This window comes from Bradyrhizobium sp. Arg816 (assembly GCF_029989365.1).
GTDB lineage: Bacteria > Pseudomonadota > Alphaproteobacteria > Rhizobiales > Xanthobacteraceae > Bradyrhizobium.
On the sequence record NZ_JAPRAQ010000003.1, the window covers coordinates 1 to 56,455 of the forward strand.

The following is a 56,455-nucleotide window of genomic DNA, read 5'->3' on the forward strand; positions in this document are numbered from 1 at the left end:
CGATCCCGCTGGTCACCGGCCTGATCGACATGGGCGCGACGGTCAAGGCCTTCGATCCCGTCGGCATGGAGCAGGCCAAGGGCGAGCTGCCGAACATCACCTATTGCGAGGACGCCTATTCCTGCGCACAAGGCGCCGATGCGCTCGTCATCGTCACCGAATGGGTGCAGTTCCGCGCGCTCGATCTCCACCGGCTGAAGGCGGCCATGACCCAGCCCGTCGTCGTCGATCTCCGCAACGTCTACCGGCCCGAAGACATGGAAGCCGCCGGCTTCACCTACGAGAGCATCGGCCGTCCGCCGGTGCAGGGCTGATAGCCACGCATTGTTGTCATACCCCGCGAAGGCGGGGTATCCAGTATGCAGAGATCCTCGGAATGGCCGGGATCTGAGTTGACTGGATCGTCCGCCCTGCGCGGACGATGACGGACCGAGACTTTTGCCCCGCAGCTTCGACACGCCCCTCCCAATCGATGCCGTGCTCGACGATCTCTCGCGCACGCTGGAGGCGCATAACGCCGCCGTGCTGGTGGCGCCGCCCGGCGCCGGCAAGACCACGCGGGTGCCGCTGGCGCTGCTGGATGCGCCCTGGGCCGTGGGCAAGAAGATCATCGTGCTGGAGCCGCGGCGTATCGCTGCCCGGGCCAGTGCCGAGCGTATGGCCAAGTCGCTTCGAGAGCGCGCCGGCGAAACCGTCGGCTACCGCGTCCGCTTCGGCTCGAAGATCTCGCGTACGACGCGCATCGAGGTGGTGACCGAGGGCATCTTCACCCGCCAGATACTCGACGATCCCGAGCTCTCCGGCATCGCGGCGGTCCTGTTCGACGAATTCCACGAGCGCTCGCTCGATGCCGACATGGGCCTCGCGCTGGCGCGTGACGCGCAAACCGGCCTGCGCGAGGATCTGCGCATCCTCGTGATGTCGGCAACGCTCGACGGCGCCCGCGTGGCAAAGCTGCTCGGGGACGCGCCCGTTGTCGAGAGCGAGGGCCGCGCCTTCCCGGTCGAGACGCGCTATCTCGGCCGCAAGGCGGATGCGCCGGTGGAGCGGCAGATGGCGGATGCGATCGCGTCCGCGCTGCGCGCCGACAGCGGTTCGGTGCTGGCGTTCCTGCCGGGCGCGGCCGAAATCCGCCGCACCCAGAATTTCCTCAGCGAGCGCGTTCAGGATGCCAGCATCGAAATCGTACCGCTGTTTGGCGCGCTCGATGCTGCCGTGCAGGACCGCGCGATCGCACCCGCGCCGAAGGGCACGCGCAAGGTGGTGCTGGCGACCTCGATCGCGGAGACCTCGCTCACCATCGAGGGCGTGCGCATCGTGGTCGATTCAGGCCTCGCCCGCGTGCCGCGCTACGAGCCCGACATCGGCCTGACGCGGCTCGAGACCGTGCGCGCTGCGCGTGCGGCGGTGGACCAGCGCCGCGGCCGCGCCGGCCGCATCGAGCCCGGTGTCTGCTACCGGCTCTGGGACGAGCCGCAGACGGCCTCGCTTGCGCCCTACACCCAGCCGGAAATCCTCAGTGCCGACCTCTCCTCGCTGGTGCTCGATCTCGCGCAATGGGGCGTCGCCGATCCTTCGGCGCTGTCATTCCTCGATCCGCCGCCGCAGCCCGCCTGGAAAGAGGCGAAGAGCCTTCTCTCCGAGCTCAACGCGCTCGATGGCGACGGGCGCATCACCGCCGAAGGCAAAAGCCTGCGCGCGCTGGCGCTGCCGCCGCGGCTGGCGCGCATGATCGTGGATTCGCATCGCGTCGGCAGCGGCGAAGCCGCCGCCGAGATCGCGGCCATCATCACCGAGCGCGGGCTCGGCGGCGACAGCGTCGATCTCGAGTACCGGCGCGATCAGTTCCGGCGCGATCGCTCGCCGCGCGCCGCGAGCGCGCGCGATCTCGCGCGGCGCTGGGCTTCGCAGGTGGCGGCGTCGGAGAAGGCCGCAACCGGACAGGATGATCTCTCGACCGGCCTGATGCTCGCCTATGCCTTCCCGGACCGTGTCGCGCGCAATCGCGGCAATGGCACCTTCGTGCTCGCCAATGGTCGCGGCGCCGCGGTGGAGCAGACTTCGTCGCTCGCGCGCGCGCCCTACATCGCAATCGGCGAGATGACGGGCACGGCGGCGAGCGGCCGCGTTCTGCTGGCAGCGCCGATCAGCGAAGACGACATCGAGCGGCATTTCGCCGAGCATATCGAGACCGTCGACGAGATCTCCTTCGATCGTGGCGCGATGGCGCTGCGCGCGCGGCGCAAGCGCGCGCTGCATGCGATCACGCTGTCTGAGGCAACACTCGCGGTGTCGCCTTCGGAGGAGACTGCGCGTATCTTCGCAGATGGGCTGATTGCCGCAGGTCTCGACCGGCTGCCCTGGTCGAAGGCCGCAAAACAGTGGCGCGACCGCGTGATGTTTCTGCGCAAGGCCGAGGGCGACAGCTGGCCCGATTTGTCCGACGACGGACTGATCGCGCGGCGCGACGACTGGCTGGTGCCGGCGCTCTACGACAAGATCGCGCTGAAGGACATCTCGGCCGGCGATCTCTCCGACGCGCTGATGGCGCTGTTGCCCTGGGAGATGCGCGCAAGGCTCGATCGCGAGGCGCCGACGCATTTCGAGGCGCCGACCGGCAGCGTGCTCGCGATCGACTATGAGGCCGAGCAGGGGCCGACCATCGCGGTGCGGCTCCAGGAGTTGTTCGGGCTCAACACCCATCCGTCGATCGCCGCCGGCAAGGTGCCGCTGGTGCTGGAATTGCTGTCGCCGGCGCAACGCCCGGTGCAGGTGACGCGCGACCTCCCCGGTTTCTGGCGCGGCAGTTACGCCGCCGTGCGCTCCGACCTGCGCGGCCGCTACCCGCGCCATCCCTGGCCGGAGGATCCGGCGAGCGCGCTGCCAACCCGGCGGGTCAAGCCGCGCGGGACCTGAGAAGCCACGAAGACGCATTAACCCTCCGCTCATCCTTTTCGTCAAAATAGCGGCGCTCTGACCGCAGCGTCGCTCGCGGCCAGACGTGTCGCGTGGTGAAATCGAGCTTTCCGGCTCGGAAGTGGTGTGATGCGTAACATAATGATCCTCGCGGCCATCATGATCGGCCTCGGCACGTTCATGGCGCAGATGGCGGACAGGATGAGTTCCGCCTCCGCGACGTCAGCGCCGCGCACGACGATTGCGGTTGCTGCGACGGCGCCGGCCGGTGGGCGCAGCCTCGCCATCTCCCGCGATGGCCGTGGCCATTTTCAGGCCGAAGGCCGCATCGACGGCCAACGGATCGGCTTCATGATCGACACCGGCGCCTCCGTGGTCGCGCTGAACGAGAGCTCGGCCGCCCGCTTTGGCCTGCGTCCCTCGCGCGGCGAGTACAACGCCACCGTCTCGACCGCCAACGGCACCATCAAGGCCGCGCGCACGCGCATCGCCATGCTCGAGGTTGGCGGCCTCGTCGTGCGCGACGTCGACGCCATGGTGCTGCCGGACGAGGCACTGTCCGAGAACCTGCTCGGCCTCTCCTTCCTGTCCCGCCTCAAGCGCTTCGAATACGCCAACGGCCAGATGGTGCTGGAGCAGTAAGCGGCTTCAAGGGCTCTCACCGCGCTGACGAACGGTCGTTCGCACCGATTTTTTCAGGACGGCATTGGCGGAAGTCTCGCGCCGGGGCCGCGTTTCCCCGTTACCAAACTGCCGCAATTATAAGCCATAAGCTGCCATTCCCGCCTTCCGCTGCGGCCCGGCATTCGCTAAGGCTGCATCAATTCCCGCCATTTTCACGAGACCGTCTCAATGTTCCCCAAGCCGAAATCCGTCTTGTTGCCCAACACCTATGCCTTCGAATCCGAGCCGATGGTGAAGGCTACGGGTTTTCGCGAATACGACGCGCGCTGGTTGTTCCAGAAGGAAATCAACCTGATGGGGATCCAGGCGCTCGGCATGGGGCTGGGCGCCCTGATTGCGGAGCTCGGTGTCAAGCAGGAGATCGTCACCGGCCATGATTTCCGCGGCTATTCGGCCTCGATCAAATATGCGCTGATTTCCGGCCTGATGGCGGCGGGCTGCAAGGTGCACGACATCGGGCTCGCGGTGACGCCGATGGCCTATTTCGCGCAGTTCGACCTCGACGTGCCCTGCTGCGCCATGGTCACGGCCTCGCACAACGACAATGGCTGGACCGGCGTGAAGATGGGCGCCAACCGCCCGCTGACCTTCGGCCCCGACGAGATGACGCGGCTGAAGGAGATCGTGCTCAACGCCGAATTCAAGAACAAGGCCGGCGGCTCCTACCAGTTCCACGAGAATTATCCGGCGCGCTACATCGCCGATCTCACCGGCCGTCCGAAGCTGACCCGCAAGCTCAAGGTCGTCGCCGCCTGCGGCAATGGCACGGCCGGCGCGTTCGCGCCGCAGGTGCTGGAGGCGATCGGCTGCGAGGTGATCCCGCTCGACACCGAGCTCGACCACACCTTCCCGAAATACAATCCGAACCCGGAAGACATGGAAATGCTGCACGCGATCCGCGACGCGGTGCTGCATCACAAGGCCGATGTCGGTCTCGGCTTCGACGGTGACGGCGATCGCTGCGGCGTCGTCGACAACACCGGCGAGGAAATCTTCGCCGACAAGGTCGGCGTGATGCTCGCCCGCGACATGTCGGCGATCCACAAGGACGCGCAGTTCATCGTCGACGTGAAGTCGACCGGCCTGTTCGTCACCGATCCCGTGCTGCAGAAGCAGGGCGCCAAGGTCGCTTATTGGAAGACCGGCCATTCCTACATGAAGCGCCGCACCCACGAGACGGGTGCGCTCGCGGGCTTCGAGAAGTCCGGCCACTTCTTCTTCAACAAGCCGTATGGACGCGGCTATGACGACGGCCTGGTGTCGGCGCTCGCGATCTGCGACATGCTCGACCGCGCGCCGGGCAAGTCGATGGCCGATTTGAAGAACGCGCTGCCAAAAACCTGGTCGTCGCCGACCATGTCGCCGCATTGCGCCGACGAGACCAAGTATGGCGTCATCGACCAGGTGGTGAAGCATTTCGAAGGCTTGCAGGCCAAGGGTGCCAAGATCGAGGGACAGGCGATCCGCGATCTCGTCACCGTCAACGGCGTACGCGTCACGGTCGAGGACGGCAGCTGGGGCCTGGTACGCGCGTCCTCCAACAAGCCCGAGCTCGTCGTCGTGGTCGAGAGCCCGGTCTCCGAGCAGCGCATGCACGACATGTTCGAGATGGTGAACAGCGTGCTCCGCACGCATCCCGAAGTCGGCGCGTACAATCAGACGATTTGAGCGGCGGCATCAGGGGAGCACAACCCGCGCCGCAAATCTCCGCTGTCATGCCCCGGCTTGCCGCCTTCACTGGAGTACCCTGGTGGCCTCGGCGTAGCGTTGGCGGAGCCGGGACCGGGGCATCCAGTACGCCGCAGCTTCTCCGTATCCAATCGCCGCCTCTGGAATACTGGATCGCCCGGTCAAGGCCGGGCGATGACAGCTTCCTTGTGGTGAGGCCTGCGAACTAAGCCTCTAAGCCGCCACCACCGTCGGGATCGGCAGCGCGGTGACCGACTTGATCTTCTCCATCGCGAAGCGCGAGGTGACGTTCTTCAGCGGCACGGCGCTGATCAGCTTCTTGTAGAACACGTCATAGGCCTGCATGTCGGCGACCACGACGCGCAGCATGTAGTCGACGTCGCCGGCCATGCGGTAGAACTCCATCACCTCGGGCATGGCGCTCACGGCCTCGGCGAACTTCTTCAGCCAGGCGTCCGAATGGTCGGCGCTCTCGACCGACACGAACACGGAGATGCCGAGCCCGATCTTGTTCTGGTCGACCAGGGCGACCCGCTTCAGGATCACGCCGTCGGCCTCGAGCCGCTGGATGCGCTTCCAGCAGGGGGTCGAGGACAGCCCGACGCGGTCGCCGATCTCGGCGACGGAGAGGGAGGCATCCTCCTGGAGCACCATCAGAATCTTGCGGTCGATGGCATCGAGGCGGCGGCTGGTCTCGGGGAGTTGCACGGCGAGGTCAGTCATTTGAAGAACTTTGTTCCATTTAAGGGGCTGATTTCCCTGATATAGAGAAAATCTTTCCACGGCAAGCCTATAATCTCGACGTAACAGTGGAACCGCTCTAGAGCCTGCCTCGCAAAAGCTCTTCAACTTCAACGCGTTGTGGGGCGGCCATGCCGCCGCCATGGCGGGCGCATTTCAGCGCCGCGGCGGCCGCGGCGAATCGCAGCGCCTCCCGCACCTCCTCGCCCTCGGCGAGGCGAAGCGCGAAGGCGCCATGGAAGACGTCGCCGGCCCCGAGCGTATCGACCGCCTGAACCGGGAAGGCCGGTGTCTCCTCCAGCTCGCCCGCCTCGTCCAGCCAGATCGTGCCACGCGGGCCGCGCGTGGCGGCGAGGAAGGCCGGCGTCAGCCTGGCCAGGCGCTTCAACGCGCCACCGTCGTCGGCGACGCCGGCCGTCTCCTGCACCTGGTCGCTGGCGAACAGCAGGTGCGAGGCGGCCGTGAGCAGGCCGTCCTGCAACGACATCGCGCGATCGACGCCGACGATGACGGGAATGCCGCGCCGTCGCGCCTCGGCGCAGAGATCGATAGAAAGGGCGCCGCAGCGGCTCTCGACGAGGACCGCCCGGCAATCGGCGAGCAGCGCGTCACCGTCCGGCAGCTTCACGCTCCACAGGCCGGGATCGCGATAGATCGTCAGCGTCCGCTCGCCCGAGGGCTCGATCAGGATCGCCGAGACCGGCGTGGTCAGGCCGGGCATGCGCACCACGTGCGTCGTGTCGATGCCCTCACGGGCCATCTGTTCGAGAATGAAGCCGCTCGACACTTCCCGTGCATCGCCCATCGGTCCTGCGAAGGAGACCCGGCCACCGAGCCGCGAAATGGCGATCGCAGCATTGAGCGCGTTGCCGCCGCAGATCTCGGCCAGATGCGTGGCGTTGGCCTTGCTGCCGCGCGCGGGCACGGCCTCGACGCGAAAGGTGAGGTCGCGCACGGGAATGCCGATGCAGAGGATGGGCGGCGCGGTTCCTGATGTGGCCACCGGCGGCCCCAGCTTACGCGCCGGTCTTGTCGTGCACCCAGCGGCCGAGCAAATGGTGGGCGATCGCGAACGGATGCGGGCCGGCGAGCCCGTCCGGATGCGTCCGCGTCAGCATCAGCGCGGCCTCCTCGCGGGTGAACCAGCGCGCGTCCTCCAGCTCGGAATGATCGACGACGACGTCCTCGTTCAGCGCCCGGGCGCTGCAGCCGATCATCAGCGACGACGGATAGGGCCAGGGCTGCGTCATGTAATACTGCACGTCGGTGCAGCGGATTCCGGATTCTTCGAGGATTTCCCGGCGTACCGCATCCTCGATGGTCTCGGCGACCTCGACGAAGCCGGCGAGGCAGGAATACATTCCCGGCGGAAACTGCTTCTGGCGGCCGAGCAGGCACTTCTCGCCCGAGGCGACCAGCATGATCACGACGGGATCGGTGCGCGGAAAGTGCTCGGCCTTGCAAGCAGGGCACTCGCGCTTCCAGCCGCCTTCCTTCATCGCGCTCCGCGTGCCGCAATTGGCGCAATAGCCGTGGCGCTGGTGCCAGCTCACCATCGACTTCGCCATCGCGATCGCCGAGAGCTCGTCGGGCGGAATCGCGCCCTGCATCGCCATGCCGCGCAGCTCGGTGACGGTGTAGTCCTCGCGGCCGATCAGCTTCTCCGCCGCCGCCTGCGACATTCCCATGCCGAACACCGCGGCGCCGTCGCGCAACCCTAGGAAGATCGTGCCGGGGTTCGCGCCGCATTTCAGCGCCTCGTCTACTCCCAGCAGCGCGCGCGCCTTGTCGCCCTCGCGCTTCACCAGCAGCGAGTCGCGGTAGACGACATAGGCGCGCGACGATGGCTTCTGCTCCATGGCGAACAGTTTTTCGTCGTCGCGGCGCAGATGCGCGGCGCGATCGAGGACGTGAGTGACGAAGGCCGGCTGTCCCAGCGGAAACGAGTCGAATGCTGACATTTCTTGTTCTCAACCCAACCAGATCTTGCGGCGAAGCGCGCTGATGAAAGTCTGCACCTCGGTGGCGTCATGCGCCAAGGGCTTCATCACGCCCCAGACCGGCCGCGGCCATGCGGCGTCGCTGGTGCGGCGTGCGATGATATGGACGTGAAGCTGCGGCACGAGGTTGCCGAGCGCGGCGACATTGAGCTTGTCGCATTTGGTGATCTCTTTCAGCGCGCGCGAGACGCGGGAGATCTCCGTCATCAGTTGCGCCTGCTCCACCTCGTCGAGATCGATGATCTCGACCGCATCGGGCCGCCGCGGCACCAGCAGCAGCCAGGGATAATGCGCGTCCTTGATAACCAGGACCTTCGACAGCGGCAGGTCGCCGATGTCGATGGTGTCCTCTTTCAGGCGGGAGTGCAGCGACCAGGCGGGATCAGACATGGAGAGTTTCCGGATGGCCCGATGGGGGCGGGCGTGTTTGACCGGACCATACGATAGGGAGTCCCTAAGGGAAAGGTTAGGGGCCGCGGGGGCGGCATGCTCCGCTGTCGTCCCGGGGCGCGCAAAGCGCGAGCCCGGAATGACGGAATTACACCTCCGCAAGCACCCGCGCATTGGCGCGGACGGAGGCCTCGCTGACGCGGATGCCGAGACCCGGGCCGTCGGGCACCACCACATGGCCGGCGCGGTTGGCAACGCGCTCTTCCAGCACGTCCTCGGTCAGCACGTGATGCGGCATGTAGAATTCGCAGCCGAGCGAGATGCCCGGCGTTGCCGCGATCAGCTGCGTCCCGGCGGCAAGCCCGATGCCGCCCTCCCACAGCGTGCCGCCATAACCGGGCAGGCCGGCGACGTCGGCGATTGCCATGATCGCCTGCGCCTCGAACAGGCCGCCGGCCTTCATCAGCTTGATCGAGACCGCATCGGCTGCCTCGCGGCGCACCACCTCCATCATGTCGCGGCGGTCGAAGCAGCTTTCGTCGGCGAGAACGGGTGTTTCAAGCGCCGCGGTGAGCTGCGCCATCACGTCGAGAAATTTGCGCGGCACCGGCTGCTCGATGAAGGTCGGGGCGAACTCTTCGACGTCGCGCAGGATCTTGATGGCGCCGAACGGCGCCAGCGCCTGGTTGTAATCGACGCGCAGATCGACCTTGTCGCCGAATTCCTTGCGGATCGCTTCGAGGTGATCGAGGTCCTCGCGATGCGGTTTTACGCCGGTCTTGACCTTGTAGATGAAATTGCCGTCCGGAACCATTTTTCGCATGCGTTCGAGATCGGCGGCGAAATCGGGATCGGCGATGGAGAAGGAGAGGGGAATCGTGTCCCGCACGCGGCCGCCGAGCAGGTCGGCGACCGACAATCCTGACGACTTGCCGACGATGTCGAGCAGCGCCATCTCGATCGCGACCTTGGCCTCGGCATGACCGACCAGCGCACGGTCGAGTTCGGCCATCAGCGCGCGAATGCGGCGCACGGGTTTGCCGAGCATGATCGGCCGCAGATAGATGTCGAGCGCGGAGAAGGCCGCTTCCGGCGTTCCCGTGAACACTTCCCACGGTGCCGCCTCGCCCCAGCCGATCACGCCGTCGCTCGCGGTGAGCTCGATCAGCACGCGCTTCACCGTGCCCTTGACGTTGCCGACGCCCTGGAGGCGCGCCATCTTGATCGGGCTCTCGATCAGGAACAGCCTGATGCGTTCGACGGTTGCTTCGGTCATGTCAGGCCTCCGTTGACGTGCCAGACCTGGCCGGTGACGTAGGACGCCTTCGGTGATGCCAGGAAGGCGATGATTTCGGCCACTTCCTCCGGCCGCCCGCGGCGGCGCATCGGAATCAGCGCTTCGGTTGCGGCAATCTGCTCGGGCGAGAGCCGGCTCTCGCTCGGCTTGTCCTTGATGATGAGGCCGGGTGACACTGCATTGACGGTGATGCCGTCTTTTGCGAGCTCGATCGCGGTGAGACGCACCAGCGCTTCGAGCGCGGAGCGGCTCGCGGCGGTGGCGGCAAAGGGTGCGAATTCGGGCCGGATCGCATGCGCGACAAAAGAAGACACCGCCACGATCCGCGCATCGCGCCCGGCGCGCAGCAGCGGCAGCGCTGCGTCGACCAGCCGCGTGAACGCCAGCGCCGATTCGTCCATTGCCTGCCGGAACTGATCCGCCGGCGTGCCGATCGCGCTGCCGCGGCGGGCATGACCGCCGATCAGGATCAATCCGTCGAGCCGGCCGAAGGCGCGTTGCGCGGCGGCGACGGCGTCGGTGACGGCTGCTTCCTCGGCGAGATCGCCGAGGCACTTTGCGACGACCGCGCCTTTCGCTTCGGCTTCGGCCGCAGCGGCATCGAGACCTTCCGTGTTCGAGCGGGTGTGGAGCAGAAGCGCGGTGCCGGGGGCCGCGAGCAGTTTTGCGGTGGCGCGGCCGATGCCGCTGGCGGCACCGGTGACGAGATAGGCGCGATCGATATCAGGCATCACGGTGCTGCGTTGGCCGGCGGCAACGCGCCGGTGCGGTGGAAATGGCTGAGGAAGGCGCGCGTCGCGGCTTCCTGCGGATTGTCGATCACCTGTCGCGCCGGGCCTTCCTCGACGACGACACCGTCGCGCATGAAGATGAGGCGGTCGGCGACCTCGCGGGCGAAGGCGATCTCATGGGTGACGATCACCATGGTCATGCCCTCCGAGGCCAGCCGCTGCATGACGGCGAGCACCTCGCCGACGAGTTCGGGATCGAGCGCCGAGGTGGCCTCGTCGAATAGCATCACGTCCGGCTCCATCGCGAGCGCGCGCGCGATCGCGACGCGCTGCTTCTGCCCGCCTGAGAGTGTTGCCGGATATTGGTCGGCCTTTTCCGCAAGGCCCACCTTGGCAAGCTGCGCGCGCGCGAGCTTCTCGGCGTCCGCCTTGGCCATGCGGCGCACCGTGACGGGCCCCTCCATGACGTTCTGAAGCGTCGTCATGTGCGGGAAAAGATTAAAATGCTGGAACACCATGCCGGTGGTGGTGCGGAATTTTGCGAGCGTCTTCACGTCCGGAAGCTTCGCGCCTTCGCCGAATTGGAAGCTTGTGTCGCCGACGCGGACGCTGCCGCCGTCGGGCACGACCAGCAGATTGATGCAGCGGAGCAGCGTCGACTTGCCCGAGCCGGATGGGCCGATCAGCGCCACCACGCCCCCCTTGGCCACGTCGAGGCTGATGTTCTTCAAAACCTCGTTGCTGCCAAAGCTCTTGCGCAGGCTGCGGATCTCGATCTTCGCGGTGTTCTTGGGCGGCTCGCTCATTCGCTGACCGCCAGTCGCTTCTCGCCGCGGCGGACGAGGATGGTCAGGGGGATCAGGATCGCCGCATAGGCGACCGCGACCGCGGTGTAGGTCTCCAGCGGCCGGTAGCTGTCATGGGCGGCGACCTGGCTCTGGTAGACGAGGTCGGGCACGGCGAGCACCGAAACCAGCGAGGTGTTCTTGAACTGGATGATCGACTGGTTCATCAGCGCCGGGATCATGCGCTTGATCGCCTGCGGCAGCACGATGCGCCGCATGCTCTGCCCCGGCGTCATGCCGAGCGCGGCGCCGGCTTCGGACTGGCCCTTGTCGATCGAGATGATGCCGCCGCGGATGATCTCGGAATAGAACGAGCCGCCATAGAGCGAGAGCGCGAGCGCCGAGGCCGTGATCGGCGTCATCTCGACGCCGGCGAGGATCGGTAGCGCGTAGTAGAACCAGATCAGTTGCACCAGGATCGGCGTGCAGCGGAACGCCTCGATGAAGGTGAGGGCGAGCAGGCGTACCGCCTTGAAGCGCGACAGGCTGCCGAACGCGCCGAACAGGCCGAAGACGAGACCGAGCACGACGATGACCACGGTGAAGCCGACGGTGACGCCGAGCCCGTTGAGAAAGAGCCAGCGATAGCTCCAGAGGATGCCGAAGTCCCACTGATACATGCGTATTCTTACTCGTCGTGGGGGTGCCGTCATTCCGGGGGCGCCCGAAGGGCGAGCCCGGAATCTCGAGATTCCGGGTTCGATGCTTCGCATCGCCCCGGAATGACAGTGGAAGCCTACAGCGAAACGCCCGGCGGAATGTCCGCTTCGGTCACGCCGACCAGCTCCATGTTGGTGATGATCGCGTTGCGGATGAAGCCGAGGCCCTTGTTGAAGTCGATCCAGGTGTTGACGTAGTCGCGGAAGGTCTTGTCGTTCTCGCGGCGGAAGCCGGCATTCGACGTGGTGGCGAAGATCGGAGTCGGCAGCACGAACTGGCCGAGCGAGGGATTCTTCTTCAGCACGGTCAGCGACAGCATGGTGATCAGGCACTGCGCGTCGACGCGGCCGGTTTGCAGCGCGGCGGTGGCATCGTCGGCGGTCTTCAGTCGCGAGATCTGCGCCTTCGGCGTCAGGCGGCTGACGACCTGGTCGTGCGACGAGCCCTGGTCGACGGCGATCTTGACGTCGGGCGAGTTCAGCTCGGCCCAGCTCTTCGGCTTGAAGTCCTTCTTGCAGAGGATGCCGAAGGCGTTGTTGAAGACCGGCACCGAGAAGTCGACCACCAGCGCGCGCTTCGGGGTCGGGTTGAGGCCGAAGAAGATGTCGATCTTGTTGGACTGCAGATCGAGCACCGAATTGCCCCAGGTGGTTTCGGTGATCTCGAGCTCGGCCTCCATGTCGTCGGCGAGCGCCTTGGCGATGTCGACGTAGAAGCCCTTCCACTGGCCGCTGGCGAGGTCCTTCATGTAGTAGGGCGCGCCGCCGCCGACCGCGCCGATCCGCATCTTCTTGGTGCGGCGAATGCGGGCAAAGGTCGATTCGTTGGGATCCGCTGCGGTCTGCGCCACGGCCGGTGAGGCCAGCGTGGCCGCAGCCATCGCGCCAAGTCCGACAATCGATGCGACATCACGACGTGTAACCATTTTGAGGAATCGCTTTTCTGGTTGGATGAAGGTGTGTGGTTGATCTCGCGCGAAAAATTCACCCATCAATCGGCATCAGCCGGCTGAAAAATGCTCTGGATCCGATTTTCGCGCGCCCTTTGTTTCGGTTCCGGCAGGATTTCATAGAAAGGCGCTGCCGGGCGGGCCCTGTCAAGACTCGATTGCCTCGGGGATGTGCGGGGCCTCGAAGATGGGCAGGGAGCCTATCGGCCATGACGCTTTCCGAGGCGAACGGCCGCATCTGCACTTCGCGACATGCGTGCCGCGGCGATGCGCGAGGGAAGGCCCGGCGAGCGCGTCGGCTCGAGCTATTTTCGCGAGAAAATTGATAAGCTTCGGCGGTTCGCCTTAAAAATGCGAGCGGCGCCCTGTCGGCGCCGTTCGCTGAGGTCAGTACGGATCGGCCGATCTATTCGGCGGCCTCGGCCCGAACAGTCGCCAGCCGCGTCAGCGCGTCGCGGACGCCCGCGCCATAGGCGGGATCGCCCTTGGTGCAGTTGGCGATGTGCCGTTCCTGGATCGGGATGGCAGCGGCGCCGACAGCGCGCGCCGTGTTGTCGAACAAGGCCTGCCGCTGGGCTGCGTTCATCTTGCGGAAGAGGTCGCCGGGCTGCCGATAGTGATCGTCGTCGATGCGGTGATCCCAATGCGCCGCTGCACCATCGATCTCGAGCGGCGGCTCGTTGAGATCGGGCTGATCCGTCCACTCGCCGCGGCTGTTCGGGAAATAGGTCGGCGTCCTCCCCTGATTGCCGTCGGTCCGCATTGCGCCATCGCGATGGTAGCTGTGATATGGACATTTCGGCGCGTTGACCGGAATTAGATGATGGTTGACGCCGAGGCGATAGCGCGCGGCGTCCCCGTAGGAGAACAGCCTCGCCTGCAGCATCTTGTCGGGCGAGAAGCCGATGCCCGGAACGACATGGGCCGGCGAGAAGGAGGCCTGTTCGACCTCGGCGAAGACGTTTTCCGGATTGCGGTTCAGCTCGAAATAGCCGACCTCGATCAGCGGGAAGTCCGCCTTCGGCCAGACCTTGGTCAGGTCGAACGGGTTGAAGGCGAACGCCTTGGCCTGGTCGTCGGTCATGATCTGCACGAACATCGTCCAGCGCGGGAAATCGCCGCGTTCGATGCTCTCGAACAGGTCGCGCTGGTGCGTCTCGCGGTCCTTGCCGATGAGGGCTTCGGCCTCGGCGTCGGTCAGGTTTTCGATGCCCTGCTGCGTCCGGAAGTGAAACTTCACCCAGGTCCGCTCATTGGCGGAATTGATGAAGCTGTAGGTATGGCTGCCGAAGCCATGCATGTGCCTGAAGCTTCTGGGAAGGCCGCGCTCGCTCATCACGATGGTGATCTGGTGCAGGGCCTCCGGCAGCAGCGTCCAGAAATCCCAATTGTTGTCGGCGCTGCGCATTCCGGTCCGGGGATCGCGCTTGATCGCATGATTGAGGTCGGGAAAGCGCAAGGGATCGCGGAAGAAGAACACGGGCGTGTTGTTGCCCACCATGTCCCAATTGCCTTCCTCGGTGTAGAACTTGAGCGCAAAGCCGCGGATATCACGTTCGGCGTCGGCTGCGCCGCGCTCGCCGGCCACCGTCGAGAAACGCGCGAACATCGGCGTCACCTTGCCGATCTCCGAGAAGATCTTCGCCTTGGTATAGCGGGAAATGTCGTGCGTGACCGTGAAGGTCCCGAAGGCGCCGGATCCCTTGGCGTGCATGCGCCGCTCGGGAATCACCTCGCGATCGAAATGGGCGAGCTTCTCGATCAGCCAGACATCCTGCAGCAACGCGGGGCCGCGGCGGCCGGCGGTCATGATGTTGAGATTGTCGCTGACGGGAGCGCCCGTCGCGTGGGTCAAACGTTTCGACTGGTCGGTCATGGGATATTCCTGAGTCTGGGGTCGTTGTTGGGTGCGGCTGCCCAAGTACGAATTCTCACAATCGCACGTCGCCGCACGTGTCGATTTCCGGATCGCACGGTGCTTGCGCGAATGCCGGTCAGCCGTGCCAATGCGAATTGCGGATGACGCTGCAGAAATTGCCGCGATGGAAATGCGGCTCCTTGTCGGCGATGACGTCGGCCTTGACGTTGCCGAAGGTCGTATCCGACCGATGCTTGATGCCGTCATAGAAGGCCTGGATGATATCTTCCTTGAAATGCGCAGTGCGCGGAAACGCCTTCACCACCGCCTCGCGCTCCGCGTCGGAGTATTCGCTGTAGGTAAGCCCGAGCACGTCCATCTCGACGCCCGCGGTCACCAGCGCGACGACGGAGTGCATATGCTCCGGCACGCCCGGCGTGGTGTGCAGGGCGATCGCGGTCCAGACCGTGTAGGCGTCGGCTTCCGAAATGCCGTGGCTGCGCAGGAAGTCGCGCGCGGCGTGCGCGCCGTCGACCTCGAACCGCTCGTGCTGGCTGCCATGGCCCGGCATCAGGCCGATGTCGTGAAACATGGCGCCGGCGTAAAGCAGCTCGCGGTCGAATGTCAGTCCGCGGCGGACGCCGGCCATCGCTCCGAACTGGTAGACGCGGCTGGAATGGTTGAACAGCAAATCCGTTTCGGTATCGCGGATGTATTCGGTGATGGCACGCGCCAGCTTGCTGTCGGGGATGACGGCGACCTCGGTGATTTCTGACATGAGCAGCTCCTGAAATTTGGGTCGCCCGCACTGTAAATCCGGGCTATTTTGTCTTAAATCGACGTAACACGTCTAAAACGGACAAATCCGGATCGAGGCGGACATGGGCGCAAAGCCGAAACCAAGGACGGTTGTGATCGTGGCGCTGCCAGGCGTGCAGCTGCTCGATGTCGCAGGGCCGCTCGACGTGTTCGCCGAGGCAAACGTCCAGGCCGGCTATCCGGCCTATGCGCTGTTCGTGGCGGGCGCGGAGCCGGGGCCGATCCGCAGTTCCTCAGGTATCCGGCTGATGCCTGATCGAATCGTCGACCGCGACTTCCAGGAGCCCATCGACACCTTGCTGGTGGCGGGATGCCCGAACGCGGCCGAAGTCCCGGCGGACGGGAGCGTGATCGACTGGCTGCGGCGGCGGGCTTCGCGGACCCGCAGATTCGGCTCGGTGTGCAGCGGGGCCTTCTTCCTTGCCGCCGCCGGTCTCCTTGATGGCAGGCGGGTTACGACGCATTGGGCGGTCGCGGACATGCTGGCCGGCAAATTCCCGTCGGTCACCGTGGACAAGGATGCCATCTACGTCACCGACGGCAAGCTCCGCACGGCCGCCGGCGTGACCGCGGGGCTCGACCTCGCGCTGGCACTGGTCGAGGAGGATCTCGGTCGCGACACGGCCATGAAGGTCGCAAGCCAGCTCGTGATGTTCTTCAAGCGCCCGGGTGGACAGATGCAGTTCACCCGCAAGGGCGCGGCTGTTCCTGCCGGCCGCGCCGCGTTGCAGGAGCTGCAGCGCTGGGTCGCCGCCAACCCCTCGCTCGACCACAGCGTTGCCAGCCTGGCGACACGCATGGAGCTCAGCCCGAGGCACTTTGCGCGGCTGTTCCGCGCCGAGGTGGGCGTCACGCCTGCGACCTGGGTCGAGGAAGCCCGCGTCAATGCAGCGAGGCGGCTGCTCGAGTTTGGCAATGAAGCCCCGAAGCAGGTGGCGCTCCATTGTGGCTTCGCCGATGCCGACACGCTGCGTCGCGCGTTCAATCGTCACGTCGGCGTGACGCCCGCCGAGTATCGCAAGCGGTTTGCGCGAATCACGGAGGTTCCAGGTCGGCAACACTGAGCTGGCTTCCGCGTTCAAATGGGCCGGCGGGGGCCGTCCAGCGGGGTGTGCGGGACCCACGGATAGCCGCTTGCTTTCCCGACCTTTTGGCCCCAAATAGGGACCGGGAGATTGGCGGTGGACGAGCCACTCGCCAACCGGGTCAGGTCCGGAAGGAAGCAGCCCTAACGAGGTCCGGATCGGGTCGCTCGTCAGTCTCCTACCTGTTTTTCCGAGCGAATTGCGCCGGCGGGCTTCCCGCCAGCGCGCTCCTTTCCGCAATAGCAGGGCGAAAGACATTCCATTGCGGATCGACCGATGACCGACGCTGGCGCCCCTCCCAACCCCGACAGCGCCGGCCAGGCTAGCACGCCCTACCGGGTGCTGGCGCGCAAATACCGGCCCTCCAGCTTCGACGATCTGATCGGCCAGGAGGCCGTGGTCCGCACCGTCTCGAACGCGTTCGAGACCGGGCGCATTCCGCAGGCCTGGATCCTCACCGGCGTCCGCGGCGTCGGCAAGACCACCACCGCGCGTATTCTGGCCCGTGCGCTCAACTACGAGATGCCTGACGGATCGGTGAAGGGCCCGACCATCCACATGCCGACCCTGGGCGTGCACTGCCAGGCGATCATGGAAAGCCGGCACATGGACGTGCTGGAGATGGACGCCGCCTCGCACACCGGCGTCGACGACGTCCGCCAGATCAATGACAGCGTGCGCTACGCGCCGGCCAGCGCGCGCTACAAGGTCTACATCATCGACGAAGTCCACATGCTGTCGACGGCGGCGTTCAACGCCTTCCTGAAGACGCTGGAGGAACCGCCGGAGCACGCCAAATTCGTGTTCGCGACCACCGAGATCCGCAAGGTTCCGGTGACTGTGCTGTCGCGCTGCCAGCGTTTTGACCTGCGCCGGGTCGAGGCCGACGTGCTGATGAAGCACCTCGCCAATATCGCGGCGAAGGAGAGCGTCGAGATCGAGCCCGAGGCGCTCGGCATCATCGCGCGCGCCGCGGAAGGCTCGGTGCGCGACTCTCTGTCGCTGCTCGACCAGGCGATCGCACACGCGGCAGGCACCGTGAAGGCGGATGCGGTCAGGCAGATGCTTGGGCTCGCCGACCGCACCCGCGTCATCGACCTGTTCGATTCGCTGGCGCGCGGCGACATCGCGAGCGCCTTCAGGGAGTTCCGCGACCAGTACGACGTCGGCGCCGATCCGATCGTCGTGCTGTCGGACCTCGCCGAGTTCGTCAATTTCGTCACCCGCGTGAAGATCGTGCCGGCGACCGCCGACAACGTCGCCTATGGCGAGACCGAGCGCGTGCGCGCGCGGGATTTCGCCTCGAAGATCTCGATGCGCGTGCTGTCGCGGATGTGGCAGATGCTGCTCAAGGGCATCACCGAGGTGCAGGCCGCGACGCGCCCCGCAGCGGCCGCCGAAATGGTGCTGGTGCGCATCGCCTATGTCGCCGACCTGCCGACGCCCGACGAAGCGATCAAGATGCTGGAGCAGAACGGCGGCGGCTCGCCGGTCGTGGGGGGCGGAAGTGCCGCACGCAGCGGCGCGCCGGGTGCACCGGTGGCCTCCGCGGCGCCGGTTGCCTCGGCTGCACCCATGCGCGCACCGACCTCGTCACCGGCCGGGTTCGGCGGCGGCGCTGCCCGGCCGCAGATGGCCGCGCCCGCGCCGGATCCGCAAGCGGCCGCACCCCAACTGCGCATCACGAGCTTCACCCAGCTCGTCGCGGTCGCCGGGCAGAAGCGCGATCTCATGACCAAGGGCGCGCTCGAAGGCGACATGCGCCTCGTTCGTTTCGAGGAGGGCCGGCTGGAAGTCGCGCTCGAGCCCAACGCCTCCAAGACCATGATTTCGGAGCTCGCGCGAAAATTCGAGCTCTGGACCGGCCGGCGCTGGACCGTGATCGTCTCCAACGAGCAGGGCCAGCCGACGCTGCGTTCGGTGAGCCAGGCGGCGAAGCAGGAACATGCGCGCTCCGCCGAAGCCGATCCGCGCGTGCAGGAGGTGCTGTCGCGTTTTCCCGGTGCGAAGGTCGTCGAGGTCCGCAGGCTTGCCCCCGAGGCGCCGGAAACCAATATGAATGCGGACTATGGCAGTGACGATCCGCCCGATGGTTCCGACGGCGACGATCTCTGATTCGGTTATCGAGGACAGCACCGATGGTCGATATTTTCGGCATGATGAAGCAGGCGCAGCAGCTGCAATCCAAGATGCAGGAGATGCAGGATCAGCTCTCCAACGTCGAGGTCGAAGGCATCTCCGGCGGCGGGCTCGTCGCCGTGCGCATGACCGCGAAGATGGACGTGAAGGGCATCAAGATCGATCCCTCGCTGATGAAGCCGGAGGAGCGCGAGGTGCTCGAGGACCTGCTCGTCACCGCCCTCGGCGATGCCCGCCGCAAGGCCGAGACGGCCGTGCAGGAGAAGATGCAGGCGCTTACGGGCGGGCTCAGCCTGCCGCCGGGTATGTTCGGCCAATAAGATGGGTTCGGTTGCAGGTCCCGAAATCGAGCGGCTGGTCCAGCTCCTCGCACGGCTGCCGGGCTTGGGCCCGCGCTCCGCGCGGCGTGCGGCGCTGCATCTGATCAAGAAGCGCGAAGCGCTGATGATGCCGCTGTCCTCGGCCCTGCAGGTCGCGCTCGACAAGGTCCAGGTCTGCAAGACCTGCGGCAACATCGACACGCAAAATCCCTGCACGGTCTGCACCGATCCGAAGCGCGATCCCACCATCATCGTCGTCGTCGCCGATGTCGCCGACCTCTGGGCGCTGGAACGGGCCAATGCGACCCAGGGGCGCTATCACGTGCTGGGCGCGACCTTGTCGCCGCTCGACGGCGTCGGCCCGCAGGATCTCACCATCGACGCGCTGGTCGCGCGCGCGCATGCTGCCGAGGTGCACGAAATCATCCTGGCGCTGAACGCGACGGTCGACGGCCAGACCACGGCGCACTACATCACCGACCTGCTTCAGGACGCCAACGTAAAAGTAACCCGGCTGGCCCATGGTGTGCCGGTCGGTGGCGAGCTTGATTTTCTCGACGAAGGTACGCTATCGGCCGCCATGCGGCAGCGGACCCTGTTCTAGCCATCCAGACTTACGGAACGGACGACATGACGAAACTTTTCGCCACACGATCGGCTTTGGTCGCGACGATGATGCTGCTGGCGACCCCGGCCATCTCCGCGCAGCAGGACGACGGGGCGCCGCCACCGCCGAAGCCCGGCAAGCCGATCAGTGCCGGCGAGGTGCTCTCGGGCGAATTGAACGCAATGAAGGTGCGCGACGTCAAGAACGTCGGCAAGCGGATTGCGATGTACCAGATCACCTCGGAGCCGCGTCGACTGCCGGCGCCGAACGGGCTGTGCAATCTCGAGACCGGCCCCGAGACGTTCCAGCTCGTCACCTCGAGCGACGCGCAGGCCACGCAGCTGAAATCGTTTGTCGGCAAGGAGATCTCGGTCAAGGTCGACGAAGTCGCCTGCGCCAGCGATCCCGGCCAGATGAGCGAAGCCGTGATCACGAAGTGGAGCCTGATCAGGAAGCAGTAGGGGGGCGAAAATATCGACGTCGTCTCCACGATTCCGGTGTCGTCGCCCGGCTTGACCGGGCGACCCAGTACGCCGCGGCAGCTGTGATGAACCTCGATGTCTCTGGAATACTGGATCGCCCGCTTTCGCGGGCGATGACCAAGACCGGGACTACACCCTCACCGGCCCCAGCGCCTCGAAATGCCCGCGCTTCTGCAGCCAGGCCAGCAGAACCAGGCTCGGGATCGCCACCAGCACGCAAATCGCGAAGAACAGCGGCCAGCCGGTCGTCTCCGCGACATAGCCCGCACTCGCTGACAGATACGTGCGCCCGACTGCCGCAAGCGCGGTGAGCAGCGCGTATTGCGTCGCCGTGTGCAGCGGATTCTGGCACAGCGCGGAGAGATAGGCGACGAAGATCACGGTGCCGATGGCGCTGGTGAAGTTCTCGCAGGTGATGGCAAAGGCCAGCGCCCATTGGCTGGTGCCGACGAAGGCCAGCCAGGAGAAGGAGAGATTGGCGAGCGCCTGCACCACGCCGCCGATCCACAGGCTGGTCGCAAGCGAATAGCGCCGCGCGAGGAAGCCGCCGGCAAAGCCGCCGATCAGCGTTGCCGCGAGGCCGACGCCCTTCACGATCGCCGCATAATCGTTGCGGGAAAAGCCGAGGTCGATCACGAACGGCGCGGTCATCGTGCCAGAGAAGGCATCGGTGAACTTGAACAGCACGACGAAGGCGAGCGCGGCGAGCGCGTCCTTGCGCGACAGGAATTCCGAGAAAGCCCCGATCGCCGCGTGCAGCACGCGCGCGAACGCCGTCTCGGTTTGTGTCGCGGCTTCCGCCCGCACCGATTGCTCGGGCTCGGTCGCGGCCAGCGCGGTAATCGTGCCGATCAGCACCATCGCCGCCATCACCACGTAGCCCCACATCCAGGCCGACGCGCGCGGAATGCCGGTGCCCTCGAAGCCGGACACGATGAACAGCGCGCCCGCGGTCGAGACCAGCATGCCGATGCGATAGGCCGCGACATAGGACGCCATTCCGGCGGCCTGCTCGCTCTCCGGCAGGCTCTCGACGCGGAAGGCGTCGACCACGATGTCCTGCGTCGAGGAGGTGGTCGCGACCAGCAGCGCGCCGAGCGCGACGTAGAACGGCGAGCGCGCGGGATCGGTCAGCGCCAGCAGCAGGATCGCGATGATCAGCAATAGCTGCGAGAACAGCAGCCAGCCGCGCCGCCGTCCGAACGCGCGGGTGAATAGGGGCACATGCAGCGCATCCACCAGCGGCGCCCACAGGAATTTCAGCGTGTAGGGCGTGCCGACCAGCGCAAACAGCCCGATGGTCTTGAGATCGACCCCGGCCTCGCGCATCCACACCAGCAGCGTCGAGCCCGACAGCGCCAGCGGCAGCCCCGAGGAGAAACCGAGGAACAGCACGATCAGCACCCGCGGTTGCAGGTAAACGGCCAGGCCGTCGCGCCAGGAGGTGGGGGCCGTGTCGGCGCCGGCAGGGGAGGTCGCGTCGGGTGCGGTCATGGGGAGGTGTTAGCAGATTCTGGGGGCCACAAGTGAGGTGTCGTCGCCCGGCTTGACCGGGCGACCCCAGTATCCCAGAGGCCGGAGTTATGGAGGACCCGCGATCCCCGAATAGAGATCGTTCCAATCCGGATTGTCTTTCTCGATCAGCGCGATCTTCCAGTCGCGCTTCCACTTCTTCAGTCGTTTCTCCGTTTGATCGCATTCTCGGGATCATCGAACTGCTCGAAATAAACTAGCTTCACGACGCCGTAATCCTTCGTGAAGCTCTCGACCAACTGCAATTTGTGTTCGGCTACGCGACGGATGAGGTCATTTGTCACGCCAATGTAGAGCGTGCCACCAATCTTGCTGGCTAGGATGTACACGTAGTAGCAGCGTGCGCCCATCTGCCGTCTCTGGGATACTGGGTCGCCCGGTCAAGCCGGGCGACGACAGTGTGCCTCAAAACTCACTCCCCCGCCTGGAGCTTCCGCGGGAACAGCTCCGCGGCACCTGCCGCCACCAGATGCGATCCCTCCGGCGCATCGGTCTTGCTGAAATCGAGCTCCTCGATTCTCCCGGCGCGCTTCTCGATCTTGTCGGCGGAGATCAGCACCTGCCGGACGTCCTCGTTCGCGTCGGCAAAATGCTTCTGCAATTTCAGCACGCGGTCGCGCAGGCGTCCCAAATCGTCGCCGAGCTTGATCACCTCGGTGCGGATCTGATCGGCGGCGTCGCGCATGCGCGCGTCCTTCATGATCTGCTGCATCACCTGGATCGCGAGCATCAGTAGCGAAGGCGACACCAGCACGACACGGGCGCGATAGGCCTTCTGGATCACATCGTCGAAACCGTCATGGATCTCGGCGTAGACCGATTCCGACGGCACGAACATCAGCGCCATCTCCTGGGTCTCGCCGGTGACGAGATATTTGTCGGCGATGTCGCTGACATGCTTCATCACGTCGCCGCGCAGCCGCTGCGTGGCGATGCGCCGCTCCTCGTCGGTGCGGGCGTCGTGCAGCGCGGTCATCGCCTCCAGCGGAAATTTGGCGTCGATGCAGAGCGGACGCTGGTCGGGCAGGAACACCACGCAGTCCGGCCGCTTGCCGGTCGAGAGCGTGAACTGGAATTCGTAAGAACCCTTTGGAAGCCCGTCCTGGACGATCGCCTCCATCCGCGCCTGGCCGAAGGCGCCGCGCGACTGCTTGTTGGCGAGCACGTCGCGGAGCGTCGTCACCTGCGTGGTGAGGTCGGTGAGGTTCTTGTGCGCGTTGTCGATGATGCCGAGCCGCTCGTGCAGCGCGCGCAGGCTCTCCATGGTGTTGCGGGTCGAGTGTTCCATGGACTGGCCGACCCGATGGGTCACCGAATCCAGCCGCTCGTTGACCGCGCGCGCCATGTCGGCCTGGCGGCCGGCCAGCGCCTGGGTCATGGCGTCGGCGCGGCCGGCAGCTTCGCTCTGGGCGTGCAGCACCTGGCTGAGGCGCTCCTCGAGCTCGTCCGCGCGGATGGCATTGGCCATGGCGAGTTCCGCACCGCGCCGTCCCGAGCGGGCGATCACCACCGCAATCACCACCAGCAGGATGAGGACGAGGGCGCCGAAGCCGATCAGCGCATCAATGGTGCGGACCGGCCAGTCGCCAGCCAGGAAAATGATCTCGTTCATGGCGGCCCTTGTAGCCGATTCGACACCCTCCGCGAACGAATAGCGAACGCTTATGGTTAACAGCCCCTTAATTTTTATGGTTAACGAAACCTGAAGTTTTATGGTTAGCGGAGGGTTAACGGAGTTCCTCGCCGCATTGACCGCATCCGGCATGCGGCTTAAATCGCGGCCATGGCCCTCAGAGAAATCATCATCCTGCCCGACAAGCAGCTGCGTCTGGTCTCCAAGCCGATCGAGAAGGTCACGACGGAGATCCGCAAGCTTGCCGACGACATGTTCGAGACCATGTACGACGCGCCCGGTATCGGCCTCGCGGCGATCCAGATCGCGCAGCCTCTGCGGCTGATCACCATGGACCTCGCCAAGCCCGACCCGGACGGCGAGACCAAGCCGGAGCCGCGCGTCTTCATCAACCCCGAGATCATCGCGTCTTCCGAGGATCTGTCGATCTACGAGGAAGGCTGCCTGTCGATCCCCGAATATTACGAGGAGGTCGAGCGGCCTGCGAAGGTGCGCGTGCGCTTCACCGACCTCGACGGCAAGGTGCACGAGGAGGACGCCGAAGGCCTCTACGCCACCTGCATCCAGCACGAGATCGACCATCTCAACGGTGTGCTATTCGTCGACTATCTGTCAAAACTCAAGCGCGACCGCGTCATCAAGAAGTTCGAGAAAGCCGCCAAGCGCGCGGAGTAAGTCATTTGTAAGCACCGGTGCTGCCGCGAACTCCCATGCGCTCCCTCCCCCCTTGCGGGGAAGGGCGGGGGAGAGGGGTAGCCCAGGCGGAAGTCTAACCGGGGCGAAGAACTGGTCCGCGCTCATACCGAGAGAGCGCGTCGTGTGGCACCCCTCTCCCTAGCCCTCCCCCGCAAGGGGGGAGGGAACATACCGAGTCCTTGTCATGCCCCTCCGCCTCATCTTCATGGGCACGCCCGATTTCTCCGTGCCGACGCTGCTCGAGCTGGTCTCGCACGGCCACGAGATCGCGGCGGTCTATACGCGCGCGCCCAAGCCCGGCGGACGGCGCGGCCTGCAATTGCAGCCGACCCCGGTCGAGGAAGCCGCGCGAAAGCTTGGCGTGCCCGTGCTGACGCCGAAGTCGCTGAAGACGCCCGAAGCGCTCGACGAGTTTCGCGCCTTCGACGCCGATGCCGCCGTCGTCGTCGCCTATGGCATGATCCTGCCGCAGGCGATCCTCGATGCGCCGAAGCTCGGCTGTTACAATCTGCACGCCTCGCTGCTGCCGCGCTGGCGCGGCGCTGCGCCGATCAACCGCGCCGTCATGGAAGGCGATGCCGAGAGCGGCGTCATGGTGATGAAGATGGATGTCGGCCTCGACACCGGCGACGTCGCCATGGCCGAGCGCATCGCGATCCCCGACAACATGACCGCAATCGATCTGCATGACCGTCTCTCCCGGCTCGGTGCCGATCTGATGGTGCGCGCGATGGCCGCACTCGCCCGCGGCGGGCTCCAGCTCAAGAAGCAGAGCGAGGATGGCGTCACCTACGCCGCCAAGATCGACAAGGCCGAAGCCCGGATCGACTGGACCAGGCCCGCGCGCGCCGTGCTGCGCCACATCCACGGATTGTCGCCGTTTCCCGGCGCCTGGGCCGAGCTTGAGAACGCACGCGTGAAAATCCTGCGCTGCGAGCTGGCAAAGGGCTCCGGCGCACCCGGCGCGGTGCTCGACGACCAGCTCACGATTGCCTGCGGCGAGGGCGCGGTCCGCATCCTCGAGCTGCAACGCGAAGGCAAGGCGCGGATGCAGGCCACGGACTTTCTGCGCGGCGTGCCGGTGAAGCCGCCGATGCGGCTGGCCTGATGCCCCGCTACAAGCTCACCATCGAATATGACGGCGCGCCGTTCTTCGGCTGGCAGGTGCAGGACACGCTGCCTTCCGTGCAGGGCGCGTTAGAGGCGGCGGTGAAGGCGATGACCGGCGCGGATTTGCGCGTGCACGGTGCGGGCCGCACCGACGCCGGCGTGCATGCGCGCGGCCAGGTCGCGCATGTCGACATCGACAAGCAGTTTCCGCCGGGCCGTTTTCGCGACGGATTGAATGCGCATCTGCGCCCGCATCCAATCGCGGTGCTGGAGGCAGAGGTCGTCCCTGACACCTTCGAGGCACGCTTCTCGGCCGTGAAGCGGCACTACCGCTACCGCGTCGTCAACACCCGCGCCAATCTCGCGCTCGATGTCGGTCACGCCTGGCGCGTGCCGCGCCGGCTCGATGCCGATGCGATGCATGCGGCGGGACAACGCCTGCTCGGCAAGCACGATTTCACGACGTTTCGCGACACCGAGTGCCAGGCCAAATCGCCGGAGAAGACGCTCGACCAGCTCGACGTGCTGCGCGACGGCCGCGAGATCACGATTCTCACCTCGGCGCGCTCCTTCCTGCACAGCCAGGTGCGCTCGATGGTGGGATCCCTGGTGTGGGTCGGCGAGGGCCGCTGGACCGCGGACGATCTCTCCGCGGCGCTCGAAGCCCGCAACCGCGCGGCGTGCGGTATCGTCGCGCCGCCTGACGGGCTGTATCTGATGAAGGTGGATTATTAGACGAGAGCCAGACGCCCTTGCCTCATCATCAGTGTCATGCCCCGGCTTGACCGGGGCATCCAGTACGCCGCGGCCTCTCGATGCTATCGCTGCTGTCTCGGAGTACTGGATCGCCCGGTCAAGCCGGGCGATGACAGTGGAGTGATGGGCGAGAGTTGAGTCTCACCCAAAATACCGCGCCAAAATCCCCCGATACACCTGCGTCAGCTTCTCCAAATCCACCACCGGCACGCGCTCGTCGACCTGGTGCATGGTCTGGCCGACCAGGCCGAACTCGATCACCGGACAGTAGCTCGAGATGAAGCGCGCATCCGAGGTGCCGCCTGAGGTCGACAGCTCCGGCTTGCGCCCGGTCACCTCCTCGATCGCGGAGACCGCGAGGTCGGTGAACGGGCCGGGCTTGGTCACGAACACATTCGAGTTCGAGGGCTCCCAGACGATGCGGGCGCGGATGCGGTTGCCGCAGGCTTTCGTCAGACGTGTCTCGACCAGCTCGCGCAGGCTCGCCTGGGTGTGGTTGTCATTGTAGCGGATGTTGAACTTTGCGCGGGCCTCGCCGGGGATGACGTTGTTGGCCTTGTTGCCGACGTCCACCGAGGTGAATTCGAGATTGGAGGCCTGGAACTGCGCGCTGCCATGGTCGAGCGGCTCGTCACTGATCGCCACGATCAGCCGCGAGATATCAGGCACCGGATTGGAGGCACGGTGCGGATAGGCGACATGGCCCTGCACGCCGTCGACATAGAGCGTGCCGGACTGCGAGCCGCGGCGGCCGACCTTGATGGTGTCGCCGAGCGTCTCGACGTTGGAGGGCTCGCCGAGCACGCAATGGTCGAACTTTTCGCCGCGCTCCGCGGCCCATTTCAGCAGCTTGATGGTGCCGTTGATGGAGACGTCTTCCTCGTCGCCCGTGATCAGGAACGAGATCGAGCCCTTTCCATCGGCGCGCGGCGTGCCGCCATTCGCGGCGAGATGCTCGAGCACGGCTGCCACCGAGCAGGCGATGCCACCCTTCATGTCGACCGCGCCGCGGCCGTGCAGAAAGCCGCCCCGGACCTCGCCCGAGAACGCGCCGACGCTCCAGGCGCTCTCGTCGCCGGGCGGCACCACGTCGGTGTGGCCGGCGAAGGTGATGTGCGGGCCTTCAGTGCCGATCCGCGCATAGAGATTGTCGACGTCGGCTGTGCCTGCTTCGCTGAAGGTCACGCGGTGGCAAGTGAAGCCGGCAGCGTTGAGGGCTTTCTCAAGCACCCCCAGCGCACCGGCATCGGCCGGAGTTACCGAGGGGCAGCGGATGAGATCGCGGGCAATCGAGAGAGCATCGGTCATGCGCTCCGCTTAACATGCATGCCGCCGGGTGGGCTAGCGCTGGGCGGCACCAATTCGAGCTCGCTTTGCTGGTCCCAGCTTTTTGCAGGGGACGAGCCGTCCTCGGTCTCGGCCAATGGATCAGGACCGAACCGATTGTCGCCGGTACTGCCGGGGACGCAGAACATCTCGACGAAGCCCCACAGCCACAGACTGGAAGCGCCGAGGCTGAATGGAAGCGTCCAGTTGGAGTCGGGCAGCAGATCCGAGAACTGGCTGAACAGGCCGGGCACGACGAAGAAGGCAATGATCCACCGGCCACTCCTGTCGCGATCATGCAGCCGCTTGATCGCAGTCGCGAGATAGATCCAGAGGAACAGCGACAAGCCGAACGCCTTCAGGATCAGGTTGGTGCGATCAACGGGCGCCAGCGAGCGATAGGCCCGGGGATCGACCAGCTTGAAGAGGTCGTCGAGGCCGAAGTCGAAATCGAGTTTCAGGGATAGCTTCAACGCCCCCTCGGCCTCGATGAGGTGGATCACCTGACCGATCACGCCGAGCAGCGCCGCCAGCAGCGCGACGATGAGCAGCGCCTGCCACAGCAAAGCGCGGTTGATGCGGCCGTCGAAGCGAAAGAGGTACCAGGTCCAGTCCATGGCGAAGGTTCCGGGCAGCGGAGGCCGTCCGGTGATTGGTCGCGATGGAGGGATAGAGGGTTCGATTGGCGCCGCAAGGGGCTCTTTCACCTCGCCCCGCTTGCGGGAGAGGTGAAAGAGAGAATCTTATCAATCCCGCAGCAGCTCGTTGATGCTGGTCTTCGAGCGCGTGCGCTCGTCGACGCGCTTGACGATCACGGCGCAGGCCGTGCTCGGGCCGATGTGGCCGTTCTTCATCGGCTTGCCGGGCAGCGCGCCGGGCACGACGACCGAATATTCCGGCACCTCGCCCACGAAGACCTCGCCGGTCTCGCGATCGACGATCTTGGTGGAGGCGCCCAGGAACACGCCCATCGCCAGCACCGCGCCCTTGCGCACGATCACGCCTTCGGCGACCTCGGAGCGCGCGCCGATGAAGCAGTCGTCCTCGATGATCACGGGCTCGGCCTGGAGCGGCTCGAGCACGCCGCCGATGCCGGCGCCGCCGGAGATGTGCACGCGCTTGCCGATCTGCGCGCAGGAGCCGACGGTGGCCCAGGTGTCGACCATGGTGCTCTCATCGACATAGGCGCCGAGATTGACGAAGGACGGCATCAGCACGACGTTCTTGGCGATGAAGGCCGAGCGGCGCACCACCGAACCCGGCACCGCGCGAAAACCGGCATCGCGAAAACGGTTCTCGCCCCAGCCCTCGAACTTCGAGGGCACCTTGTCCCACCAGGTCGCCTTGCCGGAGCCGCCGGGAATGACACCCATGTCGTTGAGGCGGAAGGACAGCAGCACGGCCTTCTTCAGCCATTGATTGACCTTCCACTTGCCGTCGGCCCCGCGCTCCGCGACGCGGGCCTCGCCCTTGTCCAGGATCTCCAGCGCCTGGTCCACGGCCTCGCGCACCTCGCCCTTGGTCGAGGTCGAGATGCCGTCACGCGCGTCGAAGGCGCTGTTGATGGTGGATTCGAGGGCGGACAGGGACATCGGGATTTCCTCTAGGGAACGGAATTTTGGTGGATTGGGAGGCTTTTTCCGGATTTGGCGGGGAGGAGTCAAGCTTGGTTCGCTGTCATCACCCGCGAAAGCGGGTGATCCAGTACGCCGCGGCGGTTGTGATGAATCGAGATGGCAGTGATTACTGGATACCCCGCTTTCGCGGGGTATGACGACCTAGTTGGGACGCAACAGTCCCGCCAAAAACCCCGCCAGATCATCCGTGACGTGGTCGACATGGGGCGCGTCCCGGCCCTCCAGTTCCCAGTCCTCCCGCACCACTTCCTTGGTGCCGTCAGGCACCACCAGCACAGTGGTCATGCCGAGCGCGTGCGGGACGGTGAGGTTGCGAGCGAGGTCCTCGAACATCGCAGACCGGGTCGGATCGACCGCATGGTCTTCGAGGAATTTTTGATAGGTCAGCGGCGACGGCTTCGGCTCGAACCCGGCGGCGATGATGTCGAACACGCCGTCGAAATGCGTGGCGAGGCCGAGCCGCGCCAGCACGGCATCGACATGGTCGACCGAGCCGTTGGTCAGGATCAGCTTGCGGCCCGACAGTCTTGCGATGGCTTCGCCGAGGGCCGGGTTCGGCTCCAGCGGCGAGTGGTCGATCTTGTGGACATAGGCGAGGTAGTCGTCGGCGCGCACGCCATGCAGGGTCATCATGCCGCGCATGGTGGTGCCGAAGCGCTGATAATAATCCTTCTGGATCTTGCGCGCTTCCTCCGGACCGATGTTCAGCCAGTTGCAGACGAACTCCCCGATCCGCGCATCGACCTGCTGCCACAGATTGACGTGGTGCGGGTAGAGCGTGTTGTCGAGGTCGAACACCCAGGTGTCGACGTGGGCAAAGGTGCGGCGTGGATTCATCACTGGTCTCTCAATCACGGCATCGCAAAGCGCAGCGTCTTGCCGCCGCTCGACATGTCCACCACGCCGAAACCCGTCGCCGCGAATCCGCGCGCGCCGCAATCGGCATGCTCGTTGGTCTCGAACTTGGTCTCGCGCGTGCAGAGCTGCTTGTCGCCGCCCCAGTTCAGCGGCTTGTCCTTCAGCTTGATGACGCGGTTGTCGGCGTCGATGGCTTCAGCGAAGCTGAAGATCTGCTTCGGCTGCCCGGTCACATCGGGGTGCAGGCACGTCCTGGGATCGATGCGATACCAGCCGCGGCTCGTCACGGACTTGCCGTCGTCGGTGGCGACCGCCGCCATCACCTTGTGCGGCGTGTCGTTGCACCAGGTCAGGCCGGTTGCAGAAGGCGTCTGCACCGCATCGACCATGGTCTTGAAGAAGTTCGGCGACGACATGATGTCCGCCGCCAGTCCGCGGCTCTTCAGGAAGGCGGCAAGTGCTGCTTGCGTCTTCGGCCCGTCGACGCCGTCGATCGGCGCGGCGTCGTAGCCCGCGATCACCAGCAGTCGCTGGATGCCGGCGAGGCGGGCCTGCTCGTCGTCATATTCGGAATCCTCGGCGAGATAGGCCGTGAAATTGCCGTCCGCGGCTTGCGTCGGCGTGATCTGGGTGAAAGGGACTTGCGTCTGGCCGCTGCGGCATTGCCGCGCGGCCGCGATGACGAAATTGTCCTGCGCCACGCACAGCGTGTCGCTGCCGTTCTGCGGGATCGGCGAGGCGCCGTAGACGCCGAGCGCGCGGGCATTGAGCAGGATGCGGTCGGCGGTCAGCGTGCCCTGCACCACGACGCGGCAGGTGGCGGGATCGATCCTGAACCAGCCGCGCGTCGCGGTCGCCGCCTTGTCGTCGATGCCGATCGCGGCCTCGACGACATAGGACATGCGGTTGCAGATTTTCAGGTCGGCCAGGGCGGGCGCGGAGGAGAAGAAGAACGAGATGGCCGCGGCGGGCAGCGTCATCAGGAAACGCGTCAGGGTCGAGCGGCGGGGGCGCTGAACTCTCGGCTCGTCATGCCCGGCCTTGTGCCGGGCATCCACGTTCTTGGCGCGAGACGAAAGGTCGTGGATGGCCGGGACAAGCCCGGCCATGACGGCTTGCTTTGGCCCGCTCATCATCACTTATGGATCAGCGTTCCCGTGCCCGTGTTGGTGAAGAGCTCGAGCAGCACCGCGTGCTGCGTCTTGCCGTCGATGATGACGACGCCCTCCACGCCCTGTTCGAGCGCGTAGATGCAGGTCTCGACCTTCGGAATCATGCCGCCGGAAATGGTGCCGTCGGCGATCAGCTTTCGCGCGTCCTTCACCGAAAGCTGCGGGATCAGCTTCTTCGACTTGTCGAGCACGCCAGGTACGTCGGTGAGCAGCAGCAGGCGCTTTGCCTTCAGTGCGCCGGCGACCGCACCGGCAAAGGTGTCGGCGTTGACGTTGAGCGTCTGGCCTTCCTTGGAGGTCGCGAGCGGCGCCAGCACCGGGATCAGCTCGTAGCCGATCAGCTGGTTGAGCAGCGTGAGGTCGACCTTCTCGGGGTCGCCGACGAAGCCGAGATCGATCGCCTTCTCGATGTTCGAACCCGGATCGACGATGGTGCGCGTCGTCTTCGACGCCTTCACCATGTTGGCGTCCTTGCCCGACAGCCCCACGGCCTTGCCGCCGGCTTCGTTGATGTAGCCGACGATCTGCTTGTTGACGGAGCCGGCCAGCACCATCTCGACGATCTCGATGGTCGCGGCATCGGTGATGCGCAGGCCTGCTGCGAACTCCGACTGGATGCCGAGGCGCTTGAGCATGGTCGCGATCTGCGGCCCGCCGCCATGCACCACCACCGGGTTGATCGCGGTCTGCTCGAGCAGCACGATGTCGCGGGCAAAGTTCTTCGCGGTCTCCTCGTCGCCCATGGCATGGCCGCCATATTTGATGACGATGGTTTCCTCGTCATACTGCTGCATGTGCGGCAGCGCTTCGGACAGGATGCGGGCCTGGTCGAGCGGGGAGATGTCGGTCATGAGGCGGATCTCGCTGGCGGGACTGTCGGTGCGCGTTCTATCCGATTGGCGGGCGCGGCGCAAAGTGGTCTTCATGCCCCGGACGCAGGCGCGTAGCCCGGATGGAGCGAAGCGTAATCCGGGAATCTAGCCGCGAATTCGGCCCCGGATTGCGCTTCGCTCCATCCGGGCTACGGGCGCTACGGGCTGCGCTTGGCCACCACCGCCGCGAGCGTCACCGCCAGCCAGCTCAAGATCATCACCGTCCCACCCGTCGGCGCGGCATACGGAAACAGCGCGTGCCCCGCATATTGCCGCAAGGTGAGATCGCCCGCGAACAGCGCGGCGCCGATCACGAAGCCGAACGCCGCGATGAGGCCAATTCCGCCGTGCAGAAGGCCGCGCGCGAGCAGGGCGACGCCTGCGAGTATGGCAGTTGCGTGAAACAGCAGCATGGCGCTGGCGGAGGCGAGCCGGCTGGCGTCGGCGTCGTGAGCGGAGGCGGCGGCCAGCGCGACGCCGGCGGCGCCCATCAAACCGGCAAGCCCAATCAGCAGGCGGAATGCAGGCGTCACGAGGTTCGCTCTTCCAGCAGCTTCGCCATCGCGGCACGCAGCTCGGCCATGCCGGTCGAGCTCCGCGACGAGGTCGCGAGCACGTTCGGAAACGCCGCCGGATGTTTTGCCAGCGCGGCCTCGGTCTCGGCGATGCGGGACTGAAGCTCGGACGCCTTCACCTGGTCGGCCTTGGTCAGCACGATCTGGTAGCTCACCGCGGAACGGTCGAGCGTCCCCAGGATTTCGAGATCGACGTCCTTGAGGCCATGGCGCGCGTCGATCAGCACGTAGACGCGTGCGAGCGAGGCGCGCCCCAGCAGGAATTTGTGGATCAGCTCGGTCCAGGACGCGACTTGCGTCTTCGGCGCCTTGGCGTAGCCATAGCCGGGCATGTCGACGAGGCGCAGGTCCTTCTTGCCGGGGACCTCGAAGAAGATCAGTTCCTGGGTGCGGCCCGGCGTATGCGAGGTACGCGCAAGCGCGTTGCGGCCGGTCAGCGCGTTGATCAGGCTGGACTTGCCGACATTGGAGCGGCCGGCAAAGGCGATCTCCAGCCCGTCCATCGGCGGCAGCGTCGCAATCGAGGGCGAGGCCCAGATGAACTGCCAGTCGCGGGTGAACAGCTTTCGCCCGGTCTCGATCAGCTTCGCATCTTTGTCGTCGGTCATGCGAAGGCCTTCAGTTGTTTACCTTCGTCATTGCGAGCGAAGCGAAGCAATCCAGAAATGCATCCGCGGAGGGACTCTGGATTGCTTCGTCGCTTCGCTCCTCGCAATGACGGAGAGCTACGTCGCCTTCTTCGCGAACGTCGCCTTGAGATTGTCGAACAGCTCCACCTTCACGCCATTGCGGCGCATGATGAAGCTCTGCTGGAGGACCGAGAGCGTGTTGTTCCAGGCCCAGTAGATCACGAGACCCGCCGGGAAGCCCGCCAGCATGAAGGTGAAGATCAGCGGCATCCAGTTGAAGATCAGCTGCTGGGTCGGATCCGGCGGCGTCGGGTTCAGCTTCATCTGGAACCACATCGTGATGCCCATGATGATCGGCCAGATGCCGAGCGCGAGGTAGTGGCCGAACAGCGGAAGGGTAGTCGGATCGAACGGGATCAGCCCGAACAGGGTGAAGAGGTTGGTCGGATCGGGCGCAGAGAGATCCTTGATCCAGCCGAAGAACGGCGCATGCCGCATCTCGATGGTGACGAACAGCACCTTGTAGAGCGAGAAGAACACGGGGATCTGGATCACCACGGGAAGACAGCCGGCGACCGGATTGATCTTCTCCTTGCGGTAGATCTCCATCATCTCCTGCTGCTGCTTCACCTTGTCGTCGGGAAAGCGCTCCTTCAGCGCCTGAAGCTGCGGCTGCACCGACTTCATCTTCGCCATCGAGGCGTAGGACTTGTTGGCCAGCGGGAAGAACAGCAGCTTGACGATCACGGTGACGAGCAGGATCGAGATGCCGAAATTGCCGAAGAAGCGGTAGAAGAAGTCGAGGCCGAGGAACATCGGCTTGGTGATGAAGTAGAACCAGCCCCAGTCGATCAACAGATCGAAATGGTTGAGGCCGAGCTCCTTGTTGTAGCCGCCGAGACCGGCGAACGGGAACACGCCGACGACGCCGGCTTCCTTGGCGCCGGCGAACAGCCGCGCGTTCGCGGTCGCAGTGCCGCCGATCGCGACGGTGACGGGGTCGAGCAGATAATCGGTCTGGTAGGTGTGGACGTTGCCGACCGGGTTCGACGAGAAACGCGCCTGGAGCTGTGCACTGGTGTCCGGCAGCAGCGCCGAAGCCCAGTACTTGTCGGTGATGCCGAGCCAGCCATTGGTGGCCTTGAAGTTCACCGCCTTGGCTTCGTCGATCTTCTTGTAGGCGTATTCCTGCAGGCCATCGAGATAGCCGATCAGGCCTTCATGCAGGATGTAGTAGCCGGAGACCTGCGGCGTGCCGTGGCGCGAGATCAGCGCGAACGGGTAGAGCGTGACAGGCGCGTTGCCGACATTGCTCACCTCGTCCTTGAGCGTGAAGAGATAATGGTCGTCGACCGCGATGGTGCGGCGGAAGGTGAGGCCCTCGCCATTGTCCCACTTCAGCACCACCGGCGTTGTCGGCGTCAGGCTGCCGCTGCCGTCCTGCTGCCAGAGGGTCTGGGCGTCCGGCAGCTTGGCGGTCACGCCCGTTGCCGGCACCCAGCCGAACTCGGCGTAATAGGGTTCTGCGGTGCCCGAGGGCGAATAGAGCACGATCGGCGGCGACTTCGGGTCGACCGTCTCGCGGTATTGCACCAGCGCGATGTCGTCGATGCGGCCGCCCTTCAGCGAGATGCTGCCGGCAATCCGCGGCGTGTCGATCTTCACGCGCGGGCTGGCGGCAATCGCGGTCTCGCGGGCAACGACCGGCTGGGCCTGGTTCGCGGCCGGTGTTGACGGCTGGGCCGCGCTGCCGGGCTGCGGCGCGGCGCCCGGCGTTGCGGAGGCAGTCGGCTGCGGCGTGTTCTTCTGGAGCTCGGCCTGCGCCTGCTGCTGGGCGCGCTGCTTCTCCATCGCCGGCACGTTGTAGAAATACTGCCAGGCGATCAGCACCAGGCCGGAGAGAATGACGGCGAGGATGGTATTGCGATTGTCGGTCATCACTATTGTCTCGTCATCAATCCGGTTTGCGGCTGGTCGCAGGAGCGGGGCCGGGCCTTGAGCCGTCAGTTCTTGGGCCGCGTCCCTTGTGCGTATGCCGCGCAGGCTTCGTGAACGCTATGCGCAGATCGTCGAGCATGGTGGCGAAGTCGCGCGAGAGCGCGTCCCTTCGGCCGACCAGTACATAATCATGATGGGGCTGCATCGACACCGGATCGAGCCGCTTCACCAATTCGCGAAGCCGGCGCCGGATGCGATTGCGCTCGGGGGCGTTGCCGTTCTTTTTGGTAACGGTGAAGCCGATCCGGATCGGGCCGCTGTCGTCGCGGCGGCGGCTTTGCAGGACGAACGCGGGATTATTCGCCCGCGCGCCATTGGCAACGGCGAGGAAATCCGCCCGCTGCCTCAGCCGATCCATGATGAAATCCCAAAAATGGGGGTCCGGCTCAGGCGCTCAGACGCTTGCGGCCGCGGGCGCGGCGGGCGGCGAGAACCTTGCGGCCGCCGGCAGTGGCGAGACGGGCACGGAAGCCGTGACGGCGCTTGCGCACCAGTTTGCTGGGTTGATAAGTCCGCTTCACGGGTTTTTCTCCGCTGACCGGGCAATTTGCCTGTAGAATTGATGATAAAGTCCGGAAGATGCGGCCCAAAACGGGCCCTTTTCGGCCCCAAGAGAGCCGCTCCCGGCGTGCGCACCGGGTCATCGCGGACAATTTGCGCGGCTTATAAGCGAGCGTCTTCTTTTCGTCAACGTCGCAAGAGCGCGCTGTTCCGGTGAATATCACTGTTTGCGCGGGGTTTTTAACCCTTGAGGTGGCGACTCGCGATATCAGACCTTACATCCCACCTTGAGAGATTAGCGATCCGTAATTTGACCGGCCCCCGGCCGGGTCGCATCCTTCATCAGCCAGGCTCTATTACAAAGCCAACAGGGGCGAACTTCGTGGCAGCGACAGACCTCCAGCCGGTCCATGATGCGGATCAGCCGGGCCAGCCGGCGATGCGGCCGCGTGGGCCCAGCGGGCTCGGGCTATCCGGCAAGCTGTTGCTGCTCACCGTCCCCCTGGTGATGATCGCCGCCGTCCTGCTCTACGTGCCCGCCATCGCCAACTTCTGGGTCAACCGGCTCAATGACCGCGTCGCGGCGGCCAACACCGCCGCGCTGGTGCTCGACGCCGCCCCGCTCGGCATGGTGCCCGAGTCGCTGTCGCGCGAGATCCTGAAAAGCATCAATGCGCGTGCCGTCGCCATCAAGATGGGGCAGCAGCGGCGGCTGCTCGCCAGCGACAACCTTCCCACCGCTATCGAGCATGACATCGACCTGCGCGACATGACGGTGTGGGAGGCGATCACCGGCTCGTTCCGGATGATGCTCGAGACCGGCAACCAGGCCATCCGCATCGTCGGACCCGGCGTCGGCAACGCCCAGTTCATCGAGATCGTGACCGATGAGCTGCCGCTGCGGCAGCAGATGTATCGCTTCTCCCGCAACGTCGTGGTGGTCGCGCTGATCATCGCGGTGCTGACCGCGGGCCTGGTCTATCTCGCGCTGCATTATCTCTTCGTGCGCCCGATGCGGCGGCTGACCGCGAGCCTGGTCGGTTTCCACGAAAACCCCGAAAGCTCGGCGCGGATCATCGTGCCGAGCCAGCGCAGCGATGAAATAGGCGTCGCCGAGCGCGAATTGTCGGACATGCAGCGCGACCTGATGTCGATGCTGCATCAGAAGAGCCGGCTCGCCGCCCTCGGCCTCGCGGTCTCCAAGATCAACCACGATCTGCGCAATCTGCTCGCGTCGGCCCAGCTTCTGTCCGACCAGCTCGCCAGCGTGCCGGATCCGCGGGTGCAGCGTTTTGCACCGAAGCTGGTGCGCTCGCTCGAGCGCGCCATCGCCTTCTGCCAGTCGACGCTGTCCTACGGCCGCGCCCAGGAAGCGGCGCCCGACCGCCGCATGCTCCTGATCGAGCCTGTCGTGCTGGAGGTGCGCGAAACCGCGGGCCTCGCCAGCGACGCTTCGATCGCCTGGGTCGCCGCGATCGAGCGCGGGCTTGCGGTCGATGCCGATCCCGACCAGCTCTTCCGCGTGCTGCTCAACCTCGTCCGCAACGCCGCCCAGGCGCTGGAAAGCCATTCGTCGGGCGACGGCGGGGCGCAGCAGATCCGGATCACCGGAAAGCGCGAAGGTGCCGTTGCCATCCTGGAGGTCTCCGACACCGGCCCCGGTGTCCCCCAGAAGACCCGGGACCATCTGTTCGAGGCGTTCCAGACCTCCGGCCGCCCCGGCGGCAGCGGGCTTGGTTTGGCGATCGCCGCCGAGCTGGTCCGCGCCCATGGCGGCGAGATCCATCTGGTCGAGGGCACCATCGGCGCCACCTTCCGGATCGTCATCCCCGACCGCCCCGTGGAACTCCTCTCCATCCGCAACGAGCGGCAGAGGGCGTAGGTCGGCCAGAGGCCGACCCGGGAAATCGTCACCTCCCTGTAAAATCTCCCCACCCCGGACCTTGCCAATCGAGGCAAGAGCGGTTAGTCAGAGCGCTCTTTCGCACCCCTCCGGCGCTGTCCGGAGGCTGCCTGCGGGCCCAGCCCGCACTGTTCGCGAAAAACGCGCCCGTAGCTCAGCTGGATAGAGCATCAGACTACGAATCTGAGGGTCGGACGTTCGAATCGTTCCGGGCGCGCCATTCCGCTACAAAACTGGGCACTCCAAAACCTGCCGATTTTGCGCGGGGCGCGGCGACGAGAGTGCGCAAGAGCACGCTTTTCGATCCCATGATGCGAACTTCTTTCGCGTCCACCTCAATGCGCCGAGTACGCGCAACAAGACGCTACTCTGCGAACGATGGCGCTCGGAACGCTGATTTTGAATGCTTTGTCGGTTCGAGCGGCACCAGGCCGCTTCATACGGTGCCGCAGCAGTGCCATCCAAATCAACGTGCAGACAAACACTTACGACCCCCGATGGCCCGGAGCGACACCGTCGCTTCTATCTAGCCGTCCTAATCGGTCGGATCTTTCGCACTGCTTCACGTATTGTCGATGATCTCCTTCACTGCGACAAAGTCCTCTGATGCACGCGCGGCCACGCCACTCTACGACACAGCCGAAGTCATGGTGCGCTGTGCAGCCTTCCTCGGTCATTCGTGTGGTCGGGCCTGGAGGTTGTCTCGAAAAAAATCGGCCACCTCGGTTTCGATCCGGCGATGGATCGCGACGCGATCGACGTCTGCGGCGTCCCTGCAAGCGGCGGGATCTTCCTTCTCCAACGCGGGCGGGCAGGGATCGATAAAAACAAGATGGCCGCCCGGCACGCTCTCCTGCTTGGGCGAGCGCGGCAATGCCGCGGCAAGCGCAAGGATATTGCCCTCCGGGCGGAGATCACTGTGCTCGGCCCGATAGAGCAGCACCGGCATCGTCAATGCGGTCAGCGCTTCCCGGTCGAACGGGGCGCCGAACGGCTCCATCAGCACGAGCGCCTTCAGCGGGAGCACGTCGGCGGCTTGTCCGAAGATTACGTGCGAAGTGTCATTTGTGTCGATCCCGTCACAGGCGCGCGGATCGTCGGTGCGCTCGCGGCAGTATGAAACGAGGTGGGCCCAGTCCGGTGTTGCGCCGGCGGCGATCAGCGCCACCGCGCCGCCAAACGAGTAGCCGACAATACCCAGCCGCGAGCGATCCACTTGCGCGGCGAAGCGTTGGTCAGCGAGAACCTGATCGAGAGCTTCGTGCAGTTGTCGCGGCCGATCGCGCAGAGGCTTAGTCCCGGCGTGGAACGGCGCGATGACGATAAAGCCTTGTCGTGCCAGCGCGGTGATCAGATCGCGGTGATTGAGGGGGCTTCCGCCACGACCGTTGCCGTGTGAGAACAGTAGAACCGGAAACGCCTTCGCCAAGGCGATCGGCGCGTCACGGCGGGCTCGGATGGTGAAGGGCCCGGACTCGAACGCGGCTTCGGCCGCGTCGGTCGGGTAGGCCACGAGGACAACAAGCGGGACCGCGTCCGGTACGGTGATGCGTGCGACGCCGGCCTGGTACCGACCATCGGCGCGCGCAGGCGACGGGCCGGCGGCGAGGGACACAAGCAGCGAAAGCACGATGGCCGCTGCGAGAATGCGTAGTCCGGCCGAGCCGGCGGGCAGTTTGCACATGGCAGTCGTTCCTCCCTTGATGCGTGCCATCAGACGGAATGCTCTTCCGGCTTGAGCAGCCGGTAGTGCAGCCGTGCATAGCCTCCGAGCTTCCTCACTATGCCATTCAACGCGAGCAGCAGAATTCCGCCGATGCCCGCGCTGGCGGCGATCAGCGCGATGCCGGCGAGAGCGCGCAGGACGATCGTGGTGAGCGAGGCGAAGTGCACGACCTTGAAGAGGCTCAGCAGCAGGCCGATCCCGATAACGCCGAGAATGAACATCACAAGGCCGGAGACCAAGAGCACAAGCCCGACGGCGAACATCAGCGGCAGCAGCAACAGAATGTCCACTGCGGCAAGCCCGCCAAGCGCCAGCAACGCCGTCGTGGAATTGCGCACGGAACGATGGTTTTCCCAGCGCCGTAGTCCCGTCTCGACGCGCAATTCGCGCGCCAGTCGCCGCGGATCACCAAGTGCTGTGGCGACGTCCTCCTCGCTGCGGCCGGCGCCATGGGCCTCGTCAAAATAGGCACTGTAGTCGGCAAGGATGTCGTTAATGTTGTCCGCCGGGAGGCCCGTCAGTCCGTCGCGGAGCGTCCGCAGGAAAGCAATACGGTTCATCTAATGTCTCCGAGCAGCTGGTTGACGGCCTCGGTGAATGACCGCCACTCGCGTTTCTGCGCGGCATAGGCGGTACGGCCTGCCGGTGTGAGTCGGTAATATTTTCGCGGCGGGCCGCTGTTCGATTCGACGAGGCGGGTGTCGACGAGCCCGTCATCCTGCATCCGCCGCATCAACGGGTAGATCGTGCCTTCGCCCATGCCGACGGCTGTCGCTAGCGTGCTCGCGATCTCATAGGCGTAGCTCTCGCGGCACGCCAGCAGCGCCAGGACGCACAATTCGAGCGCGCCTTTCTTGAGTTGAATCTGGATTGTTGACTCGGTCATCGAGTTGCTGCGGTTTGTGCTTACAGAGCAACATATAGCAAGGTAGTGACTAATACAAGGTACCTATCAAAACATGATTCATACAACCAGATGATCAATGGCGGCGTCCGCCCGATGGGATGATTGAATCGGGCGTCTTATGAACAGGGCCGCTTGAGTGCACCGCGTCGAAGGCGGTCGAAGATTTATCTATCGCAGCGCATTGCTGGCTGAGGTCTCATGGTCGAATAGCCAAGCAATAGTGCCCATCTTCATCTGCCGCGGCGCGTCACTTAGACTAAGGGCTCGCCAGAGACGCCTGGACATGTCGGTGAATATGGAGATGACCCATGAAGCTCGCGCATGACGGAATCCAGCTGTCCTTCGACATTGCCGGCGCGGGACCGCTTCAATTCCTGTTCGTCCATGGCCTGGGCGGAGATCGCACGCATTTTGCGCCGCAGATGGAGTATTTCGCCCGTCAAGGCCGGGCATTGAATGCCGAGCTGCGGGGGCATGGTGAGAGCGACAAGCCGCAACAGGCGTATTCGATCGAAAGCTTCGCCGATGATCTCGTCTTTCTGTGCAACCGACAGCAGATCACCAAGCCTGTTATCGTGGGTCAAAGCATGGGTGGCAACATGGCGCTCGAAATCGCCGCCCGCTATCCGGACTTTCCTGCAGGCCTGGTGCTGCTCGACTCAGGGGTGCTCTTCCCTGCCTCGGCAGGGACGGTGTTCGCCGGGTATCTGGAGGGCTTAAGGGGCGCGAATTTTGCGGACGAGGTCCGGAAAATCGTGGCGGACTCCTGTCTGCCGACCGACAGATGCCGCGCCCATGTTGAACAGACCTTTCTGGCGACGCCACAGCACGTGCTGGTGTCCACGTTTACAAGTCTGTTTCCCTGGGATGTGCATCGGGCGCGTGAATGCGCGAAGGCGTGCCGGGTCCCGGTGCTCTACATCGAAGCGGCTCATCGGCTCGCGGATCTGGATCGTTTTGCGGAGCTGTGCCCGCAGCTGGTCACGGCCAAGGCCGTCGGCTCCGGACATTTCCTGTCGCTGGAGGTGCCGGAGCAGATCAACCCGATGATCGACCGGTTTGTCTCGCTCTACGTGCGAAGACCCGGGTAAGCTTCGTCATCGGCCGTGGCGCGCCATTTCCAGACTTTTGGCGCCGACCTACAATCGGGCAAGGACGAAACCCTTTGCAGGCCGGGTGAAGCCGGCCGGAAACAAACCAAGCCTAACCTTCCCCGAGCTTTCCCGTCCAACCCGATTCAAGGGAGGATTTTATGAAAGCAGCGCTCTTGGTTCTGTCGCTTCTTGGCCAGCCCGCGATTCCGATTTCAGACCGCGTGCCCATCTTCAATGTGGAAGCCCTTTGCCGGGACGTTTCCGCCGACGACAAGGCCTCAGGGCTTGCCCTGGCGCAGGACGCCGGCGAGTGCATGCGTGACGAGACAATTGCGCAGCAACAGCTGAGCTCGGCCTGGCTGACTGTTCCGGGTCCCGCGCGTGAAAGTTGCGAAGGCGAGGCTGCGGCAGATGGAATCCAAAGCTATGTCGATCTGCTCACCTGCCTGCAGATGACAGGCTGGGCGAATCCGGCTCCCCCGCCGACGCCCCCGCTCCGGGGAGCGAGCAAGATGCGGAACGCCAGGAATGAGCTGAAGAACGAATTGAAGAATTAGCTGCGCGGGCGAGCCCGCTTACGCGCTCAGCGGGGTCCTGCGAGCGATGCGACGAAGTTCCGGGCGCCGGGTGGCGGTCGCCATCAATGATGGGCCGACACGCCCTTGACGCATTGGGTCAACAGATCAACGCTGGCGAATTGGCTGACATCGCCCAGGCTGATCATGCCGACCATCCGCTTGCTCTTGTTGATCACGAGCAGCCTGCGGATTTTCAGCGTCTCCATGTGATGCACGGCTTTCGCCAGATCGTCGTCGTCCCGGCAGCAATGGATGCCTTCGGTCATCACGTCCCGCGCCGTCATGCGCGCGGCGTTGAAGTTCTTGCTCGCGAGGCCTTTGCAGACGATGTCGCGATCGGTCACCATCCCGATCAGATGGTCGTCATCGCCGATCGGAATGCAGCCGATGTCGTGCCCTTGCATCAACTTCGCGATCTCGGTGATCGGGGTGTCCGGGCTGACCCAATCGACACCCTTGTGCATCACGTCCTTGACCTTCATGGAGGACCTCCGTTGCGAACGCAGCCCCCGTGACGCGATTATACTACGAACTGGGCGCGACCGCACGCGCGCCGCGATGAAGGCGCAGGAAAAATCATCCCGCCGCCATGCCGCGTCAACCGTGCGTGCTGAAGCGTCCATGCGGCGCATTGGACGTCAGCCGTTCGAACTGTGCATGCGTCAGGTGAAGCAGCGTCTCATGGTCGCCGGCTTCGATATAGATCTCGGGCTGCGCCCGGATGCTGTCATCGACGATGAGATCGAGCCCGTAGCATCGGCCTACCGCCGGAACGGCTCCATGCGCGCAGTCCGCGAACAGCCTGTGGATCTCGGTTTCGTTCGCCATCACGAGATCCGCGCCGAGCTTCTCCTTCAAGTCCGGCAAGTTGAGACGGTGCGATGCCGGAACGATCGCGAGCATATAGCCGCCGTCATGGCGCAGCACGACGGCCTTGGCGAAACGATCGCCCGAGACGTGGCAGGCCTGCGCCGTGCGCGCGGATGGGGGGCAATGGTCATGGCGTAGCCTTTCGGATGGATATGCGAGCCATCCACCGTGATGCTGCCCCGCCGCACGATGGGCGGCCGCGTGATTGCCGGATGCCAGCATAGGCCTCGCGCTCGCACGCCGCAATCGGGTCGGGGGTTCGGATCGTTCCGGGCGCGCCTTTCCGCTGCGTTTGCGGCCGATCGATCGTGGCCTTTGCTGCGCTTCCCGTGGCTTACGGAATCCTTGTCACAACGTTGGGCCGGTTCTTCCTGAGCCAGGCGACTGCCTCGGGGCCATCGACGACGCACGCGAAGGTTTCCCAGGTCGGGTCCTCCAGGGACTCCGATTGCAGTCGCTTCGCCGCATACTCAACGAGATCGTGCAAGCCCTCGTATCCTCGTCGGTGCTCGAGGGACTCTGCAATCGCCGTGCTGGTCCAGCCTCGTCGGGCCAGATCGACAATGCTCGGAGCGTCAGCCTCGCTGAACCAAGGTGTGGCATCGAACTCGATGCAGCGGACATTATCGGCGGTGTGGCAAGTGGCGTGGATCATGGGTTCCTCCGTTCGCCGGCTCAGTTTCACATCGCTGCCTCGCACGCGCTCAGACTTTGACCAGATCCCCCAGCAGGTTCGCCGCCACCGTCAGCTTGGCAAGCGTCAGGCCGCTGGCGGCAATCTCCTCGACCGAGCGGCGGATACGCGCCGCTTCGGGGTGAGCCGCAAGCCAGGTCTCGACAGCCTGCTGGCCGGACTGGCCGGTTGCCAGCATATCCGCGGCCAGTCTTCTCTCGGCGCCGGCGATCTGTTCAACGGCGCGATCGACCGCCATGCGTTCGAAATAATCATTTGCCGGCACGCTGCGCGCGGCCGCGATGATGCGGTCGAGACGGAAATTGGCTTCCGCGGCGAAGAAGGTTGCGGCAGCATCGCCGATGGCGCGGGAGGTGCGCTCGGCGACCGTCACGATATCGGGTGCCGCAATCAGAGGGTCGAGATCGGCGAGCTCGCCGGCGAGGCCGGCCGGGACGCCGGCATCGGTGAGTTCCTGGCGCCGCTTGCCGCGCGCGGCCTGCAGGTCCGGCGGCAGGGTGGTGTCGAGGGAGGCCGCGATCTCGCGGATACCCGGGCCGAAACGTCCGATCACCGCCTCGAGGCCGTCCTTGAAATCGACATTGCGCACGTACCAGACCATGCGGGAAATCAGGAGGTCCTGGATCGCCGCGTAGAGGCCGAGCTGCACCTGCCCGTCAATCCGGGTGTCGAGCGCGTCGATCGCGTCATTGAGCCGCCTGAGCTCGTAGATCGCGTCCACCGCCACCTGCGCCATGACGATGGTGGAGATATCGGCGTCGGTCTCGTCGGTCAGGCGCACGATACACGCCGGGCCGCCGCGGTTGATCACGGCATTGACGAGACTGGTCGCGATGATCTCGCGTCGCAGGCGATGGAGCTCGACCGCGGTTGGGAATTTATCGGGGACCTCGCGCGCAAAATACAGCGACAGTCTGCGGGCGAGATAAGGATCATCAGGCACGCTGGTGACGAGCAGGTCCTCGTAGAGCGTCAGCTTGGCGTAGGCGAGCAGCACGGCAAGCTCGGGCCGTGTCAGGGCCTGGCCGCGCCGTGTCCGCTCGGTGAGCGCGGCGTCGTCGGGCAGGAACTCCACGGCGCGGCTGAGCAGGCCGCGCTGCTCGAGCGACTGCATCAGGCGGGTGAGGAAGCCGGTCTCGGCCACGCCCTTGCGCTCGGCGAGCGAGAGCGCCAGCGTCTGCAGATAGTTGTTGCGCAGCACCAGCGTGCCGACCTCGTCGGTCATCGCGGCAAGCAGGCTGTTGCGGTCGGCTAAGCTGAGGCGTCCCTCGCGTTCGGGGCGCGCCAGCGCGACCTTGATATTGACCTCGACGTCGGAGGTGTTGACGCCGGCCGAATTGTCGATGGCGTCGGTGTTGAGCTTGACGCCCTTCTGCGCCGCTTCGATGCGGCCGCGCTGGGTGGCGCCGAGATTGGCGCCTTCGCCGATCACCCGGGCGCGAACGTCAGTGCCTGCGATGCGGATCGGATCGTTGGCGCGGTCGCCGGCCTGATCGTCGCTCTCCGCCGACGCGCGGATATAGGTGCCGATGCCGCCAAACCACAACAGGTCCGTGCGCGCTTTCAGAATCGCCGTCATCACCTCGAACGGCGTGGCCTGCTCCTTGTCGAGATCGAGCAGGCTGCGGACTTCCGGTGCGAGCGGGATCGCCTTCAGCGTGCGCGAGAACACGCCGCCGCCCTGCGAGATCAGCGCCTTGTTGTAGTCCTGCCAGCTCGATCGCGGCAGGTCGAACAGGCGCTTGCGCTCGGCGAAGCTGGTCGAAAGGTCGGGGGAGGGATCGATGAAGATGTCGCGGTGATCGAACGCCGCCACGAGCCTTGTCGCCGGCGACAGCAGCATGCCGTTGCCGAAGACGTCGCCGGACATGTCGCCGACGCCGGCAGCGGTGAACGGCATGGTCTGAATGTCGGTGCCGAGCTCGCGGAAGTGGCGCTTGACCGCCTCCCAGGCGCCGCGCGCCGTGATCCCCATCTTCTTGTGGTCGTAGCCCTGGCTGCCGCCGGAGGCGAAGGCGTCGCCGAGCCAATGGTTCTTCTCGGCCGAGATCGCGTTGGCGACATCGGAGAAGGTGGCGGTGCCCTTGTCGGCGGCGACCACGAGGTAGGGGTCGTCGCCGTCGTGGCGCATCGTGGAATCGGGCGGCACGACGACGTCGCCGTCGAGATTGTCGGTGAGCTCGAGCAGCGAGCGCACGAAGATGCGATAGGCCTCGGTGCCTTCCGCGAGCCAGGCGTCGCGATTCGACGGCGGCGGCAGGCGCTTGGGCACGAACCCGCCCTTGGCGCCGACCGGCACGATCACGGCGTTCTTGACCTGCTGCGCCTTCACGAGACCCAGGATCTCGGTGCGGAAATCCTGCGGCCGGTCGGACCAGCGCAGGCCGCCGCGCGCGACCTTGCCGAAGCGCAGGTGAATGCCTTCGACCCGCGGCGAATAGACGAAGATCTCGTAGAGAGGCCGCGGTGCCGGCAAGTCGTCGATCCGCCGCGCGTCGAACTTGAAGGAGATCACCGGACGCGGTTGTCCATCCTCGCCGATCTGCCACAGATTGGTGCGGATGGTCGACTGCACCAGATTGGTGAAACGGCGCAGGATGCGGTCTTCATCGAGCGAGGCGACGGATTGGAGCTGCTCCTCGATCTCGGCAAGCAGCGCCGTCTCGCGTGCCGAACGCTCGCGATCGGTCAGCACGAGGCGCGGATCGAGACGGGTCTGGAACAGTGCGACGAGGGTGGCAGTGATCGCGGCGTTCTTGCGCAAGGTCTCCCACATGTAATCCTGGGTGAACGGAGCGCGGATCTGATGCAGATAGCGCGACAGCGCCCGGATGGTCGAGACCTCGCGCCAGCCCAGCGCGGTGCGCAGGATCAGGGCGTTGTATCCATCGGATTCGGCGCGATCCGTGACCACGGCCATGATCGAGGCTTCCAGGCGATGGCTGAATTCCGGGTTGATCTCGATCGGCTGGCCGTCGCTGGTCTCGATCGTCATCTCGTGCAGCCAGACCGGCTCCGGCCTGTTGCCGGGCACGATCTGATAGGTGCGTTCGTCGACCACGCGCAGGCCGTGATTTTCGATCACCGGCACGCGATAGGACAGCGAGAGCGGTGCGGCGTCGGAGAACACCTTCAGGCCGAAGCGCCTGGGATCGTCCTCGCCCTTGTCGCGGTGCACCGAAATCGTCACCGGGCGGGCCGGCGTCAGCCTTTCGATGGTGGCGATGTCGGCGATGGCCTGCTCCGCCGTGAAAACCTCGGTATAGCCGCCGCTAAAGGCCTGGGCATAACGGTTGGCGATCATGCGCGCCCGCATGCCGTCGGTCGACGCGGTGAGCGCGGCCTTCAGCTTGTCGATCCAGGTCGCGGCAATGGCGCTGATGCCGGCTTCGAGCGCGGCGCGCTCGACGACGGGCGTTTTGCCTTCATAGCGCCCGATGATGAAGTGGACGCGCGCAAGCGCGCCTTCAGGGAACGAGACGTAGGACGCCGACAGGGTCCCCTTGTAGACCTGCGCCAGGAAGGCTCCGACGCGCGTGCGGACGTCGGTGTCGTATTTGTCGCGCGGAATGAAGGTGAGAATGGAGACGAAGCGATCGAACTTGTCGACCCGCGCCAGCGCCCGGACGCGCGGGCGCTCGTAGAGGATCAGGACCTCGATGACGAAATTGTAGAGCGTGTCGACGTCGATCTGGAACAGCTCGTCACGCGGATAATCCTCGAGGATATGCATGAGCGCCTTGCCCGAATGGCCGTTCGGGTCGAAGCCGGCGCGCTGCAGCACCCGCGAAACCTTGTGGCGCACATAAGGGATCTGCCGCACCGAGCGGGTATAGGCGCCGGAGGTAAACAGGCCGACGACGCGCAATTCGCCCTCGAGCCGGCCGTCGGGTGCATAGAGCTTGATACCCACATAATCCATCCGGATCCGCCGATGGACGAGGCTTGAGACATTGGCCTTGATGACGATCAGCAGGGTCGGCTCGTGCATGAACTCGCGAATTTCCGAGGTCATCACCACCATTTCGTTGCCGCGGCGCAGGACCTTCACGTCGGGATCGCGCAGGATGCCGAGGCCTTCGCCGGTCATGATGTCGTCGGACGCATCGCTGTCGGGCGAGAAGCGATATTCGCGCACGCCGAGGAAGGTGAAATTGTCCGCGCAGAGCCATTGCAGGAACTGATTGGCTTCGGCGACCTCGTCGATCGGCAGCGGCGGCGGATTGGAGGAGAACGTCTTGATTGCCTCCTCGACGCGGTCACGCATGGCGCGCCAGTCGGTGACGCAGGCGCGGACGTTGTTCAGCGCCCTGGTGAGTCCGTCGATCAGCTTCTGGCGATCGGCGTCGGCATCCAGGCGGGTGATGTGGAGGTGAATCAGGCTTTCGCGCGCGCCCTTGGCTCCTTCCGGCAGTGCTTCGCCGTAGAACCGCAGCAGCTTGCCCTCGGCATCGCGCTCCACGGCGATGATCGGGTGGGCGACGAGGCTGACTTCGATGCCCTGCTCGGCGAGCTCCGCCATCGTGGAGTCGTACAGGAAAGGCATGTTGTCGTTGAGAATCTCGAGCACGGAAATCTCGCGCCCGTTCGGCAATGTCGGATTGACCACGCGGATATCGGCGCTGCCCGACGTGCGCCGCTGCACATGCTCCCAGGCGTGCTCCGCCAGGAGGGCGAGAGAGGCGGCATCGTAATTGTCGAGATCCTCGATATTGCTGTAGCCGAACAAGGGCTCGGCAAAGGCCCGCGGGCTCTTGCCCGGCGGCACGCTGCCTGCTGCGTCGCGGATCAGGGTTGCCCGGGCCTTGTCGTCACGCCACGCCATCATGTCCTCCATTTGCCGCGCCGTCCGACCGCAGTCGCGATCATCAGCCTAATTCTGGAGTTCATCTCGTCGAGCGCCGCGATCGCGTGGATACGCAAAATCCCCGGTCTCGTGCGTCGGCGGTTTCCGATGACAATACTACGATCCCGGAGCGAAAGGCGCACGCTGTTGTGAGGCGTGCTGAAATTCCCGACGGCAGCGGCGAGGCCGAGGTCGGTGGCCACCGAATCATTGAGGTGAGAAAAATCGCGAGCAATTTCAAATGTGTATGAGTTCGTGATTCTATTCTGAATGGCGCGCCAGATAAGCCTTCACCTTGCCGGCGAGATCGACAAGCGCGTGGTCTCTACGCAGCTCACCGCGGCGGATCCGGCTGGGAGACACGTCCGATACCGGACGAGGGAACAAGGAGGAGAACCTCCCCTGCGCCCAGACCGCTTAGCACCTCGACGCCGGTTTCCGTGGTTGTTCCCAAGACGACACGCCGGTCGAACTCTCGGCCCGATTCTGGCTCCCGGATTCTGACTCTGGGCTCCTCACGGGTGCCGCCCACGGCTTCGATGGGAACGACCAGCGCCTTTGCGTTCGCGCTCAGCTCGATTGTCATCCGCGCCGACATGCCGAGGCGTACCAACTCGCGCCGCGCCGCTTCCACCGACATGGCCGCGCGGATCTCGAATGACGGAGCGGGATTGCCGCCCTGGTCGGTATTTGCTTCGGCGCTCACCCCCACGATGCGTCCCGCGATCTCACTGGCGAAGGCGTCGCTGGTGATCGTCGCGGTCTGGCCGACATGCACGCGATTGACATCGACCTCGTCGATCCTGCCGACCACGAGCAGCGTCGAAAGATCGGCGACGGAAAACAGCGCCTGCCCGCGACTGACCCGGCTTCCGGGCTCGGTCGAGAGCGAGCCTTGAGCGCTCGGTGTCGTGGCGGGCGGGCGGACCAGGATACCCGACGAAGGTGCGAGCACGGTGCTGCCGTCGACCTGCTGCTTCAGGTCCGCCAATCTGGCCTGCGCGTTCTTCATTTCCAGATCCGCAAGTTGGCGATTTTCGGCGTTGCCGCGCGCGAGCGTCGTTTGCAGGTCGAGGCGGCTGCCGACCGCAGCGACCCGTTGTGCATCCCGCTGCTGCACCAGCCCGTCGAATTCGTTGCGCGAGACGATCCCACGGTCGAACAGGGCCTTGGTCTCGGTCACCTGACGTTCGAGGACGGCAAGTGCTGCGTCTGCGGCCTCGAGCGCGCGCTTGGCGCGCGTGACATCCGGACTGGTGTCCCAATGGAGCAGAACGTCGAGCGCCATGCTGGCCTTGAGCAGGGATCCCTGCGCGTCGCGAAAACGGCTTTGCACTTCCCCGGGGTCCATGACCAGAACTGTGTCGCCGGCAACCACGCGATCGCCCAGCTGCACCCTGCGCTCGCGTATGGGGCCGTCGAACGGCGCCGCAATCGGGACCACCTTTCCGGCTCGCAAAGTGCCAGTCAGCGTCAGGCGCGAAACGACCGCGCTTGGCGCGACCGTGAAGGTGCGGACCGGCGTCGACTCGGACGCGCTCCGCGGCGGCGAGGCGCTGTTCTGCCAGAACCAGGCGGTCAGGCTCAATGCGACAATGGCAAGCAGGGCGGCCGCGATCGTCATGCGTTTGATTCGTCGTGGGACAGGTCCGGCCACGCGCGCGCGCTCCGGGCGCTTCGTCTCCTCGGCGTCGCGGGTCCCGGCGTTCACGGTCAGTCTTTCAACGCGATGTGCCATGTCTCCAGTGTCGTCCCTAATTGGATATCCAGAAGCGTGAGCGCGTTGAGGTAGCCGATCATGGCGCCGAGCTGCTGGCTTTCGGCCGATCGCAAATCGTTTTCCAGTCCTCGCACCTGGAAATTGGCCGAGCGGCCGGCCTTCAATTTCTCCTTCTCGATGTCCACGGCCCGGGATGCCAGTTGGCGGGCCCGGCGCGCCACTTCGAGCTGCCGCCAGCGGATGTCCACGTCCGTCACCGAACCGCGGACCTGGAGCTCCGCGCCCTGGCGGATGCTCGCGAGCTGCAACTCCGACGTCTGTAATGTGGAGGTCGCCTGCACGAAAGGTTGCTCGCGGCGCAGATCGTTGAGCGGAACGCTGAATGCCGCGCCGACCGTCACGTCGGAGATCCGCTCGGCGGCGAAAGTGCCGCCCCCTGTCGTCGTCTCGCGCCCGAACCGCCCGCTTGCGAATACCGACAGGTCCCACAGCCGTTCATTCTGGGCGACGACGATGCCCAGTTTGTTTTGCTCGACGACGAGAACCTGCCCGAGATAGTCCGGGCGCTGGGCCAGTGCGATCTGCATCAGCCGCGACAGACTGGTCGCGATCCTCGCCGGATCGGTGCTCTCCCTGGCCACGATCGCGGCTCCAAGATCGATGGACAGAAGGTTCAGCAATTGCAGCCGCGCCGAATCCAGCGTCTTCGTCGCCTCGAGCACGCGGATGCGCTGGTTCTCGAGGTCGGCCTCGGTCTGCACGATATCGACTTCGGCCATTCGCCCCGCTGTGATGAGCGTGCGGTTGATGTCGACGAGCTCTTGCGCGCGGCCCACGGATGTCTGCGCCAGCTTCAGCTCTTCCTGGGCCTGAAGAAGAGCGCGATAGGCGAAGATGACCTGGCCGATGGTCTCCGAGATCGTCGCCTTCAGCCGCAGCCGGTTGATCTTCTCCGTCAGGCGGGCGGCTCGCACCGGCGCCATGTTGACATCGATGCCGCCTCCGCGCAGCAGAGGTTGCGACAATGTCAGCTCCGCGATGGAGCTGCGCGTGACAATGCCGGCCGTATCGCTCATCTGGTTCGCCCAGGCCAGGCCGAACGTCGCCCCCGTCGGCAGCAGGGCCGTGGCGGTCGGCGTGATCTCGGCACTCGTCGTGTTGATGCCGGCAATCTGCTGACGGGTCGCGCCCCCGTTGATCGAGACGTGCGGCGTGAACCGATCCTCGGCCACCCTCAGATCGAACTTCTGCGCGATCCTGTCGATATAGGCGCTGCGGATCGTCCTGTTGTCGCGCATCGCAATGGCGATCGCATCTGCAACGGTGAGGGAAGTACCTGCCGCCCTTGGGTCTGTCTCGACGGCCGGCGTCAGGGCAGCTGACGGAGGACTGGCGCGCCGGGCCTTGACGGTGGATTTTGATCGGGCCTCCTGCGCGGCCGCGCTGAGATGCGGAAAGGCGGTCGCCAGCATCATCGCGAGCGCAAGTCCGAGCCAACGCTTCCGCTGCGCGCCCATTTAGTCGGTCCTCAAGGCGGCAATCGGATCGAGCCGGGCGGCGCGTGCTGCGGGATAGCTTCCGAAGAACAGGCCGACGACGAGCGCCATGCCGGCTCCAAGCGGCAATGCGACCGGCGCGACAGCGAAGGACCAGCCGGATGATCTGGCGAAGAGCCAGCCGGTCAGCGTCCCCAGCACTGTGCCGATCGCCGAGCCGGCCGCCGACAGCAGCAAGGCCTCGACCAGGAACATCACGCGGATATCGTGGCGCCGGGCTCCGATCGCCAGCCTGATGCCGATCTCCCGCCGCCGCTCCATCACGCTCATCAGCATCACGTTCATCACGCCGACGCCACCCACCACCAGCGAGACCGTTCCGATCGCCAGCAGCAGAAGCCCGTAGATGCGCATCTGCTGGTCGAGGGTTGCGATCAGTTGCCTCGCGGTCTGCACGCTCACGCCGCTGCCTCGCATGCGCGAGCCGAAATATTCGGAGATCTTCTCCGATACGATCGCATCGTCACGCGCGATGTCGATCCGTGCCGCGACATTGGTGATTTGAGGAGACGGGATCAGGCGGCGTGCGGCCGCATAGGGAATGATGACGGATCGATTGAGATCGAGGTTGAGGACCATATTGGAGTAGACGCTGGCGAGGATGCCGATGACGGTCATGACCTGGCCGTCGAGTGAAATCTGGTCGCCGATCCTGACCGGCCTGCCGGTGCTCGCCGCGATGTCTTTGGTGAGATCGGCCCCGAGCACTGCGAACGGCGCGAAGCCGTCGAGATCGGACGTCCTTCGTCCCGTCGCGATCTCGGCCTTGGCGAGCGAATAGATCCCGTCCGTCGCGGCGACGAGGTTGGCCTGAAGCGAGGAACGGCCGATCCTGACGGACGTGCCCGTGAGGATGAGGGGAGCCGCGGCGATTACGCCGATGCCGGCGCCGCTGACGTCACGAGCCGCGTCGAACGGGATCACGGCATTTTTCGTTCCGTCCGATCCCGGGGTGACGTTCACGAGGTCGATGCCGAGCACGTCGAATTGCTGCATCGTCTCCTTGCGGGCATTGTAGCCGATGTGAAGCATCGCGATCACGGCGGCTGTCCCGATCGCGATGCCGACCAGCGCAAGGACGGTGCGGCCCTTGAGTGCCTGCAAGTTCGAGGCGGCGTCGAAAGCGAGCTCGCGCAGAATCATGCGATCACCGCTCATGCCGTCGCCCCGACGCAGCGGAGTTCACCCCTGTTGTCGTCGACGACGCCGCCGTCGCGCATGACGATGCGCCGGGGACAGCGCGCCGCGAGCGTGGGATCGTGGGTCACGATCACCATTGTGACCCCGGATTCTCGGTTCAGCGACAGGAATAGGCCCAGGATGTCGTCGGCGGATTGGCTGTCAAGGTTGCCGGTCGGCTCGTCCGCAAGCAGTAATGCAGGCTCGCCCACCAGGGCGCGGGCGATGGCCACCCGCTGGCGCTGCCCTCCGGAGAGTTCATCGGGGCGGTGCGTCAGACGATCCGTAAGGCCGACACGATCGAGAGCGACGGCGGCAGCCTGCCGGCGCCGCGCGCCCGCGACACCGCGATACAGCAGCGGCAACGCCACATTGTCGAGTGCGGACAGGCGCGGCAGCAGATGGAACGACTGGAAGACAAAGCCGATGTGCCGGTTGCGCAGCCGGGCCGCGTCGTCCTCGCGCAGGCTTGCAACGGATATTCCGTTCAGATGAATCTCGCCGCTGTCGGGCCGGTCGAGCAGCCCCATCAGGTTCATCAACGTCGTTTTGCCCGAGCCCGACGCGCCTGTCAGCGCGCACATGTCTCCGGCGTTGATCAATAGCGTGACGTTCCTCAGCACGGGCGCGCCGCCCGCAACTCCGGCGTAGCTCTTGCTGGCGCGGGCAATGCTCAGCATTCCGCGTGACCTCGGTGACGATAGGGCTGCGAACCGCGGTGAAGGCCTTGGACCAATGAACGCTTTCGATCGTACGAACGATTGAGCAGGCCGGCCAGATGATCGCGATGCTGCAGCACCACGGGTGAACCGCGCTGCTGCAACATTGCTAGCTTATTCGGATTGTCCGGCGCGAGCGTCTCGTGCCTACGAGACACCCACAGCGGCACCATCTCTAGTTCGTAGTGGTGACGTTATAGACGAACGTACAGGTCTTGAGGTCTTGACTGACAAGCGCATATTGGCAGCTTGGACTATTGCCAGTACCATTGCCCTTAGAAAAGGTGATGCTCTTGTCCTCACATCCTGGCCCCGGAAATGTGCTGTTCGGTCCGTAGGCGCTAACCACGAGCTGACACGACTTCCTCGTGAGACCGTCCATATAGTAGAACCGCGTGCTCATGGTGCGAATGTACTGGGTGCTCGCGGCCGTGTGCGTGAGCACTCCGGTCGTGCCGTTGTTGATGTCATGCGGGATAGTGCAAGTGCCGCCGTTGCAGGCGTTGTATGCCGGTGTAAAGTCACGCCCCATGCCGAACCCGGTGTTGTTCTTCCAGTTGATGGTGATGGTGTCGTTGGCGTGGGCCGTTGTCGCGAAGGCCGCGACGGCGACAAGGGCGGGCAGGATGGAGCGCAGGATATTTTTCACAATGTCTTCTCCGCTGACAAAACTGGAAAGCCGCGAGCCGCAGCATCCGGCGGAGAGCTAAAAGATCATGCCCGTGCTTCACAATCTGAGATAATAAAACTTGACATGCTCGCCTTGGTTCGATGTCGTGCGCAAGTATACGCGTCTCGAAGACAGATCGAGCGTGCGTCCCGCGTCAGGCTTGAATGATCTCGAGGCTGACGGCCCTGGCGATCAACTGCGTGAGCGTCGCACATTCGAGCTTTGAGCGCGCGCCCTGCAGATAGAGGCGGACGGCGGTCGGTGACAGATGCAGGTCGGCGGCGATCTGCTTTGGGCTGAAGCCGCGCGCGGCGAGCTGAAGAGTCTCCCGCTCACGCGCGGAGAGCAATCGTTCGAGCCCTTGTGGTCGCAAGCCTGCGAGCCGCACTGCCTGATCGTGAATGAAATGGGCGATGATCAGAAAATCCCGCATATAGGTCATCCGCCGGCTGGCCCATGTGTCGGTGGTGACGTTCGAGGCGATCGACAGGCGTGCATGCTCGCCGCCGGGTCCTCGGATCGGGATCGTCATGCCGCGAGAGCCGGCCATGCGAAAGGACGCTCGTGCATCCTGCATCTCCGGGGCGGCATCGTCCCAGTCGAGCGGCAAGAAATCGCTCCGGCCGTTTTGAAAGAGGGGGGCTGCCTGAAGGCCATCGTGTTTGAGGTATTGTTCTGCCAGGTCATCCTCGGATGAGTACAACAGGATCGGGTTGCGCGCATCCGTCGTCTCGGGTCGGCGTGCGGCGTTGTACGCGACGAGCGTGAGGCCATAATCTCTCGAAATTCGAGCCAGCACGGTTTTCAGTTCATCGAGAGTCGTCGAGCCTGCAATGTTTGCGAGGGTTTCTTCGATCGGCGGAAACATTTGCGTTGCCCCCAGTCTTATCCAGTCATCAGTTCTCCGGGCTTCCCGGTTAGGTTGTGGTAGTGACGGGAGCTGGTGCGGAGCCGTTGATTCAATCCACTCCGCCAAACGGTTCGCAGCTTTGTGCGGGATCTTCGCGGCGCGTCATTTGGACGCGCCCTGGTCCGGAAGCATCGATCGATCTGAGCGTGGGCAAGCTACACGCACGCAGCAAAGTGCTGCCTTCGGCGCGATCCGGGCCATCGTTCAGGTCTCGGCGGCACGTCAGGCGGGGGGCGGAGCACCGCCCCGCCATTTAACGGTCGATTCACTATCGGGGGCTGACTTGCAATTTCGCAGATTGTGCGGCCTTGACCGGAACCGTTAGCCTGCGGGCACTGATTCGGCTTCGCGCCCTGAGGTTGATCAGCCGTGAGTGCGATGAGTGCGACCGGGAGTCCTGTCTACCGCGACATGGTTCCTTATCGATGCGTCCGCTTCGGTCGGTCGAAACTGACTAAGGTGCGGCTGCTATCGTGACGACTGGCATGAGGCCAGCCCCCTGCTTGTGACCCGGCAATGATTGGCGGGCGTCCAGGTAACACAGACCAGGAGGCCACATGGTTGCCATCAATTCCGTCGGCGCGACAGCGCTCACCATCCTGAAAGCCGCCAACGTTCAGACGGCTGCCGAGCCCGAATCAAGTCCCGCCAGCGTCATCCCTCATGTCAACGCTGTGTCGTCTCGCCTGGCGCCGGGCGTGTCTGACGCGCTGCTGAAGATCGCCGCACTCGTCAACGGAAAGGCTGCCGCGGCGAAGGGAGGGAGCTCTGCTGGCGGGGCTGTCACTCTCTCTCGTGCGCGCGAAGGCCTTGTCGAATCGCCCATGATGAAGCTCTCCGAGCTTCCGAAGGATCAGGCCGAATATCTGAAGAGGTTCGGCGCGGATGCAGCGGTGCGCATTGAGGGCGTCGAATTGAGCGATGCAGATTTTGAGCGAACGGTCCTCCAGTTCGGCATGGAGAGCTGGAAGGATCTGCCTGGCTTCAACGACGCGCTTGCCAACGGAACGTTGAAGATCCAGCGGGCAAGCGACGTGCCCGAAATCGGCTACGAATCGTTTGACTACGATATCTACAGCGGCGGAAACCTCCTCGGCGGCGTAGGCTGGAGCGGCATCAACAACAAGAAGCTCTACTTTGAGATCCAGGCGAAAGGCATCAGTCAGGCCTTTGGGTCGATCCATGGTCAGGAGTTTTATGTGACCTGGCCGGACGCGAGCCTGGCGAAACCTTCGTAAGGGCCCCGGACCAACGTCATCGCGCCCTGTCGGTTCATCCGTTCCGACCTCGTCGGAACTGATGAACGTGCGGCTGCAATCGTGACGACTGGCATGAGGCGCGCGCGTTAACAGATTGTTCACCAGCCACGGCGCGCCCGGCGTAACCACCGGTTAACCATGGATATTTACGGTGTGGCAAGCCTCTGAACGGGGCTGTCAGTTGATTTCGAGTCCAACCTTATGGCGTTCGGTAGAGGCGCATCTCCGCGAAGCATCGCCCCGACGGAGTCTGCGGCTTCGTGGGAAGCGCCGCGGGCTGCGACGGCGAGGCCTGACGGCGCTGCTCCGGCGCAGA

Annotated in this window: 54 protein-coding genes, 1 tRNA gene, 1 other RNA gene and 1 pseudogene (1 of these 57 cut by a window edge); 19 read left to right on the forward strand and 38 right to left on the reverse strand. The window is 65.0% G+C overall.

Annotated elements, in window-relative coordinates; translation table 11 throughout:
- The 4 genes from OWC48_RS08625 to OWC48_RS08640 form a co-directional block, all read left to right on the forward strand.
- The coding region (locus tag OWC48_RS08625; RefSeq protein ID WP_282519604.1) for a UDP binding domain-containing protein at nt 1-314 on the forward strand (314 nt) is incomplete at its 5' end.
- Between the two features lie 124 nt (nt 315-438).
- Entirely contained in the window at nt 439-2,916 is a 2,478-nt protein-coding gene (hrpB, locus tag OWC48_RS08630) for an ATP-dependent helicase HrpB (protein WP_282519605.1), read from the forward strand.
- 129 nt (nt 2,917-3,045) lie between these two features.
- Entirely contained in the window at nt 3,046-3,558 is a 513-nt protein-coding gene (locus tag OWC48_RS08635; protein WP_071909170.1) for a TIGR02281 family clan AA aspartic protease, read from the forward strand.
- Nucleotides 3,559-3,768: 210 nt separating this feature from the next.
- Nucleotides 3,769-5,268, forward strand: a complete 1,500-nt coding sequence (locus tag OWC48_RS08640; protein ID WP_282519606.1) for a phosphomannomutase/phosphoglucomutase — start codon at nt 3,769-3,771, stop codon at nt 5,266-5,268.
- Between the two features lie 234 nt (nt 5,269-5,502).
- Here OWC48_RS08640 and OWC48_RS08645 read toward each other — a convergent pair whose 3' ends face one another.
- The 11 genes from OWC48_RS08645 to OWC48_RS08695 form a co-directional block, all read right to left on the reverse strand.
- Nucleotides 5,503-6,012, reverse strand: coding sequence for an Lrp/AsnC family transcriptional regulator (locus tag OWC48_RS08645; protein ID WP_282519607.1), 510 nt, complete (start codon nt 6,010-6,012; stop codon nt 5,503-5,505).
- Between the two features lie 97 nt (nt 6,013-6,109).
- Nucleotides 6,110-7,033 (reverse strand): sugar kinase, encoded by a 924-nt coding sequence (locus tag OWC48_RS08650; RefSeq protein WP_282519608.1) that lies wholly within the window; start codon nt 7,031-7,033, stop codon nt 6,110-6,112.
- Between the two features lie 13 nt (nt 7,034-7,046).
- Nucleotides 7,047-7,991 (reverse strand): NAD(+) diphosphatase, encoded by a 945-nt coding sequence (nudC, locus tag OWC48_RS08655; RefSeq protein ID WP_208084085.1) that lies wholly within the window; start codon nt 7,989-7,991, stop codon nt 7,047-7,049.
- 9 nt (nt 7,992-8,000) lie between these two features.
- Entirely contained in the window at nt 8,001-8,420 is a 420-nt protein-coding gene (locus tag OWC48_RS08660; RefSeq protein WP_063979832.1) for an HIT domain-containing protein, read from the reverse strand.
- A 148-nt stretch (nt 8,421-8,568) separates the two neighbouring features.
- Nucleotides 8,569-9,696 carry a muconate cycloisomerase family protein gene (locus OWC48_RS08665; protein WP_282519609.1) on the reverse strand — a complete coding sequence of 376 codons (1,128 nt, stop codon included), beginning with the start codon at nt 9,694-9,696 and terminating at the stop codon, nt 8,569-8,571.
- A complete protein-coding gene (locus tag OWC48_RS08670) occupies nt 9,693-10,448 on the reverse strand; it encodes an SDR family NAD(P)-dependent oxidoreductase (protein WP_282519610.1) in 756 nt (251 codons plus the stop codon). The genes OWC48_RS08665 and OWC48_RS08670 overlap by 4 nt, the downstream gene beginning before the upstream one ends.
- Nucleotides 10,448-11,254 (reverse strand): amino acid ABC transporter ATP-binding protein, encoded by an 807-nt coding sequence (locus tag OWC48_RS08675; protein ID WP_282519611.1) that lies wholly within the window; start codon nt 11,252-11,254, stop codon nt 10,448-10,450. Before OWC48_RS08675 ends, OWC48_RS08670 begins: the two co-directional genes overlap by 1 nt.
- A complete protein-coding gene (locus tag OWC48_RS08680) occupies nt 11,251-11,913 on the reverse strand; it encodes an amino acid ABC transporter permease (protein ID WP_143846141.1) in 663 nt (220 codons plus the stop codon). Before OWC48_RS08680 ends, OWC48_RS08675 begins: the two co-directional genes overlap by 4 nt.
- Nucleotides 11,914-12,029: 116 nt before the next feature.
- Nucleotides 12,030-12,878, reverse strand: coding sequence for a transporter substrate-binding domain-containing protein (locus OWC48_RS08685; protein ID WP_212489396.1), 849 nt, complete (start codon nt 12,876-12,878; stop codon nt 12,030-12,032).
- Between the two features lie 430 nt (nt 12,879-13,308).
- Complete coding sequence (locus OWC48_RS08690; protein WP_282519612.1) at nt 13,309-14,778, reverse strand: catalase; 1,470 nt, start codon at nt 14,776-14,778, stop codon at nt 13,309-13,311.
- A 118-nt stretch (nt 14,779-14,896) separates the two neighbouring features.
- On the reverse strand, nt 14,897-15,538 hold the full coding sequence (locus OWC48_RS08695; protein ID WP_282519613.1) for an HD domain-containing protein: 642 nt from the start codon (nt 15,536-15,538) through the stop codon (nt 14,897-14,899).
- Nucleotides 15,539-15,641: 103 nt separating this feature from the next.
- Here OWC48_RS08695 and OWC48_RS08700 point away from each other — a divergent pair, with 103 nt between their 5' ends.
- The 6 genes from OWC48_RS08700 (at nt 15,642) to OWC48_RS08725 (ending at nt 20,191) form a co-directional block, all read left to right on the forward strand.
- Entirely contained in the window at nt 15,642-16,643 is a 1,002-nt protein-coding gene (locus OWC48_RS08700; RefSeq protein ID WP_282519614.1) for a GlxA family transcriptional regulator, read from the forward strand.
- 106 nt (nt 16,644-16,749) lie between these two features.
- An RNA gene (gene ffs, locus OWC48_RS08705) (signal recognition particle sRNA small type) lies at nt 16,750-16,846 on the forward strand.
- 94 nt (nt 16,847-16,940) lie between these two features.
- Complete coding sequence (locus OWC48_RS08710; protein WP_282519615.1) at nt 16,941-18,779, forward strand: DNA polymerase III subunit gamma/tau; 1,839 nt, start codon at nt 16,941-16,943, stop codon at nt 18,777-18,779.
- Nucleotides 18,780-18,802: 23 nt separating this feature from the next.
- Entirely contained in the window at nt 18,803-19,123 is a 321-nt protein-coding gene (locus tag OWC48_RS08715; RefSeq protein ID WP_028148995.1) for a YbaB/EbfC family nucleoid-associated protein, read from the forward strand.
- A 1-nt stretch (nt 19,124) separates the two neighbouring features.
- Nucleotides 19,125-19,727: a recombination mediator RecR gene (recR, locus tag OWC48_RS08720; protein ID WP_282519616.1), complete on the forward strand. Its 603-nt coding sequence runs from the start codon at nt 19,125-19,127 to the stop codon at nt 19,725-19,727.
- A gap of 26 nt (nt 19,728-19,753) precedes the next feature.
- The gene (locus OWC48_RS08725) at nt 19,754-20,191 is read left to right on the forward strand and encodes a hypothetical protein (RefSeq protein ID WP_282519617.1); all 438 of its coding nucleotides are present in this window, start codon (nt 19,754-19,756) and stop codon (nt 20,189-20,191) included.
- Nucleotides 20,192-20,341: 150 nt separating this feature from the next.
- Here the strand turns inward: OWC48_RS08725 and OWC48_RS08730 are convergent, their stop codons facing one another.
- From OWC48_RS08730 to OWC48_RS08740, 3 genes and pseudogenes are all read right to left on the reverse strand, one after another.
- Nucleotides 20,342-21,706 (reverse strand): AmpG family muropeptide MFS transporter, encoded by a 1,365-nt coding sequence (locus OWC48_RS08730; protein ID WP_282519618.1) that lies wholly within the window; start codon nt 21,704-21,706, stop codon nt 20,342-20,344.
- Between the two features lie 87 nt (nt 21,707-21,793).
- Nucleotides 21,794-22,095 (reverse strand): annotated as a pseudogene (locus OWC48_RS08735) (GIY-YIG nuclease family protein).
- A 62-nt stretch (nt 22,096-22,157) separates the two neighbouring features.
- On the reverse strand, nt 22,158-23,357 hold the full coding sequence (locus OWC48_RS08740) for a DNA recombination protein RmuC (protein ID WP_282519619.1): 1,200 nt from the start codon (nt 23,355-23,357) through the stop codon (nt 22,158-22,160).
- A 171-nt stretch (nt 23,358-23,528) separates the two neighbouring features.
- On the opposite strand from OWC48_RS08740, the gene def reads away from it, so the two are divergent.
- The 3 genes from def to truA all read left to right on the forward strand — a co-directional run bounded on the left by def (nt 23,529) and on the right by truA (nt 25,919).
- Nucleotides 23,529-24,053, forward strand: coding sequence for a peptide deformylase (def, locus tag OWC48_RS08745; RefSeq protein ID WP_282519620.1), 525 nt, complete (start codon nt 23,529-23,531; stop codon nt 24,051-24,053).
- Nucleotides 24,054-24,258: 205 nt separating this feature from the next.
- Entirely contained in the window at nt 24,259-25,182 is a 924-nt protein-coding gene (fmt, locus tag OWC48_RS08750; RefSeq protein WP_282519621.1) for a methionyl-tRNA formyltransferase, read from the forward strand.
- Nucleotides 25,182-25,919, forward strand: coding sequence for a tRNA pseudouridine(38-40) synthase TruA (gene truA / locus OWC48_RS08755; RefSeq protein ID WP_282519622.1), 738 nt, complete (start codon nt 25,182-25,184; stop codon nt 25,917-25,919). Before fmt ends, truA begins: the two co-directional genes overlap by 1 nt.
- 162 nt (nt 25,920-26,081) lie before the next feature.
- On the opposite strand, the gene dapE is transcribed toward truA, so the two are convergent.
- The 11 genes from dapE to rpmH form a co-directional block, all read right to left on the reverse strand.
- The gene (gene dapE, locus OWC48_RS08760) at nt 26,082-27,248 is read right to left on the reverse strand and encodes a succinyl-diaminopimelate desuccinylase (protein WP_282519623.1); all 1,167 of its coding nucleotides are present in this window, start codon (nt 27,246-27,248) and stop codon (nt 26,082-26,084) included.
- On the reverse strand, nt 27,245-27,883 hold the full coding sequence (locus tag OWC48_RS08765; RefSeq protein ID WP_282519624.1) for a DUF805 domain-containing protein: 639 nt from the start codon (nt 27,881-27,883) through the stop codon (nt 27,245-27,247). Before OWC48_RS08765 ends, dapE begins: the two co-directional genes overlap by 4 nt.
- 129 nt (nt 27,884-28,012) lie before the next feature.
- The gene (gene dapD / locus OWC48_RS08770) at nt 28,013-28,858 is read right to left on the reverse strand and encodes a 2,3,4,5-tetrahydropyridine-2,6-dicarboxylate N-succinyltransferase (protein WP_282519625.1); all 846 of its coding nucleotides are present in this window, start codon (nt 28,856-28,858) and stop codon (nt 28,013-28,015) included.
- A 186-nt stretch (nt 28,859-29,044) separates the two neighbouring features.
- A complete protein-coding gene (locus OWC48_RS08775) occupies nt 29,045-29,740 on the reverse strand; it encodes a pyrimidine 5'-nucleotidase (protein ID WP_282519626.1) in 696 nt (231 codons plus the stop codon).
- Nucleotides 29,741-29,754: 14 nt separating this feature from the next.
- Entirely contained in the window at nt 29,755-30,741 is a 987-nt protein-coding gene (locus OWC48_RS08780) for a DUF1036 domain-containing protein (RefSeq protein WP_282520071.1), read from the reverse strand.
- A gap of 155 nt (nt 30,742-30,896) precedes the next feature.
- Entirely contained in the window at nt 30,897-31,784 is an 888-nt protein-coding gene (gene argB / locus OWC48_RS08785) for an acetylglutamate kinase (RefSeq protein WP_282519627.1), read from the reverse strand.
- Nucleotides 31,785-31,963: 179 nt separating this feature from the next.
- The gene (locus OWC48_RS08790; RefSeq protein WP_282520072.1) at nt 31,964-32,296 is read right to left on the reverse strand and encodes a DUF423 domain-containing protein; all 333 of its coding nucleotides are present in this window, start codon (nt 32,294-32,296) and stop codon (nt 31,964-31,966) included.
- Between the two features lie 38 nt (nt 32,297-32,334).
- Nucleotides 32,335-32,988 (reverse strand): ribosome biogenesis GTP-binding protein YihA/YsxC, encoded by a 654-nt coding sequence (gene yihA, locus OWC48_RS08795; RefSeq protein ID WP_282519628.1) that lies wholly within the window; start codon nt 32,986-32,988, stop codon nt 32,335-32,337.
- A gap of 117 nt (nt 32,989-33,105) precedes the next feature.
- Nucleotides 33,106-34,947, reverse strand: a complete 1,842-nt coding sequence (gene yidC, locus OWC48_RS08800; RefSeq protein WP_282519629.1) for a membrane protein insertase YidC — start codon at nt 34,945-34,947, stop codon at nt 33,106-33,108.
- A 16-nt stretch (nt 34,948-34,963) separates the two neighbouring features.
- Nucleotides 34,964-35,365, reverse strand: a complete 402-nt coding sequence (rnpA, locus tag OWC48_RS08805; RefSeq protein ID WP_282519630.1) for a ribonuclease P protein component — start codon at nt 35,363-35,365, stop codon at nt 34,964-34,966.
- A 28-nt stretch (nt 35,366-35,393) separates the two neighbouring features.
- The gene (gene rpmH, locus OWC48_RS08810; RefSeq protein WP_008542748.1) at nt 35,394-35,528 is read right to left on the reverse strand and encodes a 50S ribosomal protein L34; all 135 of its coding nucleotides are present in this window, start codon (nt 35,526-35,528) and stop codon (nt 35,394-35,396) included.
- Nucleotides 35,529-35,890: 362 nt separating this feature from the next.
- Between rpmH and OWC48_RS08815 the strand changes: the two genes are divergently transcribed.
- Nucleotides 35,891-37,390 carry a HAMP domain-containing sensor histidine kinase gene (locus OWC48_RS08815; RefSeq protein ID WP_282519631.1) on the forward strand — a complete coding sequence of 500 codons (1,500 nt, stop codon included), beginning with the start codon at nt 35,891-35,893 and terminating at the stop codon, nt 37,388-37,390.
- Nucleotides 37,391-37,554: 164 nt separating this feature from the next.
- Nucleotides 37,555-37,631, forward strand: a tRNA-Arg gene (locus tag OWC48_RS08820).
- Nucleotides 37,632-38,084: 453 nt separating this feature from the next.
- Here the strand turns inward: OWC48_RS08820 and OWC48_RS08825 are convergent.
- From OWC48_RS08825 to OWC48_RS08835, 3 genes are read right to left on the reverse strand one after another with little or no spacing between them, the layout of a single operon-like run.
- Nucleotides 38,085-39,125, reverse strand: a complete 1,041-nt coding sequence (locus tag OWC48_RS08825; RefSeq protein WP_282519632.1) for a dienelactone hydrolase — start codon at nt 39,123-39,125, stop codon at nt 38,085-38,087.
- A complete protein-coding gene (locus OWC48_RS08830; RefSeq protein WP_282519633.1) occupies nt 39,125-39,697 on the reverse strand; it encodes a DUF1700 domain-containing protein in 573 nt (190 codons plus the stop codon). Before OWC48_RS08830 ends, OWC48_RS08825 begins: the two co-directional genes overlap by 1 nt.
- Nucleotides 39,694-40,023 (reverse strand): PadR family transcriptional regulator, encoded by a 330-nt coding sequence (locus tag OWC48_RS08835; RefSeq protein ID WP_282519634.1) that lies wholly within the window; start codon nt 40,021-40,023, stop codon nt 39,694-39,696. Before OWC48_RS08835 ends, OWC48_RS08830 begins: the two co-directional genes overlap by 4 nt.
- A 329-nt stretch (nt 40,024-40,352) precedes the next feature.
- Between OWC48_RS08835 and OWC48_RS08840 the strand changes: the two genes are divergently transcribed.
- Entirely contained in the window at nt 40,353-41,135 is a 783-nt protein-coding gene (locus OWC48_RS08840; RefSeq protein ID WP_282519635.1) for an alpha/beta fold hydrolase, read from the forward strand.
- Between the two features lie 161 nt (nt 41,136-41,296).
- Nucleotides 41,297-41,695 (forward strand): hypothetical protein, encoded by a 399-nt coding sequence (locus tag OWC48_RS08845; protein WP_282519636.1) that lies wholly within the window; start codon nt 41,297-41,299, stop codon nt 41,693-41,695.
- Nucleotides 41,696-41,778: 83 nt separating this feature from the next.
- Here OWC48_RS08845 and OWC48_RS08850 read toward each other — a convergent pair whose 3' ends face one another.
- The 10 genes from OWC48_RS08850 to OWC48_RS08895 all read right to left on the reverse strand — a co-directional run bounded on the left by OWC48_RS08850 (nt 41,779) and on the right by OWC48_RS08895 (nt 54,838).
- Nucleotides 41,779-42,198 carry a CBS domain-containing protein gene (locus OWC48_RS08850; RefSeq protein WP_282519637.1) on the reverse strand — a complete coding sequence of 140 codons (420 nt, stop codon included), beginning with the start codon at nt 42,196-42,198 and terminating at the stop codon, nt 41,779-41,781.
- 115 nt (nt 42,199-42,313) lie between these two features.
- Nucleotides 42,314-42,808: an aminoacyl-tRNA deacylase gene (locus tag OWC48_RS08855; protein ID WP_282519638.1), complete on the reverse strand. Its 495-nt coding sequence runs from the start codon at nt 42,806-42,808 to the stop codon at nt 42,314-42,316.
- 112 nt (nt 42,809-42,920) lie between these two features.
- Nucleotides 42,921-43,241, reverse strand: a complete 321-nt coding sequence (locus tag OWC48_RS08860; protein WP_282519639.1) for a hypothetical protein — start codon at nt 43,239-43,241, stop codon at nt 42,921-42,923.
- Nucleotides 43,242-43,290: 49 nt separating this feature from the next.
- On the reverse strand, nt 43,291-48,117 hold the full coding sequence (locus OWC48_RS08865) for an NAD-glutamate dehydrogenase (protein WP_282519640.1): 4,827 nt from the start codon (nt 48,115-48,117) through the stop codon (nt 43,291-43,293).
- 343 nt (nt 48,118-48,460) lie between these two features.
- Complete coding sequence (locus tag OWC48_RS08870) at nt 48,461-49,750, reverse strand: efflux RND transporter periplasmic adaptor subunit (RefSeq protein WP_282519641.1); 1,290 nt, start codon at nt 49,748-49,750, stop codon at nt 48,461-48,463.
- Nucleotides 49,751-49,839: 89 nt separating this feature from the next.
- Nucleotides 49,840-51,363: a TolC family protein gene (locus OWC48_RS08875; RefSeq protein ID WP_282519642.1), complete on the reverse strand. Its 1,524-nt coding sequence runs from the start codon at nt 51,361-51,363 to the stop codon at nt 49,840-49,842.
- On the reverse strand, nt 51,364-52,560 hold the full coding sequence (locus OWC48_RS08880; RefSeq protein ID WP_282519643.1) for an ABC transporter permease: 1,197 nt from the start codon (nt 52,558-52,560) through the stop codon (nt 51,364-51,366).
- Nucleotides 52,557-53,261 carry an ABC transporter ATP-binding protein gene (locus tag OWC48_RS08885; protein WP_282519644.1) on the reverse strand — a complete coding sequence of 235 codons (705 nt, stop codon included), beginning with the start codon at nt 53,259-53,261 and terminating at the stop codon, nt 52,557-52,559. Before OWC48_RS08885 ends, OWC48_RS08880 begins: the two co-directional genes overlap by 4 nt.
- Nucleotides 53,262-53,475: 214 nt before the next feature.
- Nucleotides 53,476-53,949, reverse strand: a complete 474-nt coding sequence (locus tag OWC48_RS08890) for a hypothetical protein (protein ID WP_282519645.1) — start codon at nt 53,947-53,949, stop codon at nt 53,476-53,478.
- A 175-nt stretch (nt 53,950-54,124) separates the two neighbouring features.
- Complete coding sequence (locus OWC48_RS08895; protein ID WP_282519646.1) at nt 54,125-54,838, reverse strand: autoinducer binding domain-containing protein; 714 nt, start codon at nt 54,836-54,838, stop codon at nt 54,125-54,127.
- 599 nt (nt 54,839-55,437) lie between these two features.
- Between OWC48_RS08895 and OWC48_RS08900 the strand changes: the two genes are divergently transcribed.
- Nucleotides 55,438-56,118: a hypothetical protein gene (locus OWC48_RS08900; protein ID WP_282519647.1), complete on the forward strand. Its 681-nt coding sequence runs from the start codon at nt 55,438-55,440 to the stop codon at nt 56,116-56,118.
- Between the two features lie 222 nt (nt 56,119-56,340).
- A protein-coding gene (locus tag OWC48_RS08905) for an exopolysaccharide transport family protein (protein WP_282519648.1) crosses the window boundary here: on the forward strand, nt 56,341-56,455 show its 5' end (the start). Its footprint extends 2,039 nt past the window's final position; the window shows 115 of its 2,154 coding nt (coding positions 1-115); it begins with the start codon at nt 56,341-56,343; its stop codon lies beyond the right edge, outside the window.

Bases quoted from the DNA above. Each gene is read 5' to 3' on its own strand.
- OWC48_RS08645 (WP_282519607.1), bottom strand. From the start codon at position 6,012: ATGACTGACCTCGCCGTGCAACTCCCCGAGACCAGCCGCCGCCTCGAT.
- OWC48_RS08825 (WP_282519632.1), bottom strand. From the start codon at position 39,125: ATGGCACGCATCAAGGGAGGAACGACTGCCATGTGCAAACTGCCCGCC.
- argB (WP_282519627.1), bottom strand. From the start codon at position 31,784: ATGACCGACATCTCCCCGCTCGACCAGGCCCGCATCCTGTCCGAAGCG.
- OWC48_RS08790 (WP_282520072.1), bottom strand. From the start codon at position 32,296: ATGGGCGCCGCCGGCGTCGCGCTGGCCGCCGCCTCCGCTCACGACGCC.
- dapE (WP_282519623.1), bottom strand. From the start codon at position 27,248: ATGACCGATGCTCTCTCGATTGCCCGCGATCTCATCCGCTGCCCCTCG.
- OWC48_RS08870 (WP_282519641.1), bottom strand. From the start codon at position 49,750: ATGACGATCGCGGCCGCCCTGCTTGCCATTGTCGCATTGAGCCTGACC.
- OWC48_RS08695 (WP_282519613.1), bottom strand. From the start codon at position 15,538: ATGTCAGAAATCACCGAGGTCGCCGTCATCCCCGACAGCAAGCTGGCG.
- OWC48_RS08660 (WP_063979832.1), bottom strand. From the start codon at position 8,420: ATGTCTGATCCCGCCTGGTCGCTGCACTCCCGCCTGAAAGAGGACACC.
- dapD (WP_282519625.1), bottom strand. From the start codon at position 28,858: ATGTCCCTGTCCGCCCTCGAATCCACCATCAACAGCGCCTTCGACGCG.
- rnpA (WP_282519630.1), bottom strand. From the start codon at position 35,365: ATGGATCGGCTGAGGCAGCGGGCGGATTTCCTCGCCGTTGCCAATGGC.
- OWC48_RS08840 (WP_282519635.1), top strand. From the start codon at position 40,353: ATGAAGCTCGCGCATGACGGAATCCAGCTGTCCTTCGACATTGCCGGC.
- OWC48_RS08685 (WP_212489396.1), bottom strand. From the start codon at position 12,878: ATGGTTACACGTCGTGATGTCGCATCGATTGTCGGACTTGGCGCGATG.
- OWC48_RS08765 (WP_282519624.1), bottom strand. From the start codon at position 27,883: ATGGACTGGACCTGGTACCTCTTTCGCTTCGACGGCCGCATCAACCGC.
- OWC48_RS08850 (WP_282519637.1), bottom strand. From the start codon at position 42,198: ATGAAGGTCAAGGACGTGATGCACAAGGGTGTCGATTGGGTCAGCCCG.
- OWC48_RS08710 (WP_282519615.1), top strand. From the start codon at position 16,941: ATGACCGACGCTGGCGCCCCTCCCAACCCCGACAGCGCCGGCCAGGCT.
- OWC48_RS08670 (WP_282519610.1), bottom strand. From the start codon at position 10,448: ATGCCTGATATCGATCGCGCCTATCTCGTCACCGGTGCCGCCAGCGGC.
- fmt (WP_282519621.1), top strand. From the start codon at position 24,259: ATGCCCCTCCGCCTCATCTTCATGGGCACGCCCGATTTCTCCGTGCCG.
- OWC48_RS08675 (WP_282519611.1), bottom strand. From the start codon at position 11,254: ATGAGCGAGCCGCCCAAGAACACCGCGAAGATCGAGATCCGCAGCCTG.
- recR (WP_282519616.1), top strand. From the start codon at position 19,125: ATGGGTTCGGTTGCAGGTCCCGAAATCGAGCGGCTGGTCCAGCTCCTC.
- OWC48_RS08690 (WP_282519612.1), bottom strand. From the start codon at position 14,778: ATGACCGACCAGTCGAAACGTTTGACCCACGCGACGGGCGCTCCCGTC.
- OWC48_RS08855 (WP_282519638.1), bottom strand. From the start codon at position 42,808: ATGCTGGCATCCGGCAATCACGCGGCCGCCCATCGTGCGGCGGGGCAG.
- yihA (WP_282519628.1), bottom strand. From the start codon at position 32,988: ATGACCGACGACAAAGATGCGAAGCTGATCGAGACCGGGCGAAAGCTG.
- OWC48_RS08830 (WP_282519633.1), bottom strand. From the start codon at position 39,697: ATGAACCGTATTGCTTTCCTGCGGACGCTCCGCGACGGACTGACGGGC.
- OWC48_RS08860 (WP_282519639.1), bottom strand. From the start codon at position 43,241: ATGATCCACGCCACTTGCCACACCGCCGATAATGTCCGCTGCATCGAG.
- def (WP_282519620.1), top strand. From the start codon at position 23,529: ATGGCCCTCAGAGAAATCATCATCCTGCCCGACAAGCAGCTGCGTCTG.
- OWC48_RS08865 (WP_282519640.1), bottom strand. From the start codon at position 48,117: ATGGAGGACATGATGGCGTGGCGTGACGACAAGGCCCGGGCAACCCTG.
- OWC48_RS08880 (WP_282519643.1), bottom strand. From the start codon at position 52,560: ATGAGCGGTGATCGCATGATTCTGCGCGAGCTCGCTTTCGACGCCGCC.
- OWC48_RS08700 (WP_282519614.1), top strand. From the start codon at position 15,642: ATGGGCGCAAAGCCGAAACCAAGGACGGTTGTGATCGTGGCGCTGCCA.
- OWC48_RS08900 (WP_282519647.1), top strand. From the start codon at position 55,438: ATGGTTGCCATCAATTCCGTCGGCGCGACAGCGCTCACCATCCTGAAA.
- OWC48_RS08725 (WP_282519617.1), top strand. From the start codon at position 19,754: ATGACGAAACTTTTCGCCACACGATCGGCTTTGGTCGCGACGATGATG.
- nudC (WP_208084085.1), bottom strand. From the start codon at position 7,991: ATGTCAGCATTCGACTCGTTTCCGCTGGGACAGCCGGCCTTCGTCACT.
- OWC48_RS08665 (WP_282519609.1), bottom strand. From the start codon at position 9,696: ATGACCGAAGCAACCGTCGAACGCATCAGGCTGTTCCTGATCGAGAGC.
- OWC48_RS08740 (WP_282519619.1), bottom strand. From the start codon at position 23,357: ATGAACGAGATCATTTTCCTGGCTGGCGACTGGCCGGTCCGCACCATT.
- OWC48_RS08895 (WP_282519646.1), bottom strand. From the start codon at position 54,838: ATGTTTCCGCCGATCGAAGAAACCCTCGCAAACATTGCAGGCTCGACG.
- OWC48_RS08680 (WP_143846141.1), bottom strand. From the start codon at position 11,913: ATGTATCAGTGGGACTTCGGCATCCTCTGGAGCTATCGCTGGCTCTTT.
- OWC48_RS08835 (WP_282519634.1), bottom strand. From the start codon at position 40,023: ATGACCGAGTCAACAATCCAGATTCAACTCAAGAAAGGCGCGCTCGAA.
- OWC48_RS08775 (WP_282519626.1), bottom strand. From the start codon at position 29,740: ATGAATCCACGCCGCACCTTTGCCCACGTCGACACCTGGGTGTTCGAC.
- yidC (WP_282519629.1), bottom strand. From the start codon at position 34,947: ATGACCGACAATCGCAATACCATCCTCGCCGTCATTCTCTCCGGCCTG.
- OWC48_RS08780 (WP_282520071.1), bottom strand. From the start codon at position 30,741: ATGACGCTGCCCGCCGCGGCCATCTCGTTCTTCTTCTCCTCCGCGCCC.
- OWC48_RS08875 (WP_282519642.1), bottom strand. From the start codon at position 51,363: ATGGGCGCGCAGCGGAAGCGTTGGCTCGGACTTGCGCTCGCGATGATG.
- OWC48_RS08640 (WP_282519606.1), top strand. From the start codon at position 3,769: ATGTTCCCCAAGCCGAAATCCGTCTTGTTGCCCAACACCTATGCCTTC.
- truA (WP_282519622.1), top strand. From the start codon at position 25,182: ATGCCCCGCTACAAGCTCACCATCGAATATGACGGCGCGCCGTTCTTC.
- OWC48_RS08715 (WP_028148995.1), top strand. From the start codon at position 18,803: ATGGTCGATATTTTCGGCATGATGAAGCAGGCGCAGCAGCTGCAATCC.
- OWC48_RS08635 (WP_071909170.1), top strand. From the start codon at position 3,046: ATGCGTAACATAATGATCCTCGCGGCCATCATGATCGGCCTCGGCACG.
- OWC48_RS08730 (WP_282519618.1), bottom strand. From the start codon at position 21,706: ATGACCGCACCCGACGCGACCTCCCCTGCCGGCGCCGACACGGCCCCC.
- OWC48_RS08845 (WP_282519636.1), top strand. From the start codon at position 41,297: ATGAAAGCAGCGCTCTTGGTTCTGTCGCTTCTTGGCCAGCCCGCGATT.
- OWC48_RS08885 (WP_282519644.1), bottom strand. From the start codon at position 53,261: ATGCTGAGCATTGCCCGCGCCAGCAAGAGCTACGCCGGAGTTGCGGGC.